This is a genomic window from Pseudomonas sp. B7(2017) (assembly GCF_002112745.1).
GTDB classification, from domain to species: Bacteria; Pseudomonadota; Gammaproteobacteria; order Pseudomonadales; family Pseudomonadaceae; genus Aquipseudomonas; species Aquipseudomonas ekonensis.
This window is the reverse complement of sequence record NZ_NEIP01000007.1, coordinates 56,882-113,936: the sequence shown is the minus strand read 5'-3', so window position 1 is coordinate 113,936 and position 57,055 is coordinate 56,882. Positions and strand designations below refer to the sequence as shown.

Sequence of the window (57,055 nt, the reverse complement as noted above, 5' to 3'; positions counted from 1 at the left end):
TGCCCTCCGGCCACGTCGAGCACATAACGGACGGTCGCCCCCAGCGTCACGACGCTGAAGACCGAATCCGCCACCGCCAGCCCCGGCTGCTCGGCGCTGCCGCGTTGCCGGCGGCCGGCAAGGCTGGCGCCGACCTGCGGGTAGTAGACGCCCTGCCCGGCCTGCAGCAGGTCGTGGCTCTGGCGCAGGCTGGCCTGCGCCGCCTCCAGGGTCGGGTTGCGCTCGATGGCCTGGCGGACGAGGCCGTCGAGCGGCGGCGAACCGAACAGCGTCCACCAGTTCCACGCCAGGTCGCCGCCTGCGACGAACCGTTGGCCCTGCCCCTGCACCGTCTGCGGGTCGGCGAGGGTGCCCTGCCAGTAAGGCTGCCGCTCGGGGGCCTGGGGCGGCGTGAAGTCGGGCCCCACCGTGCAGGCGGCCAGCAGCGACAGCCCGCAGAGGATCGCGTACCGCAGGCCCAGGGTGCTCATGGCCTCTTCCGGCTGATGAACACGTCCACCAACTGGCCGGGATAGATGGCCGGCAGCCCTTTGCTTTCGAACCGGAACAGCACCGGCAGCACCCTCAGGTCCACCCGTTCCTGCCGCTGGTTGGACAGTTCGATCTTCGGAGTGACATAGGGCTGTATCCGCCAGAACTGCAACGGCACCCTGGTCTGGGTGCCGCGGATCGCCATTTGCGCCTCCATCTGGTCGGCCGGCGGCAACTTGTCGATCAGGATCTCGTCGACGTAACAGCGGACCACCAGGCGCTCCTGGCCGCCGGTCATGACCACCAGCGGCGTGAACCCCTGCGTGTGCAGGCTGTAGACCCCTTGCGGCGACACGTAGCTGCCCACGGCCCCGTTGAGGGTCACCACCGTTCCCTCGGCCGGCGCCTTGATCACGTAACGCGCCAGTTCGGCCGCCGATGCCTTGAGCGCCGCCCGGGCCTGCGCCGCCTGGTTCTTCGCCGTGTCCAGGGCGTCCACGCTGATCGACCGAGCATCCATGCGGTAGGCCGCCAGCCGCTTGGCGTATTGATCGGCGGCGACCGCCAGGTTGGCCTCGGCCAATTCGAGGTTCGCCCGCGGCACCGCGTCATCGAGCGCCACCAACGGCGTCCCGAGGCTCACGGGCTGTCCTTCGCGCACCAGGATCCGCGTCACGGGCGCCGCGACTTGGGGAAAGATCACGATGTCGCTGCCCCCGGCCTGTTCGCTCTCGACGATGCCGTTGGCGTAAATGGCCGCCCGCTCGCTGCTGGTCGGCGGGAAGACCGGGGGCAGCGGCTCGGGCGTGCGGCCGAACAGGTAGGCCGCTTCCAACCCGGCCAGCGCCCCCAGGAGCGCGACCGCCTGCAGCCATGGGCTTTTCATGGCATCGTCCGGTCGCGCTCGATGACCCGGCCGTCTTCCATATGCACGACGCGGTCGGCGAACATTTCGATGCGGGCATCGTGGGTGACGATCAGCACACAGCAGTGCGCCGTGAGGATCTGCTGCCTGACGAACGCGATGACCATTTTGCCGGTGTCGCCGTCGAGGGACGCGGTCGGCTCGTCCAGGATCAGCAGGCTCGGGCTGCCGACGATGGCCCGGGCGATGGCGACCCGCTGCTGCTCGCCGCCCGACAACTTGGCCGGAATGAGGTCGGCGCGGCCTTCCAGCCCGACCACCGCCAGGCATTGCCGGGCCGCCGCCAGCGCATCGTTCCAGGGCCGGTGCCGCAGGATCAGCGGAATCGCGACGTTCTCGGCGCAGGTCAGCCGCGTGAAGAGGTGGTAGTCCTGGAACACGAACCCGAAATGCGCCAGGCGCACCTGCGCCAAACGCTCGCCGTCGAGGCTCCAGATGTCCTGGCCGTTGATGGCGACGGTGCCGGCGTCGGGCCGCAGGATGCCGGACAGCATGCTCAACAGCGTGGTCTTGCCGCTGCCCGAGGGGCCCACCAGATAGACCATCTCGCCGAACCGCGCGGTGAAGTCGACACCGTCCACGGCCTTGACCCGCGCGGCGCCCTCCCCGAACCCTTTGCTCAGTCCGCGTGCGGCGATGGCGGGCATGGCGTTGCGATCGACCGACAGGTTGCTCATGGGCCCTCCCGCGCAAGACCTGTGACGCAGCCATCAAGGTAGGCCGGCGGGACCCGCCAGGTTTGACCTGGATCAGGTCCGCCCAAGGCAGGCCGGATAAGGTCAGGGCGAATACCGTCACGCCCCGGCAGGTGACCCATGAGCCTCTCCGTTCCCTCAAGGCTTCGTCTGTACGATGAAGAAGACCTCGACCGCATCCTGCGTGAAATGGCCTGCCAGGCCCTGGCCCGGATGCCCGCGTCGCGGATGGCGCTGATCGGCATACAGCGGCGCGGCGAACCCCTGGCCCGGCGTCTGCAGGCTCACTTGCAGTCAATGGCCGGCGGGCCGCCGTTGCCGCTCTACCCGGTCAAGGTCAAACGTTACGCGGATGACCTCAGCGTGCTGCATGCCCAGGCGCAGCTCACGGAGAACCCCGAACTGGCCCGGCTGAACCTGGCCGAGACGTCCTTGCTGGTGGTCGACGACGTGCTCTACGAGGGACACTCGCTGCTGCGCACCTGCGCCTACCTCGCCGGGCTGGGCGCACGGCATGTGCTCAGCGCCGTGCTCGTGGACCGCCATGTGTGCCGCCAGCCCGTGCACGCGGACATCGTCGGCATCCACCTGCAGGTCGCCGCGAAAGACATCGTCGAGTGCCACGTCCCGCCCTACGAGGCAGACTTCTGCGTGGAGGTGGTGCGCCACGGCCGACCTTGACAAATATCAAGGCCCGCCGGGCCCGTCGCGTCACGCTGGGGCCTGCCGCTGCGCCTGCACCGAGGCGGCCATCGCGGCGGAGGCCATCATGAATGAATTTTCGCGACTGTTACTGATCTGCCATCCGGACCTGCACCCCTCGCCCGCCCTGACGCGGGCTCAACTGCTGGCCAAGGCCACGGGCGCCACGCTGCACCTGGTGGCCCTGAGCCAACTGCCCTCACACCTGGCGACCCTGGACCGGGTCCTGCGCAGCCACGCCCGCCAGCAGGACGCTGAGCACCGCGGCGCCTGGCTCGATGAACAGGTCCGGGCGCTGGCCGGGCAAGGCATCGACGCCTATGCCGAAACAGTGGATGACGAAGACCCGCTCAACGACCTGATCCGCCTGGCCCGGGAGCAACGGGTGCACATGGTGATCAAGGACATCCGCCACGAGACCGCCCTGAGCCGCGCCCTGCTCACACCGCTGGACTGGCACCTGCTGCGCGCCTGCCCGCTCCCGCTGCACTTGGTGGCCCAGGCCGCCCCGCGGCTGCCGGAGCGCGTGCTGGCTGCGGTGGACCTGGCCGAAGACGATCCGGCCGTCGAGACACTCAACGAACGCGTCCTGCAAGCGGCACAGGCACTGGCGCAGCGCTGCAAGGCGCCGCTGCACCTGCTGCAGGCCTATGAGCCCAGCAGCAGCTTCGTCGCCTATGCCGCCGCGCCGGTGGCCTGGACCCAAGAGCTGGTCGAGGATATCTCCGGGCGCGCCCGCGAACGCATGGCCCGGTTCGGCAGCCGCTGGGGCGTTGCACCCGAGCGCCAGCACCTGTTGCAGGGCCCTGCGCGCAGCGTCATCGGCGAATTCGCCGACCAACACAGCTTCGATGTGGTGGTGATGGGCACCCTCTACCACGAAGGGGTGGCCAAGATCATCGGCAGCACCACCGAACAGACCCTGTACAGGATCCGCTCCAGCCTTCTCGCGATCCCCGGCTGACCGCGCCGCAGCCCGCCGGCCACGGCCTTCGGGCCATGGCCGGCGGGCATCTTTCAGTCACGGTGCCAGTCGACGCTCAGGTACACCTCGCTGTCGCTGTAGCGGTAGCTGCAGGTGCCGTCATAGGCGGCCTTGAGCTCATGGCCGATGAGATTGGCCAGGTGGGTGCCGGTGGTGGTCGCCACCAGGGCGTCCGGCCGGCAGTCGATGTCGATCAGCCGTTCCAGCACGTGCGTCTGCCGCTCCTGCTGCTCGGCGTTGTGCATGAGCTGGCGGATCTCGGCCTCATGCCCGGCCAGGAAATGCCCCGTCACCCGGACCTGGCCGGCAGCGGCCCGGTCCTCGATGCGCCGGCATGCCGGACAGACCGTCGATTCCACCGCCCCGGCCTCGGCCGGTGCGTGCCAATGCCATTCGCCCTCATGGTAAACGGCGCCGCATTGCGGGCAACGCGCCTTGCCGCCGGGGCGAAGCGGCGTGGCGTAGGGGTCGAACCGCTGCGGCTTGAACAGTTTGTCCTTGCGGCTTTTCTGGAATTTATCCATGGGCGTGCTCGCTGTGCAGGTGATGAGGGGCGCAGGCCCAGGCCTGCGTCGTCCTGCCCAGTGTCCGTCCCGCAGGCAGGGCCGACTTGATAATCGTCAAACCGGGGCGCCGCACCGCGCCTATGTCGGGCGTGAACTTCTTGCGGAGCCGACGCTGATGAAAGAACCGCTTGCGTTACTGTTCGCCCTGCACGGCAGCCAGGCCTACGGCGATGCCGTGGCGCGGCGCCGCGCACGGCTGAGCCGTTGCTGGCGCCTCACACCGCCAGGATGTTGCAGGGCACCTGGTACAGCACGTGTTCGGTGGTGCTGCCGAACAGGCGCTCAAGCCCCCGCGCCGCCGGCCGGCCCATGACGATTACGTCCACCGGGTGGGCCTCGATGTAGTCGTTCAGCACCGGCACCGGACGCCCGATGACGAAATGGCGGCGCTTGCCCGGCGCACCGTGGCGGTCGGCCAGTGCGTTGAAGTCGTCCTCAAGCTCTTCGCGCAAAGGCTCGGTGATGTCGTCGACGGCCCACGCGCCGTAGGCCATGTCGCCCATGTAGGCCACCGACAAGTCACAGGCATGCAGCAGGTCCAACTGCGCACCGGTCTGCAGGGCCAGCGCGTTGGCCTGCTGCACGATCGCCTCGTTGCGTGCCTCGCCTTCGGCGGTATTGTCGGCCACGTCCACCGCCGCCAGGACCTGGTGCGGCAAGGCAGGCCCGGCGGCGCCCAGCAAGTAGACCGGAATCGGACAATGGCGCAGAAGTTTCCAGTCCAGCGGCGTGAAGAAGGCGCGCTTGAGCGCCGGTTCACGCTCGACTTGCTTGAGCAACAGATCCGGCTTCATTTCCAGGGCATGCGCCAGGATGTCCTCCTCCAGGTCATCGCTCCAGGCCACCTCGACGGTCACCTCCACGCCCTTGGCGCGCAACGCGCCCGCTTTTTTTTCGAGCTGCGCCTGCCTGACTTGCAGAAGCGCCTGGCGCTTGGCCTGGTGTTCTTCGGTGTCCAGCAATCTGGGCCGGTCGTGCGCCGCCAGCAGGCCGACGATGTGCAGATGGGCCGAACTGGATCGGGCCAGGGCACCGGCCTGTTCCAGGGCGTTGGATTGATGCAGTGCCGGATTCAGGATCAGCAGCAGGGTTTGATAGTGGCTCATGATGGACTCCCGTGATCGGGCGCGCCTGACCGTTCAGGCTGCGCGGTTGCATCCGCTTTGCGCCGGACAGGACACCGCCCGGCAGGCGGGTCAGGGGCAAAGGGCCGGTGCTGGCAGCGTCCCCCAGCGCGCGCCCTGACGCTTGATTTTTATCAACCGCGCGCAGGCGCTACTTGCGCAAGGCCTGGCGCAGTTGCCGCACCTGCGCCTGGGCGTCGTCCGCCCTGCGCAAGGCCTCGTCGGCGGTCCGCTCGACCCGGTCGAGGCGGTAGCACACCTGATCGGCGCGCAGCCGGGCGGTGGCCGCGTTGTCCTCCGCCGACTCCAGGCGCGCGTCGTATTCCTGCGCACGCCAAGGCGTGCATCCCGAGGCCGCCGCCAGCAGCAGCCCCGACAGTCCCACCCACAGCAAGCGTTGCATGGCCGTGTCTCCGTGCATGCCCAAGATGACCCGAGTATCGGCGCCGGCACCGGGCGGGGCCTGACATTTATCAATCGGCCCGGTGCCCGCGGAGTTTGACCTTTGTCAATCGCGCTGCCGCGCCCGGGCGTAAAAACAAAGTCCCCGGGCGATCCGGCCCGCCTTTGAACCCGATAGCGGAGACCCTCATGAACGACCTCGACTTGCGCGACCTGGTGCTCGAAGAGCTGCAGTTTCAACCCGACATCCACGCCGCGAGCATCGGCGTGACGGTACAGGATGGCGTCGTCACCCTGTCCGGCCATGTCGACAGCTACGCCCAGAAAGTCAGCGCCGAACGCACGGTCAAGGCCATGAAAGGCGTGCGCGGCCTGGCCGAGGAAATCGAAGTGCGGCTGAACAGGCTCGAAGGCACCGCGGACGACACGATTGCCGCCCGCGCCCTGAAAATCATCGCCTGGAGCTCGGACGCCAATGTGGAAGGCATCCAGGTCACCGTGCACAAGGGCACAGTGACCCTGGAAGGCGAACTGGACTGGCAATATCAGAAAGAAGTGATCGAGCAGGCGGTGTGGCACCTGTCCGGCGTGGTGCGCGTGCACAACCGCATCACCCTGAAGGCCCGCGCCGATGCGGTCGACATCAAGCGCCACATCGAGGATGCGCTCAAACGCAGCGCCGAAATCGAGGCCGACGGCATTCGCGTCACCGTCAACGGCAGCGTGGTCCGGCTCGAAGGCAAGGTGCACCTGATGCGCGAGCGCGAAATGGTCGAGCGCGCGGCCTGGGCGGTGCCCGGCGTGAGCAAGGTCGAAGACTTCCTGCTGATCGCCTGATCCGGCAGGTCACCGGGAGGCCCGGCCATGAACAAGGATCAACCCTGGAAGCTTTATCTGGCGGTGATCGGGGTGTCGCTGCTCGTGGCCGTCCAGCTCGGCCTGTTCAACCGCCAGGCCGAGCAGGTCATTGCCTACAGCCAGTTCCTGCAGTTGCTGGATCTGCAGAAGGTCAGCGACTTGCGGATCGAGCGCGACCGCATCGTCGGGCGGTTGCAGGAACCCGTAGACGGGCGCACGCAGTTCTCCACGGTCCGGGTGGATCCGGCGTTGAGCGGGCAGCTCGCGCACTCGGGCGTGGCCTTCAGCGGAGTGGCCGAGGACAGCGTCCTGTCCGCCCTGATCGGGCTGTTGCCGCTGCTGGTGATGTTGGTGCTGTGGTATTTCCTGCTGCGCGGGCCGGGCGAAAGGCGCGGCCTGGGCGGACTGATGAATGTCGGCAAATCCCGAGCGCGGGTGTACGTGGAGCGCGACATCAAGGTCACCTTCGCCGACGTGGCCGGCCTGGACGACGTCAAGGACGAGCTGACCGAGATCGTGTCGTTCCTCAAGGACCAGGCCTGGTATGGCCGCCTCGGCGCCCATGTGCCCAAAGGCACCTTGCTGGTCGGGCCGCCGGGCACCGGCAAGACCCTGGTCGCCAAGGCCATCGCCGGCGAAGCCGGGGTGCCCTTCTTCTCGATCTCCGGCTCGGAATTCGTGGAAATGTTCGTCGGCGTGGGCGCCGCGCGGGTCCGCGATCTCTTCGAACAAGCCAGGCTGGCGGCGCCCTGCATCATCTTCATCGACGAGCTGGACGCGCTGGGCAAGATGCGCGGGCTCGGCAACCTCGGCGGCAACGACGAGAAAGAGCAGACGCTGAACCAGTTGCTGGCCGAGCTCGACGGCTTCGATCCCCGCGAAGGCGTGGTGCTCCTGGCCGCGACCAACCGGCCCGAGGTGCTGGATCCGGCGCTGCTGCGCGCCGGTCGGTTCGACCGGCAGATCCTGATCGACCGGCCCGACCGCAAGGGTCGCCTGGCGATCCTGAAGGTCCACCTGAAAAAGATCCTCAGCCAGAACGGCCTCGACTGCGAACGCATCGCCGCGATCACCCCCGGCCTGACCGGCGCCGACCTGGCCAACCTGGTCAACGAGGCCGCCATCATCGCCACCCGCCGCAACAGCCAGCAGGTCGAACTGCCGGACTTCACTGCGGCGCTCGAACGCCTGGTCGCGGGCGTGGAGCGCAAGGGCAATGTCCTGCGCGAGGACGAGCGCCGGGTGGTCGCCTACCACGAAATGGGGCATGCCCTGGCGGCCAGCAGCCTGCCGGCGATGGATCCGGTGCACAAGGTGTCGATCATTCCCCGGGCCGCCGGCTCGCTGGGCTACACCCTGCAACGGCCCACGGACGACCGCTTCCTGATCAGCGCGCAGATGCTGCGCGACCGCATCGCCGTGCTGATGGCCGGGCGCGCCGCCGAAAGCCTGGCGTTCGGCCAGGTCTCGACCGGGGCCGCCGACGACCTGGGACGCGCCACCGACATCGCCCGGCAGTTGATCACCCGCTTCGGCATGAGCGCGGAACTGGGTCAGGCGGTGCTGGAGCGGCAATCGACCCGCTACCTCGGCGACGCGGTCATGCAGCAGGAGCACAAGGACTATTCCGAACAGACCGCCCGTGAAGTCGACCTGGGCATCCGCCACTTGCTCGATGAGGCCTACGGCCGCGCCCGTGCGCTGCTGGAGCAGCGGCGGCAGGATCTCGACGCCGGGGCCCGCCTGCTGCTCGCCCGGGAAACCATCACCCCCGAAGAGTTTCCGGCGCTGCTGCCCCAGGCCGGCGAACCGGCCGCCTGCACGCTGGTGAACGAAGCCAGATGACCGACCGATCCTGCCCGGGGCACCGACCATGCTGACCGTCACGCTGATCAACACGCTCGTGGTGATCCTGGTGGTGGTGATCCACTACGAATGCCTGCTGCGCCTGAACGACTGGCTGCCGCGCCTCAAGCTCTGGGCCCGGTTCCGGATCGTGGTGGGGGTGTTCGGCGCGTTGCTGGCCCATGCCATCGAAGTCTGGTGCTTCGCCCTGGTGTACTACCTGATGGCGCACGCCGAAGGCTGGGGCACGCTGAGCGGCAATTTCGACGGCAGCCTGCTCGACTGCGTGTACTTTTCCTTCACCACCTACACCACCATCGACTTCGGCGACATCGCCCCCACCGGCCACCTCAAGTACCTGACCGGCCTGCAGGCACTGACGGGCCTGGTGCTGATCACCTGGACCGCCTCGTTCCTGTTCCTGGAAATGCAGAAGTACTGGAAGGCCAAGTAACGCCGGTTCACCGGCCTGGGCGTGCGCTCCAGCGCCACTGCGCGACCTCCGGCAGGTCCTCGCCGTGCCCGATCAGGTGCAGCTTGTGCCGCTCCATCATCGACCAGTAGCGGCTGCGCGCCTGTTCGGCCTGCGGCTGCAGGCGCGGCACGCGCTCGAACACGTCCAGCAGCAGTTGGTAGCGGTCCAGGTTGTTGATGACCGCCATGTCGAAAGGCGTGGTGGTGGCGCCTTCCTCACGGAAGCCGCGCACATGGAACCGTTCCGGATTGGCGCGCCTGTAGATCATCCGGTGGATCAACGCCGGGTAGCCGTGGAAGGCGAAGATCACCGGGCGGTCCGCGGTGAACAGCGCCTCGAACTCGCTGTCCGGCAAGCCGTGGGGATGCTGTTGCGCCGACTGCAAGGCCATCAGGTCGACCACGTTCACCACCCGGATCCGCAAGTCGGCGGCGCACTCGCGCAGCAGCGTCACCGCCGCCAGCGTCTCCAGCGTCGGCACGTCGCCGGCGCAGGCGAGGATCACCTCGGGATGGTCATCTTCATGGCCGGCCCAGGCCCAGCGGCCGATGCCGGCCTGGCAGTGCAAGGCCGCCGCCTCGCCGTCGAGCCATTGCCATTCGCGCTGCTTGCCGGCGACGACCACGTTGATGTAGCCGCGGCTGCGCAGGCAATGGTCCGCCACCGACAGCAGGCAGTTGGCGTCCGGCGGCAGGTAGATCCGCGCCACGTCGGCCTTCTTGTTGGCCAACAGGTCGAGAAAGCCCGGATCCTGGTGAGAGAAGCCGTTATGGTCCTGGCGCCACACGTGGGACGTCAACAGGATGTTCAGCGACGCGACCGGCTTGCGCCACGGCACCTCGGCGGCGGTCTTCAGCCACTTGGCGTGCTGGTTGACCATCGAATCGACGATATGGATGAACGCTTCGTAGCACGAGAACAGGCCATGGCGGCCGGTCAGCAGGTAGCCTTCGAGCCATCCCTCGCACAGGTGCTCGCTGAGAATCTCCATCACCCGGCCCTGCGCGCCGAGATGAGCGTCGTCGCTACCGTGCGGGTCGAGCCAGACCTTGTCGGTGGCCTCGAACACCGCGTCCAGGCGGTTCGACGCCGTTTCGTCCGGCCCGAACAGGCGGAAGTTGCGCGACACAGCGCTGTTTTTCATGACATCGCGCAGGTAGCCGCCCAGCACCCGGGTCGCTTCGGCCCGCACCTGGCCGGGGCCGTCCATCTGCACGCAATAATCGGTGTGGCACGGCAGATCCAGCGCGCGCAGCGTCAGGCCGCCATTGGCATGGGGGTTGGCGCTCATGCGCCGCCGCCCGGACGGAGCCAGCGCGGCCAGTTCCGGCCGCAGCGCGCCTTGGGCATCGAACAGTTCTTGCGGTCTGTAGCTTTCCAGCCATTGCTGCAGTTGCAGCAAGTGCAGCGGTTTGGCCAAGTCCGCCAGCGGCAGTTGATGGGCGCGGCAGGTGCCTTCGATCCGTTGCCCGTCGACGAACGTCGGCCCGGTCCATCCCTTCGGGGTGCGCAATATCAGCGCCGGCCACAGCGGCCGTTCGACACCCTCCCCGGCCTCGGCCTGACGGGCCAGGCGCTGGATGCGGCAGATCTTGTCGTAGATCACCTCCAGGGTGCGGGACAACGCCCGGTGCACCTCCATGGGTTCGTCGCCTTCGACGAAATAAGGGTCGTAGCCATAGCCGCACATCAGGCTGGTGAGTTCGTCCTCGCTGATCCTGGAGAGCACGGTGGGGTTGGCGATCTTGTAGCCGTTGAGGTGCAGGATCGGCAGCACCGCCCCGTCGCCTGCCGGATTGAGGAACTTGTTACAGTGCCAGCTCGCCGCCAGCGCACCGGTCTCCGCCTCGCCGTCGCCGATCACACAGGCGACCAGCAACTGGGGGTTGTCCAGCGCGGCCCCGTAGGCGTGAACCAGGGAGTAGCCCAGTTCGCCGCCCTCATGGATCGAGCCGGGAACATGGGGGCCGACGTGGCTGCCGATACCGTAGGGCCAGGAGAACTGGCGGAAAAGCCGGGCCATCCCCTGGGCGTCCCGCGACACCGCCGGATTGAGCTCGGTGTAGGTGCCGTCGAGGTAGGCCTGGGCCACCATGGCCGGCCCGCCATGGCCGGGCCCCGCGACGAACAGCACGTTGAGGTCGTGCTGGCGGATGAGCCGGTTCAGGTGCGTGTAGATCAGGTTGAGGCCCGGCGAAGTCCCCCAATGCCCCAACAGCCGGGGCTTGATGTCGGCCAGTTGCAGCGGGCTGGCCAGCAGCGGGTTGGCCTGCAGGTAGATCTGCCCCACCGTGAGGTAGTTGGCCGCCCGCCAGTAGGCATCCAGCCCCTCCAGTTCCTCGGTGCCCGGATAATCGCTCATGATCGCCCCCTCGGGTGATGGCCTCGGCGCGGCCGCGTTCAGATGTCTTCGGCGCGGATGTCTTCCTCTCGCAGGCTCTGTTGGCGGATCAGCAAGGTCAGTTCGTGCAGGCGGTCGGACAGCAAGGCCACCAGATCGTCCGCCGTGGCGATCCCCACCAGCAGGCCGAAGTCGTCCACCACGGGGATCCGCCGGATGTTGGCGCGGCGCATGTTCAGGATGACGTCGAACAGATCCTCGTTCTGGTTGGCCGTGATCAGCGACCGGGGCAGCACGTCGACCGCCCTCAGTTCGTCCTGGTCCGGCGGGTTGCGCGCCACGATCCGCAAGGCCAGGTCCCGGTCTGTGATCAGGCCGACCGGCCGGAAGACATCGTGCTCGCGGTCGACGGGCTCGACGAGCACCAGATCGCCGACGTGGTACTGGCTCATCATGCGCGCGGCGGCGTAGATGGAAATGCCGGGCGGGGCCACGACCACATCCCGGTTGCAGTATTTGCCAATGGACATGAAGTTCACCTCGGGTTGAAGGGGCGGAGCCTCCCTGCTCCTGGAACGGTATGACGCGCCGGTCATTTGCCGCCTTTGATCGGGATCACTTTTTCCGGATGGATGGCCTCGGCGCGTTTGGGCAGGTGCACCAGCAACACCCCCTTGGCGAACTGGGCATTGATCTTCTCGGCGTCGACTTCGCGGGGCAGTTGGAAGACCCGTTCGAAGCTGCCGTAATGCCGCTCGGACAGGTGGTACTCCTTGCGCTTTTCGTCGACTTCTTCTTGCTTCTCGCCACGGATCACCAGGTTGCCGTTGGCGAGCTTGATTTCGATGTCCTTGTCGTCCACGCCAGGCAATTCGGCGCTGATGCGGTATTCCTCGGCCAGTTCGCTGATGTCCATCGCCGGCATGCCGTGGGAGAACAGGTCTCGCCGCCAGAAGGGTTCGAGATCGAACGGCGTATGGCTGAACGGCATGCGCATCGGACGCCGCCCGAAATCATCGAACAGACTGTCGATCTGGCGCCGCAACTGCTGGAACGGCCGCCACAGGTCCGGGGCTTCGACGCCGGGCGGCGACGCTTTGGCTGGCTGGGCGGCAACGGGGGTGACAGGGACTTTTTTGGCTGCTTCGGACATGACGACCTCCTCGTTTGAGTGATGCCTCCCTGGGAGACGCTTCGATCTTGCGCGGCGCTCACCCGCCCCGTTTGATCTTTATCAACCTGCGCAACGCTGCGCCCGCCCCGTAACTTGATCGCGATCAAAGTCAGGCCCAGGCATGCGCCTAGGCTGGACGAACCGTGGTCAACCCCCGGCGAGCGGCGAGGTGTCTATGGATCGGGAAGACAGCGGATCCGTCCGCGTGCTGCAGACGTCATCGGGGCCGGGCATCCAGCAATGCCTACGCTTGGCGCTTGGCGGCCTGCCCACCGCCGAACCGATGGCGGGGCAATATTGCTTGCTGGGCGACGGCCGGCAGCGCTGGCCTTGCAGTTATGTGAGCCTGCCGGGCGCGACCGGACGGTTCATCGTGACCGTCCACGCGGCCCGACCGCTGGCGCGGCCGGGTGAGCGGCTGGCCTATTCCGGCCCGCTGGGCAGCGCCTGGCCGCTCCCCTTGCAGAGCACGCGGCTGTTGGCCATCGCCCGGGGCGAAGGGGTGCTGACGCTGCTCGGCGCGCTGGATGAGGTGCGCTGCTGGCTGCCTGCGCTGCAACTGCGGCTGCTGCACGATGGCTTCGCTCCCGGGAAACTGCCCGACGAATGCAAGACGTGGTTCTCGGCGCTGCCTCGCGTGCCGCGCACCAGCAGCAGCGGATGGCTGCAACTGATCCACCTGCTGGACACTTACAGGCCGGACACGGTGTTCTGCTGCGCGCCGTCGCAGGTGGCCCGCCAGGCCGCGCGCCTGTGTTGGCGAAAGGGGGTGTCGCCGCAGCGTATCTGGCTGCGGCCGGATCAGGTGCAGCGCCCCACGTGGGCCGGGCCGGTGCAGCGTTATGACCGGGTGCTGGCGATGCTCAAGTGGGTTCCTCCAGATGGCTGAGGTCGATCAGGCCCTGCTCGTCGACCAACGTCACTTCACGGCCGGCGCAGCGGATGAGCCCGGCCTGGACGAACCGGGTGAAGGCCCGGCTGACGGTTTCCAGGGTCAGGTCGAGGTAGTTGGCGATGTCGCCGCGCGACATGGGCAGAGTGAAGATGTCCGCCCGCAGCCCCCGGGCGTGGTAGCGCGTCGACATGCCCAACAGGAAGATCGACAGCCGTTGGTCGGCCCGTCCGTGGCAGCAGCGCAGGTGGTCGTCCTTGCCCTGGATCCCCAGGCTGAGCATGTGCAGCAGTTGGTAGCGCAGGCCGGGGATGTGGCCGGACAGGTCGACCAATTGATCCAGCCTGATCGAGCAGACCAGCGAGATGTCCAGCGCCACGGCGTAGCTGCGGTAATGACTGGCGCCGATGGCGTCCAGCCCGAGCATTTCCCCCGGCAGGACGAAACCGGTGATGCGCTCGTTGCCTTCGGCATCGAGCAGGTGACTCTTGACGGTCCCTGAGCGCAGGGCGAACACATGCTCCATGGGTTCATCGGCCTTGAACAGGTATTGCCCGCGCTTCAGGGGCCGGTTGCGGCGGACGATCCGCTCCAGCCTGTCCACTTCCTCGGCGCTGAGGCTGGCGGGCAGGCAGAGCCGGCTCAAGGAGCAGGCAAGGCACTTCACATGGGGCCTTGCACCCGTGTCGGAAATGCCTGACATGGCAATGCCTCCGCTTTGATGTGCGGGCGTTCTTTCACATTAGCCCCTCGGGCCCATGTTTCCGGGCATTCCGACCAAGGGTCAGGCCCGGCGCGCGAGGGTTTGACGAAGGTCAAGTCGGTGGGGGAACAGGCACCGAAACTGGCCCTGTTCATTCCGACACACGAGGACATTGCCATGGCTCCCGCCGATACCGGTCTTCAACCTTCCATCCCTGCGTTCCCGACGCCTGCGGGCGAGCACTGGATCGAGTCCCTCGACAACGGCACCCACGTGCTGATCAGGCCCCTGCGGGCCGCGGACCGGCAACGGGAAAAGGCTTTCATCGAACGCCTGTCGCCGGAATCCCGGCACTTCCGCTTCCTGTGCCAGTTCAGGGAACCTGGCGAAGCGATGCTCGATCAACTGATGAAGGTCGACCAGGACCGCCAGGCGGCGTTCGTCGCCCTGGCCCATGTGAATGGTGAGCTGCAGGAAGTGGGGATCTCCCGCTACGCCGCCGGTGCCGGCAAGGATGAGTGCGAATGCGCGGTCACGGTGCTCGACAGCTGGCAGCACCACGGCCTCGGCCGCCTGCTGCTCAAGCACCTGACCGACCACGCCAGGGCCAAAGGCTTCCGGCAGATGTATTCGATCGATGCCGCCGCCAATCACCCGATGCGCGATCTGGCCAAGGCCGCCGGGTTCAGCACGGCCACCGACCCGGACAACCCCAGCCAGGTCATCCACCGCCTCGCGCTGGCCTGATCCCTGGCCTCGCCCTGGCGCGCTCCGGAGCGCTTGCCCTCCAGGACCGCGCCAGGGCGCATTCGCGCCCCCCCTGAAGGAGGATGCCCCCATGAACGGTCCTTCGCAGAAACTGATGGAAAGGCTCTACGGCAAACCGCATCAGGTCGACGCCGCCGAGATCGCGCCCCTGTTGCGCCAATATGCCGAGCCACTGCCCGATCCCGACTCGCCGGCCTTCGCCGACCTGTTCGACCGCTACGCCGACGCCCGCGTCGTGCTGCTGGGCGAAGCGAGCCACGGCAGCAGCGAGTTCTACCGCGCCCGGGCGGCCATCACCCGGCGGCTGATCGAGCGGCATGGCTTCCACATCATCGCCGTCGAAGCCGACTGGCCCGACGCCGGCCATGTCGACCAGTATGTCCGGGGCCTGGCCCATACGGCCTGGAAGCGCCACATCTTCAGCCGCTTCCCCACCTGGATGTGGCGCAACAGCGAGGTCAAGGCCTTCGCCCATTGGCTGCACGGACACAACCATGCACTGGCCAACGACCGGCGCGTGGAGTTCCGCGGGCTGGACGTCTACAGCCTGCGCAACTCCATCCACGAGGTGCTGGCCTACCTGGACCGGGCCGACCCGCACCTGGCCCGTGAGGCCCGACGGCGCTACGGCTGCCTCACCCCCTGGCAGGACGACCCGGCCCTGTACGGCCATTTCGTCGAACGCGGCGGCGTGATGCCTTGCGAACAGCCCGTGATCGAGCAATTGAACGTGATGCTGGCCGAACAGCTCGGCGGCCTCATCCGCAACGACGAGGCGTTTTTCAACGCGACCCGGAACGCCCGGGTGATCATCGCCGCCGAACAGTACTACCGCGCCATCTACCGCGGCTCGACCGCCTCGTGGAACCTGCGCGACCGGCACATGTTCGAGACCCTGCGCTCGCTGCTGGAGCACCGCGGCCCCGACGCCAAGGCCGTGGTCTGGGCGCACAATTCGCACATCGGCAATGCCGGCGCCACGGAGATGGGCTGGAAGGGCCAGTTCAACATCGGCCAACTGTGCCGCAACGCCTTCGGCCGCGACGCCGTGCTGATCGGCATGGCCACCGACCGCGGCCAGGTGGCCGCCGCCGATGACTGGGACGGCGACATGCGGATCAAGGACATCCGGCCCGCCCGGCCCGACAGCTGGGAGCACCAGTTCCGCCTGGCCGGCGTGCCCGTCTCGCTCACCGACTGGCGCGACCCGCAGCGCCAGGAGCTGCGCCGGGCCTTGTCCACGACGCTGCTGGAGCGGGCGATCGGGGTGATCTACCGGCCGGACAGCGAACGCCTCAGCCACTATTTCGAAGCCGCGCTGGCCGAGCAGTTCGACGCCTTGGTCTGGTTCGAGCAGACCCGGCCTGTCGCCGCCCTGCCCCTGCCGCAACGGGAACAGATGGAACCCGAGGACGACACCTATCCGTTCGGCGTCTGACGCGACCGCCGGCCGGCCTCAAGGCCGCGAGGGCTTCAGGCCCCGGCCTGCTGCATCAACGCGACGACCTCCTCATCGGAGGTCTGGGGAAAGTCTTCATACCAGTAGCCGACCGAGACCATCCGTTCGGGCACCAACGGGCAGACCACCTCGTCCACCTCGTTGCGCAACGCTTCCAGGGTGTCCGGCGGCGCCACCGGCACCGCGACCACCAGGCGCGCAGGCCCTTGCCGGCGAACGGCCTCGACGGCCGCCAGCATCGAGGCGCCGGTCGCCAGGCCGTCATCGATGAGGATCACCACCTGGTCCTTGAGGTTCAGCGGCGGGCGGCCTGCGCGGTAGGCCTGCTCCCGGCGGGCCAGTTCGCGGGTCTCCCGGTCCAGCACGGCGGCGAACGCGTCCCGGTCGACCTTGAAGGTGCGCAGTGCATCGTCGTTGAGGATCTGCACGCCGCCCCCGGCGATGGCGCCCATGGCGTACTCGGGATGGCCCGGTGCGCCGAGCTTGCGCACCACCAGCACGTCCAGGCGCACCTGGAGGGCGGACGCGACTTCGCAGGCGACGGGCACGCCGCCGCGGGGCAACCCCAGCACGATCACGTCGGGCCTTGCGCCATAGCGGCTCAGCGGCTCGACCAGGCGCCGCCCGGCCTCGCTGCGGTCGAGAAACCGGTTTTTCAACACGGGGATCTGTGACATGGGAACGCCTCCTGCGCACCGACGGGAGCGCATCGTTCAACGGACGGTCAGGCGTGCCGAGCCCTTCACGGTTCGTCCGCGCCGGACTCTTCCAGCAGCAGGTCGTACTGCGTCAGGCAACGCCGCTCATCCGCCGGCATCAGGGCCTTGAAGCCGCTGACCTCACGCAGCGGCGTGCCGAACAGCGCCAGGCGCAGCACCCCGTTGCGGTCGAGGAACGTCTGCGCAAGGCAGGTGCACACCGGTTTGCCGACCAGCGCGGTGAGCTGTCCGTCGACGGGGGTCTGCACCTGGGCCTGCAGATTGGCCTCGCAGTTGTCCACGATACGCGCCACCGAGCGGCCTGCCAGCCACAGGGTGCCCCCGCCGACCACCGCCAGCAGCACCAGCACACCCAACGCGATGTTCGACTCCCGGGTGACCGACCGAATGAAGCCAAGCCTGGCCTGCCAGCCGCTGCCCTGCCCGTCGAAGATCGTCCGTGCCACGGTGCGCTTCACCCCACGCTGCACCGCCCAGCCCAGGGCGACGCTCAAGGCCAGCAAGGACAGCAGCACCGCCGGATCCTGCATGGGCAAGCGCCAGGTCGGGCTGAGCGTCCGATAGGCGGCGGCCGCGACCAGCAACGCGACGATGGCCACGATCCATCCCAGGCTGCCCTTGGGTCGGTGCCTCCAGGCCCGCAGTCTGGCCCTTGCCTGCGTTTCCATGTGAACCTCCCGCGCCGTCTAGCGCACTGGGTCTAATGAGACGGTTTCCTGATGCTCGGGCACGCGGACCTGCCAACCCAGTTCCAGGCTGATGCGCCGGCGCAGGGTGTCGGCGGCATGCGGCTCGCCATGGATCACATAGGTCTGGCGCGGCGGCCGGGTGAACCCGCGCAGCCACGCCATGATCTCGTCGGCGTCGGCATGGGCCGACAGCGTGTCCATCGCATGCACCTGCGCCCTGATCGGCACGTCTTCGCCCTGCAGCCGCACGCTGCGGGCGCCGGCGACGATATCGGCGCCGCGGGTGCCGCCGGCCTGGAAGCCGGAGAACAGGATGCTGTTGCGCGGATTGGGCGCCAGCGCCTTGAGGTGGTGCAGCACTCGCCCTCCCGTGGCCATGCCGCTGGCGGCGATGATCACCGCCGGTTCGCGCAACTGGTCCAGGTGCCGGGACTCGTCGACCGTGCGCACGATACGCGTGCCCTTGCACATCGCCACGCATTCGTCCGGGGTCAGCCGGTGTTCGTTCCGAAATTGCAGGTACAGGCTGGTGGCATCGGTGGCCATCGGGCTGTTGAGGTACACCGGAACATCAGGTATCAGCCCGTCGCGCTTGAGTTTGTACAGGTAATACATGAGCAACTGGGCACGGCCGACGGCGAACGACGGCACCAGGGTGATGCCGTGGCGCAGGAGCGTCTGGGTGATGACCTGGGCCAGGTACTGCTCGGTCGACTCCGTCGGGTGCCGACGGTCGCCGTAGGTGGACTCGACCAGCAGCACGTCCGCCGCCGACACCGGTTCCGGCGCGCGCATGATCGGATCCTGCGGGCGACCCAGGTCGCCGGAGAACAGCAAAGTCTGGCCGTCGACGCCGAGCTGCACCGTCGCCGCCCCCAGGATGTGCCCGGCCGTGCGCAACAGCAGTTCAATGCCGGGCGCGATCGGGGTGGCCTGATGCAGTTCGACCGGACGGAACAGCGTCAGCGCCCGCTTCGCGTCCTCTTCGGTGTAGAGCGGCCGTGCGGGCGAGTGCTTGGAGTAGCCGTGCCGGTTGGCATGCTCGGCCTGCTCCTCCTGCAGCCGGGCGCTGTCGAGCAAGAGGATCTGCGCCAGGGCGCAGGTCGCCGGGGTGGCGTAGATCGGCCCGCTGTAGCCTTCCCGCGCCAGCACCGGCAAATAGCCGCTGTGGTCGAGGTGGGCATGGGTCAGCACCACCGCATCGAGTTGACGCAGCGCCGGCGGCAACGGTTCCCAGTTGCGCAGGCGCAGTTGCTTGTAGCCCTGGAACAGTCCGCAGTCCACGAGAACCCGGGTGCTGTCGCGGGTCAGCAGGAATTTGCTGCCGGTCACGGTGCCGGTGCCGCCGAGAAAAGTCAGTTGCATGGCCAGGGCTCCCAAATGTCGGTCGCGTGAGGATGAACCGCCAGCACGCTGCAAGGCGGATGGCTGATGATGCGTTCGGTGGTGTCGCCCAGCAGCTTGTCCAGGCCCTTGGGCTGCACGACGCCCATGACCGCCACATCGATGTGCAGCGCCGCGACCTGGTCGCGGATCACCTGCGCAGGGTCGCCTTCGATGAAGTGCCGGCACGCCGGCGCGACGCCTTCCGCGTCCGCCAGGCGGTCGAAGGGTTCTTGCAGGACAACGCGCATTTCATCGATCCACGCCTGGGTGACGTTCATGTCGGAGGCGAAGACCCCGATCAAGTCGTAGGCCGAGAGCAGGTGCAATTGAGCGTCGCATTGCAGCGCCAGGGCCTGGGCGGCCCGCACCAGTGCGCGGTTGAAGCGCGCCTGGGCATCCGGCGCATCGACCGCCGACGTGTCCACGGCCACCAGGATGCGCTGCGGCAGCGACACCGCGCCCGCCGGCACAAGGTGCGTGAGCCCCTTGAGGCCGCGCATCAGCGCGCAGTCCAGCGGCGTGCTGAACAGCCGCGCCAGGGCCGACGCCCCTTCGCTGTCCTTGATGACCATGTCGGGCTGCAGTTCGCCGATGTAATCGATGGCCTGGCCGCGCAGATCCTCCGCCCGCAGGCTGTCGACCGTCAGTGCGCAACCGCTGCCGCGGTGCCGTTCGACCAGGCTGGCCAGCCGTGCACGGTAATCCTCGAACTGGCGCTGGATCTCGGTCTCGTTCAGGCGCTCCTCGCTGAGCAGGTGCGCCTCGGACGGTTCGAACAGCCCGAGCACGTGCACCCCGGCACCGCTGGCATGCGCCAGGGCCAGAGCCCTGCGCAACGCGGCCGAATGCGGATCCACCTCGGTGAGCAGCACCAGCAGTTGTCGATATTGACCCATGGCGGACCTCCGGGCCTGCGCGGCAGGCGTGTCGATGCCTGCGATTGTCGGAACCCGGTCGTGCGTCGGCTTGACGAAGATCAGAAAATGGCCACCTGCGCCGCAACTTGACGATTGTCAGAAACGGGCCGCTGCGCCACGGTACAACGGCTTCACCCCTATCGGGCCGAGGGCCGGGAGGCGACATGGCGAGGCAGCGGATTGAACAGCCAGAGGCTGGCGAACACTGGGTGGAACAACTGGCGGACGGCGCGACCGTGCTCATCCGCCCGCTGCGGGAGGAAGACCGCGAGCGGGACAAGCGCTTTCGCAGCACCCTCGCCTACGAATCCCGGCGCTTCCGTTTCATGACCGGGCTCAGCGGCGGCCTGGCGGGGCTGGAGATGCAGCGCACGGCGCACGACCTTCCGCCCGGCCTGGCCTACGTAGCGCTGGCCCATGCCGATGGCCAGCTCCGGCAGGTCGGCGTCTGCCGTTGCGCCGCCATCCCCGGTGGCCGCCATTGCGAATGCGCGGTCGCGGTCAGCGAAGACTGGCAACGCAAGGGGCTGGGCCGTCTCCTGCTGCAACGCCTGGTCGCGGCGGCGCAACGCAACGGCTTCGAATGCATGGTCTCGATGGATCTGGCGAACAACTACGCCATGCACCATCTGGCCAAGGCGCTGGGGTTCACGTCCCGCTACGTACGGGGCGACGTCAGCGAAATTTTCCACGAACTCGATCTGCGCCCCTGAAACACCGGGCTGACGAGCGGCACGTCACGGCAGCGCGCAAATTTGACGCGGATCAAAGATCGGGGGCATCGACGGCGCACAGTAGCCCCACATCACGCCCGATCACCGTCCCCGGAGGCGAGCCATGGCACAGAAGATGAAAGCGGCAGTCTTCGTCGAGAGGCACCGCATCGTACTGGAGGAAAAGTCCGTCCCTGACATCGGCCCGCTGGATGCCTTGGTGCGCATCACCACCACGACCCTTTGCGGCACCGATGTGCACATCCTGCGGGGCGAATACCCGGTGGCCAAGGGCCTGACCGTGGGGCACGAGCCGGTGGGCGTCATCGAAAAGCTGGGTTCGCAGGTGCAAGGCTTCCATGAAGGGCAACGGGTAATCGCCGGCGCCATCACGCCCAGCGGCCACAGCAACGCCTGCCTGTGCGGGTGCGCGTCCCAGGACGGTGCCGGCACGCCGCACGGTTTCAAGGCCATCGGCGGCTGGAAGTTCGGCAACATCATCGACGGCTGTCAGGCCGAGTACGTCCGCGTTCCGGACGCCATGGCCAACCTCTGCGCGATCCCCGACCACCTGAGCGACGAGCAGGTGCTGATGTGCCCCGACATCATGTCCACCGGATTCTCCGGCGCCGAACGGGGCGGCGTGACCGTCGGCGACACGGTGGCCGTGTTCGCCCTGGGGCCCATCGGCCTGTGCGCCGTCGCCGGTGCCCGGCTGCTCGGCGCCACCACTGTCATCGGCGTCGATACGGTGGCCGCGCGTATGAGTGTGGCCCGCCGGCTCGGCGCCGATCATGTGATCGACTTCCGGCAAGGCGACGTGGTCGATCAGGTCATGGCCCTGACCCACGGCCGCGGCGTGGATGTGGCCATCGAGGCCCTGGGCACCCAAGGCACCTTCGAATCGGCCCTGCGCGTGCTGCGACCCGGCGGCACCCTGTCCAGCCTCGGCGTGTACAGCGCCGACCTGCGCATCCCCCTGGGCGCCTTCGCCGCGGGCCTGGGCGACTACCGCATCGTCACCACCCTGTGCCCCGGCGGCAAGGAACGCATGCGCAGGCTGATGGAGGTGGTCGCCAGCGGCCGGGTCGACGTGTCGCCCCTGGTCACCCACCGTTTCCGGCTCGATGACATCGAAGCCGCCTACGAACTGTTCGCCAACCAGCGCGACGGCGTGATGAAGGTGGCGATCACACCCTGACCTGTCCCGCCGGCGGCAGGGATGCCCTCGCTTTGCACCGCTTTGCAGTTGTCATGCTCATGCACGCTCAGGAGGCTCCCATGAAGGTCTACGTCGAAAAGAACACCGAACAGAACGGCTGGTGGGTCCGCCTGGACGACTGGCGGGTACGCTTCAACACCGCCGCCGAGGCCGAATCGTTCGTCGAACGCCTGACTGCCCGGCTCGATGCGCCGCATAGCCGGGACATGCTGGCCGGCGGATCACCGCTGGCCGACGCGGCGAACACCTCGCTGCCGGCAGCCCTGCGATGCGTGCAGGAGGCCTGACCATGACCCGCCAAACGACCGCCGCCCGGCTTGTCCACCCCGTACCGGATCACGGCGCTGCACCGATCCGTCTGCAACCCTTGCCCCCTGCCTGCGCAGCCTGCCGGGTCAGCGGCCTGTGCCTGCCGACCGGACTGCCGGTGGACGACAGCCAATGCCTCGGCGCGCTGATCGGCCCGCGCATCCGTATCCACAAGGGCGCCCCGCTGTTCAACGCCAATGACCCGCTGACCACCCTGTACGCCGTGCGCTGCGGCAGTTTCAAGACGAACCTGAACAACGCCGAAGGCCAGGGCGTGGTGATCAATTTCTGGATGCCCGGCGACGTGCTGGGGCTCGATGCCATCGCCACCGAACACCATGTGTGCGACGCCATCGCTCTGGAAGACAGCGAGGTCTGTCCGATCCCCTATCGCCGGTTGCAGGCCCTGGCCCGCGACTTCCCGGTCCTGCAGCAAAGCCTGAACCGCCTGATGAGCCGGGAAATCGTGCGCGAGCACGAGCGGGTGCTGATGCTCTGCAACCTCACCGCCGAAGAGCGTCTGGCCAATTTCCTGATCGACCTGTCGCGCTGCTTCGTGGATCGCGGCTACTCGGCCCAGAGCTTCATCCTGCGCATGTCCCGCGAGGACATGGCGTCGTACCTGGGGCTGCGCCTGGAAACTGTGTGCCGTTCTGTCGCCCGCCTGCGTGCCCAGGGCATCGTCAACCTGCAGGGCCGGCTCGTGGAAATCCTCGACATGACCGCGCTGCGGGCGCTCGAACAGGGCGTGGGCGACATTGACCGCAAAAGCGGCCCCAAACACCCCGACCACCTGCCCCCCGGATAGGCTCTCGCACGGCAGGGGCACCGGACGGTTGCCCCCCCCGTTGCGCGCCACGCAAGACTGTATTGCCGCCGGAACGATTGATAGCCACCTAACGAAAGGCGCATGCTAGAGGGCTTGCGCGCTGCTTATATCATTCCGAATGATAGTTACCTTCGCGCCATTCGATTCGTTTGCCATTACCCTGCCGATCATCATCCGCCCATCTTCAATACTTTGGCGGATGTATCCATGGAACAATCACTCAAACATTTGCGCTTCCCCTTGGCCCTTCTGGCCGTGCTCGTGATGAGCGCCTGCGGCAAGGCGCCGCAGACCGCCGCCAACATGCCGGCCGCCAAGGTCAGCGTGGCCAAGGTGCTGGAGCAGCCGGTCAACGAGTGGGACGAGTTCACGGGGCGCCTGGAGGCGCCGGAAACCGTCGAAATCCGTCCGCGGGTCTCCGGCCAGATCGACGAGGTCGCCTTCACCGAAGGCGCGCTGGTCAAGAAAGGCGACTTGCTGTTCCAGATCGACCCTCGCCCGTTCCAGGCCGAAGTGCGCCGCCTCGAAGCCCTGGTCGCCCAGGCCCGCGCCAACGCCACCCGCAGCGAAAACGAAGCCGTGCGCGGCGAACGCCTGCGTACCAGCAACGCCATTTCCGCTGAACTGGCCGACTCGCGCACCAGCGCCGCCCAGGAAGCCCGCGCCGCCGTCGGTGCCCTGCAGGCACAACTGGACCTGGCCAAGCTGAACCTGAGCTTCACCCGCGTCACCGCACCGATCAGCGGCCGCGTCAGCCGTGCCGAAATCACCGCCGGCAACCTGGTGACCGCCGACACCACGGCGCTGACCAGCGTGGTCTCCACCGACAAGGTCTACGCCTACTTCGACGCCGACGAGCGCGTGTTCCTCAAGTACACCCAGCTCGCCCGCCAGGGCCAGCGCGGCGCCACCACGCCGGTGTACATGGGCCTGTCCAACGAAGACGGCAACCCGCACCTGGGCCAGATGAACTTCGTCGACAACCAGGTCAACCCCAAGACCGGCACCATCCGCGGCCGTGCGGTGTTCGACAACACCGACGGCACCTACACCCCCGGCCTGTACGCCCGCCTGAAGCTGGTCGGCAGCGGCACCTACAACGCCATGCTGATCAACGACGAAGCGGTCGGCACCGACCTTGGCAAGAAGTTCGTGCTGGTGATGGATGCGGACAACAAGACCGCCTACCGCCCCGTCGAACTGGGGCCGAAGATCGAAGGCCTGCGCATCGTGCGCAACGGCCTGAACAAGGACGACACGATCATCGTCAAGGGGCTGCAACGGGTGCGTCCGGGTTCGCCGGTCTCCCCTGAAGTGGTTCCGATGGCCAGCGAGCAGACCCTCGCGGCCCTCGCTCAACAACGACAAGCGCTGGAAGCCAGCAACCTGCCCAAAGTCGCACCCGCCAAGGGCGCGCAGGGTTCGGTTGTGAAACTGGCTGCTGCGACCCCACGCGGTTAAGGGACAACAACTCCGATGAATTTCTCCAGATTCTTCATTTCACGGCCGATCTTCGCAGCGGTGCTGTCGCTGCTGATCCTGATCGCCGGTGCGATCTCGCTGTTCCAGCTGCCGATCAGCGAATACCCGGAAGTCGTGCCGCCGACCGTCGTCGTGCGGGCCAACTTCCCGGGCGCCAACCCCAAAGTCATCGGCGAGACCGTGGCCGCTCCGCTGGAGCAGGCCATCACCGGCGTCGAGAACATGCTGTACATGTCCTCGCAGTCCACCGCCGACGGCAAGATCACCCTGACCATCACCTTCGCCCTGGGCACCGACCTGGACAACGCGCAGGTGCAGGTGCAGAACCGGGTGACCCGCACCGAGCCCAAGCTTCCCGAGGAAGTGACGCGCATCGGCATCACCGTCGACAAGGCCTCGCCCGACCTGACCATGGTTGTGCACTTGACCTCGCCGGACAAGCGCTACGACATGCTCTATCTGTCCAACTACGCGATCCTGAACATCAAGGACGAACTCGCCCGCCTGGGCGGCGTCGGCGACGTGCAGCTGTTCGGCATGGGCGACTACTCCCTGCGGGTGTGGCTGGATCCGAACAAGACCGCTTCGCGCAACCTGACCGCCACCGACGTGGTGACGGCCATCCGTGAGCAGAACCGCCAGGTGGCCGCCGGCCAACTGGGCGCGCCGCCCGCGCCGAACGCGCAAAGCTTCCAGCTGTCGATCAACACCCAGGGCCGTCTGGTCTCTGAGGAAGAGTTCGAGAACATCATCATCCGCGCCGGCGAAAACGGCGAGATCACCCGCCTCAAGGACATCGCCCGCGTCGAGCTGGGCTCCAGCCAGTACGCCCTGCGCTCGCTGCTGAACAACCAGCCGGCGGTGGCGATCCCGATCTTCCAGCGTCCGGGCTCCAACGCCATCGAGATCTCCAACGAGGTGCGGGCGAAGATGGAAGAGCTGAAGAAAGGCTTCCCGCAAGGCATGGACTACAGCATCGTCTATGACCCGACGATCTTCGTGCGCGGCTCCATCGAAGCGGTGGTTCACACCCTGTTCGAAGCGCTGATCCTCGTGGTGCTGGTGGTGATCCTGTTCCTGCAGACCTGGCGCGCCTCGATCATCCCGTTGGTGGCGGTGCCGGTGTCGCTGATCGGTACGTTCGCCGTGATGCACCTGTTCGGCTTCTCGCTCAACGCCCTGTCGCTGTTCGGCCTGGTGCTGGCCATCGGCATCGTGGTGGACGACGCCATCGTGGTGGTGGAGAACGTCGAGCGAAACATCGAGCTGGGGCTCAACCCGTTCGAGGCGACCCAACGCGCCATGGGCGAAGTGACCGGCCCGATCATCGCCACCGCGCTGGTGCTGTGCGCCGTGTTCGTCCCGGCGGCGTTCATCTCCGGCCTCACCGGTCAGTTCTACAAGCAGTTCGCCCTGACCATCGCGATCTCCACCGTGATCTCGGCGTTCAACTCGCTGACCCTGTCGCCGGCACTGGCTGCCGTGCTGCTCAAGGGCCACGACGCGCCGAAGGACCGCTTCTCGCGCATCCTCGACAAGCTGCTGGGCGGCTGGCTGTTCCGTCCGTTCAACCGCTTCTTCGTGCGGGCCAGCCATGGCTACGTCGGCACCGTGCGCCGGGTCATCCGCAGCAGCGGCATCGCCCTGCTGCTCTACGCCGGCCTGATGGTGCTGACCTTCTTCGGTTTCTCCAGCACGCCGACCGGTTTCGTGCCCGGCCAGGACAAGCAGTACCTGGTGGCCTTCGCCCAACTGCCGGACGCCGCCAGCCTGGACCGTACCGAAGACGTGATCAAGCGCATGTCCGACCTGGCCCTGAAACAGCCGGGCGTGGAAAGCGCCGTGGCCTTCCCGGGCCTGTCGATCAACGGTTTCACCAACAGCCCGAACGCCGGCATCGTGTTCGTGACCCTCAAACCGTTCGACGAGCGTAAGGATCCGAGCATGTCCGCCGGCGCCATCGCCGGGGCCCTGAACGGCCAGTACGCGGGGATCCAGGAAGCCTACATGGCGATCTTCCCGCCGCCACCGGTACAGGGGCTGGGCACCATCGGCGGTTTCCGCCTGCAGATCGAAGACCGGGGCAACCTGGGCTACGAAGAGCTGTACAAGGAAACCATGAACATCATCGCCAAGAGCCACAACGTGCCGGAGCTGGCCAACCTGTTCACCAGCTACACCGTGAACGTGCCGCAGGTCGATGCCGCCATCGACCGCGAGAAGGCCAAGACCCACGGCGTAGCCGTCAGCGACATCTTCGACACCCTGCAGATCTACCTGGGTTCGCTGTATGCCAACGACTTCAACCGCTTCGGGCGCACCTATCAGGTCAACGTTCAGGCCGAGCAGCAGTTCCGCCTCGAATCCGACCAGATCGGCCAGCTCAAGGTACGCAACAACAAGGGCGAAATGATCCCGCTGGCGACCTTCATCAAGGTCAGCGACACCTCGGGGCCGGACCGCGTGATGCACTACAACGGCTTCATCACCGCTGAAATCAACGGCGCGGCAGCCCCGGGCTACAGTTCCGGCCAGGCCCAGGCCGCCATCGAGAAGCTGCTCAAGGACGAACTGCCCAACGGCATGACCTACGAGTGGACCGACCTGACCTACCAGCAGATCCTGGCCGGCAACACCGCGCTGTTCGTGTTCCCGCTCTGCGTATTGCTGGCGTTCCTGGTGCTCGCGGCGCAGTACGAAAGCTGGAGCCTGCCGCTGGCGGTGATCCTGATCGTACCGATGACCCTGCTGTCGGCCATCACCGGTGTCATCGCCTCCGGCGGCGACAACAACATCTTCACCCAGATCGGCCTGATCGTACTGGTGGGCCTGGCGTGCAAGAACGCGATCCTGATCGTCGAGTTCGCCAAGGACAAGCAGCAGGAAGGCCTCGATCCGCTGGCTGCGGTGCTGGAAGCGTGCCGTCTGCGTCTGCGGCCGATCCTGATGACCTCCTTCGCGTTCATCATGGGTGTGGTGCCGCTGGTGATCTCCACCGGCGCCGGCGCCGAGATGCGTCACGCCATGGGTGTGGCGGTGTTCTCCGGGATGCTAGGGGTGACCTTCTTCGGTCTGCTGCTGACGCCGGTCTTCTATGTACTGATCCGCAACTTCGTGGAGCGCGGTGAAGCCCGCAAAGCGGCCAAAGCCCTGCAATTGGAGGCGCAACAATGAGTCTGAAAGTCTTCCTGCCGAGTCTGCTGGTGCTGGCCTTGAGTGCCTGCGCCGTCGGCCCCGACTACAAGACCCCAGCCACGGAGGCGGCCAACATCACGGCCGCCACCGATGGCGCCGCCGGCCAGAAGAACTTCGACCGTTCGAAGTTCGAAGGCATCTGGTGGCAGCAGTTCGACGACCCGACCCTCAACCAGTTGGTGACCCAGTCGCTGCAAGGCAACCGCCAGCTGCGCGTAGCGTTCGCCCGCTGGAAGGCTGCCCGGGCGATCCGCGACGACGTCAGCAACGACGCCATGCCGACCATCACCAGCCGCGCCAGCAGCGACCTGGCCAAGGGACAGATTCCCGGCCAGACCACCCGCCGGGTCAACAGCGAGCGCTATGACCTGGGACTGGATATGGCCTGGGAAGTGGACTTGTTCGGCCGCATCCAGCGCAACCTGGAAGCCAGCGAGGCCGACCAGCAGGCGGCCGAAGCCGACCTGTACCAGTTGCAGGTGACCATGATCGCCGAACTGGTGGATGCCTACGGCCAACTGCGCGGCGCGCAACTGCGCGAGAAGATCGCGCTGGCCAACCTGGAGAACCAGCAGGAGTCGCGCAAGATCACCATCAGCCTGCGCGATGCCGGCGTGGGCGATCAGCTCGACGTGGAACGCGCCGATGCCCGCCTCGCCTCCGTGGAAGCCAGCGTGCCGCAACTGCAGGCCGAGCAGGTTCGCCAGAAGAACCGCATCGCCACGCTGTTGGGCGAGCGTCCGGACAAGCTGACCGTCGACCTGAGCCCCAAAGACCTGCCGGCGATCGCCAAGGCGCTGCCGATCGGCGATCCGGGCGAACTGCTGCAACGCCGTCCGGACATCCTCAGCGCCGAACGCAAACTGGCGTCCGCCACGGCGCGCATCGGTGTGGCCAAGGCGGACCTGTTCCCTCGGGTCAGCCTCAGCGGCTTCCTCGGCTGGACGGCCGGGCGCGGCTCGCAGATCGGCTCATCGGCGGCCAACGCCTGGGCGCTCGGCCCGAGCATCACCTGGGCAGCGTTTGACCTGGGCAGCGTGCGGGCCCGCCTGCGCGGCGCCGATGCCGACGCCGAAGGCGCCCTGGCGACCTACGAGCAGCAAGTGCTGCTGGCCCTCGAGGAATCGGAGAACGCCTTCAGCGACTACGGCAAGCGCCAACAGCGCCTGATCTCGCTGATCCGTCAAAGCGAGTCGAGCCGCAAGGCCGCCGACCTCGCCGAGATCCGCTACCGCGAAGGCACCGCCGATTTCCTGGTGCTGCTCGACGCCCAGCGTGAGCGCCTGGCCGCCGAAGACAGCCAGGCCCAGGCCGAAGTCGACCTGTACCGCGGCATCGTCGCGATCTACAAGGCCCTGGGTGGCGGCTGGCAGCCGGAGACCGTCGCCAGCAAGTAATTCCGTTTTTTAAAGAGCTCCTTTGGTTGGCCGCAACCAACCAATTCTTTGCCCCGCGTATCATTCGGTCGCGGGGCTTTTTTGTTTCTGAGGGTTCGGTTTTGGGTGATGCCCTTTGCGGCGCCAGGTCAGCCTGCGGTGTCGTTTGGACGGACCTCATCGCTGGCAAGCCAGCTCCCACAGGGGGCCGTGGGTACATGCAGAAACTGCGGCTACCGCAATAACTGTGGGAGCCGGCTTGCCGGCGATGGCGGTGGATCAGGCAATACAGATATCAGCAGTGCCGGCCTCATCGCTTGCAGGCAAGCTCCTACAGTTTTTGTGGTGTGCCTGGATATTGCGGCCACCGATGATCCCCTGTGGGAGCCAGCCTGCTGGCGATGGCGGTGGATCAGACAGCGGCAATGCCGTCTCACCAAGTTCACTTGTGCTCCAGCACCGTCACCGTCGCAGTCGTCCCCGCCCGCAGCCGGTCTTTGCCGGCATAGTCGCCGTCGATCGCAATCCGCACCGGCACCCGCTGCGCCAGCTTCACCCAGGTGTAACTGGGGTTGATGTTGGCCAACAGCCGGCTGCCCGGTGCGTTCTCACGGTCGGCGATGGCAAAGGCGATGCTCTGCACGGTGCCCTCGAACCGCTCACCGCTCATCAACTCGACCCGTACCCGGCCGCCCTCGCTGATCCTGGGCAGTTTGGTTTCCTCGAAATAGCCGCTGACATAGAACGATTCGCTGTCCACCAACGCGACCAGTGCGCCGCCCGTCACGGCATAGTCGCCTTCGCGGGTCAGCAGGTTGGTGACGTAACCGCTGACCGGCGCCTCCACCCGGGTGCGCTGCAGATCCAGCTCCGCCTGGGTCAGCGCCGCCACCGCCAGTTGCACATTGGCCTCGGCCAGGCCGAGATTGGCCTGGTTGCGCAACAGGTCGGCCTGGGCGACGGCCACTTCGGTGCTGGACTTCTCCCATTCCTCCCCCGAGATGGCGAAGCCTTGCTTGAGGGTGCGCCGTCGCCGCTCTTCGCTTTCGCGCTGCTTGAGCAGCGCCCCGCTGGCGACGATGGCCGCCTGGGACTGCCCCAGCGCTGCCTTGGCCACCTCCACCGAGCGCCGGGCATGCTCCACCGCCAGGCTGTAGCGTGCCGGGTCGATCTCCAGCAGCAGTTGACCCTTCTGCACATGCTGGTTGTCCTGCACGGCCAATTTGACGATGCGCCCCGACACGTCCGCCGACAGCGTCACCACATCCGCCCTCACCCTCGCGTCACGGGTCCACGGGGCGCGGGTGTAATGCTCCCAGGCGAACCAGCCGAGCACGATGGCCAGCGCCACCACCGCCAATGTCGTCAATCGGGCAAGCAATGTCTTCAAGGCCTCAGGCTCCCATCAGCAGAATCAACGTCGCGCAGACGCAGGCGTACAGCGCACCCTCGAACAGCGCCTCGTGCCAGACCCGACGCAGCACGCCCAGCCGGCGCAGCACCCGGTCCAACAGGAGAAAGACAGGGATGGCCAGCAACAGCGCCTGGGCAATCGGCGGCAGGTAGACCCCGCCTATCTCGAAATCAATGGGCAAGGGCCGGCTCTCCTTCAGGGACAGGGTGTTGCAGGCGCTCACCGTGCCGTTCCAGGAACGAGACGACGATCAACAGCGCCACGCGCATGCGAAACACCGACCACACGTGTTCATGGCTGGCGACATGCAGGTCGTCGAGACCGTCGCCCAACGCGTGCAGTTCGACCAGCAACGGCTTGAGCTGCACATCCGGGCGGCCCACGACAAATCGCCCGGCTTGCCGCACCGCCGCCGTCAAACGACGGCTGAAGGTTTCCGACAGCAACGTATTGCCCTGCGCCTGCTGCCTGAGCTGATGCATCGCCACCCCCGCCGCCACGCAGGCCAGGCTGGTTTCGTACAACGCCTGCATGGCCCGGTCATTGGCCGCCGGCAGCAGCCCCAGCATCGTGGTCAACCGATCCACCATGCGGCTTTCGAACTCAAATTGTTGTTCGTCGGTGGCCGCCCCCTTCGTCAGGGCATAGACCTGCTCCCGCGCCTCGTTGTAGAAGCGACGAATCCGCAGCACCGGCCGGAACGGAAAGATCCAGGCATAGACCATGAGTGCGAGCATGGCCGCACTGACGTAGGCGCCCGCGAATTCGAACCATTGGATGGCCGAGTTCTGCCCGGTCCCGACGTTCTGCGGGCCGAGCATCAGGAAGCTCGACAGCCCCAGCCCCATGCCGATGCCGGCCGTCGCCGGGCTGGCGAGGCCGACCGCGATCACATAGAGCAACGGCGCCAGCAGCAACGCCAGCGGTTCGAAATCGCTGACCGCCGGCACCAGCATGAATTGGTAGAACGCCGACACCACGAGGGCCAGGCCCAACCCGCGGGCATAGCTCTGCGCGGCGATCAGAGGGCGCGGAAAGGTCGCCATCAGCGAACACAGGATCCCCACCAGAATCATTCCGCCGCGGGCACCGTCCCAGGCCGTCTCGATCCAGATCAGCCCCGCGATCATCAAGGCGCTGAAGGCCCGGATGGCGTTCATCGTGGCCAGCGTGAAATCCAGGTGCAGGGGGTTGGCCTGACCGCGGAACACGCAACTGGCCTCCCTTCCCTCCTGGATCGCGTCGCTCAGTTCCAGGATCTGTTCCAGTTGCTGCAACAGGCGCGCCTGTTCCCAGCGCAACGCCCAGGCCAGCGAACGCAGGGTCGCGCTCATGTCTTCGGTCAGTTGCTCGGCCTTATAGGCCAGTTCGTCGAACTGCTGTTGCAGGGTCACGAAGTGGTGACGCGCCTGGGCCGGCAGCGCACGCCCCTGCTGCGCCAGTTGGTCGAGAAAGGCCAGTTCCTCGGCGCGCAGACGCTGGATATCCGGCGGCAGTTCACCCTCCCAGCGCGCCGTGAGCAATTCGCGCTGGTGACGCAACGCGGTCAGGCGTGAGGTCAGCAGCATCAGTTGGTTACCGAGCAGCAGCACCAGACCGTCCGCGCTGCGCAGTCTCGGGGCATCGAAATAGAGGTGGCGGCGCAACCCTTCCAGGGCACTGATCTCCCCCAGCAGGCGCATCTGCCGCTGCTGGAAGGCGGCCTCGTCCTCTTCGGTGCGCAGCACCGCCGCCGAATGCAGGGCCGCAAGCTTGATGACCTGATCGACCTTGTCGAAATAGCCCCGGGTGACCGCCTCGGGACGGGCCGTCAACAGGCTGACCACGCAGACGCAGGCCACCGCCAGCAAGGTTTCGGTGACGCGGGTGACCGCCAGCAGAAAGGTGCCGTCCTGATCCGGAATCGCCAGCAAGGCCACCACCACGGCGGTGTATCCGCTGAGCACGAAGGCCTGTGAACTGGTGTAGCGCAGCAGCGTACCGCCGGCGGTGCACAGGGCCAGCCACAGCGCCAGGGTGGCGATGAACGGCAAGGGCGCCTGGGGGAAGATCGCCATGATCAGCACCGCCACCACCGCGCCGAGCGTCGTGCCGATGACCTGGCCGAAGCTGCGGGCCAGGGCCATGCCGGCCAACGGCTGGCTGATGATGACCACCGCCATGATCGACCACTTGGGCTGGTCCAGATCGAACAGGAACGCCAGGTACAGCGTCAGCAGCCCGGCGGCGACGGTACGCAGGCCGAACAGCAGCACCGCCCGACCGGGATGGAGCACCGAATTGAAGTAATTGACCAAGGCTTGCATGGACACGCTCATCCAGACGACTCCTGCAAGCGTAGACACTGCATCGAAGGCTCGACAGGTAACGTGGTCGACGCAGTCTGTAGGCCGATTCGTGCGAAGTGAAATGCCGGTCCGTCGGCATAAACGGCCACAGGGTTTGACTCATGGCGCGCACTGACCGAAGCTTGCCCCTCGCCCGTCTCCGGATCCCTGCATGCCACCGTCTCGCCGCTACCTGCTCATCAGCCTCGGTCTCGTGCTGGCGCTCGGCGTTGCCTGGCTGTCCCTGCGCAGCACCGCACCGGTCATCCCCGAAGCGATCAAGCACGGCTACAGCGAAGCCTTGTCCGCCGCCCGCGCCGGCAAGCCCGGCGCCGCCCGGGTGCTTTACCAGCAGTTGGCGCGTCCGGACCTGACGGTCAAGCGGCGCGTCTGGCTGCACGCCGAGCTGCCCAACTATCCGAGCCCCCAGGCGCTGAAGCTGGCGGATGCGGACCTTCAGAACGAGTCGCCGGACGTGCGGCTGGCGGCGATCAAGAGCATCGTCGGCCTGGTGCCCGGCGGCCAACGCAGCCTGTTGCTCGGCCCGTTGCTGGACGACGAAGACCAGACGGTGCGCTTTGCGACGATCAACGCCCTGCTCGGCCTGACCCCGGACGAACTGGGCCTGTATTTCGCCCCGCTGCAGCAAGGCATCGACAGTTGGGAACAGGCCCTCAAGCTTGAGCCCGAAAGCGCCGACCGCTACGCGCAGCTGGCCCGCCTGCACCTGCACAATGCGGAACTGAAGCAGGCGCAGGAGGCGCTGGAGCAGACATTGCGCCTGGATCCGGCCAACCTGCCCGCGCTGGTGATGCAGATCGAAGTGCTGGACCGCCAGGGCCAGAGTGACGCGGCCCGGCAATTGCTGGCCAAACAGTTGAAGGCCCAGCCCGACTCCGCCTACCTGCAACATGCCCTGGGCCTGTGGCTGCTGCATCACGACCAACGCGAATACGCGCTGCTGGGCCTGTCCAGGGCGGTGGAGCTTGAGCCCGACAACAAGGATTACCGCTACGACCTGGCCACCACCCTGCACGGGGCCGAGGAACTGGAGGCGGCGCAGAAGCAGTTGCAGGAAGTCGTCCAGCGCCATCCCGCCGACCGCAAGGCCCGGGTGCTGCTGATCAGTTACTGGAAGGAAAGCGGCCAACTGCAGAACGTCCAGATCCTGCTGGCCCAGCTGGAGCAGATGAATCCGGACGACCCGTCGTTGCAGCAAGGGCTCTGAGCCCGCCGTCAGCCCTTACGCCAGCAGCTCGCGGATCTTTTCCTGCAGCACGTCCAGGTCGAACGGTTTTTCCAGGATCGGCGCCTTGCGCGTGATCGGGCTGTCGGTCTCGCGGATCTCCTGCGGGTAGCCGCTGATGAAGATCACCTTCAGGTCCGGCCTCAGCTTGACGGCCGGCTCTGCGATCTGCACGCCGTTGATGCCGCCGGGCAGACGGAAATCGCTGATCAGCAGGTCCAGATGCGGCTTGCTCGCCAGGATCTCGAAGGCCTGCTCGCCGTTTTCCGCCTCCAGGACGTGATAACCCTCGCCCCTCAGGTAGTCGGTGAGGATCATCAAGATAACGGGTTCGTCCTCGACGACGAGTACTACATCTTGTGCATCTGTGCTCATGGAAAGCCTTTGTTCGGTCAATAGCTGCTGAGTACGACCGTGCGGTCACTCAGAGGTTGCGTCCGGTTCGCCGTTTTCGCCCAGCGGCAGGCAGACGCGAAACAGCGCGCCTTCGTTGATCCGGCTCTGGACGGTGATCGAACCGCCATGGGCCGCGACGATCTGTTCGGAGATGAACAGCCCCAGGCCCAATCCGGCCACCACGGTCTTGGCCGACACCCTTTCGAACTGCTGGAAGATCCGCTTCTGGTTCTCCTCGCTGATGCCGATGCCGTGGTCGGCGACCTCGACCCGCGCCTCGTCGCCTTCGCGGTACACCCGCACCTGGATCGGGCTCTTGCCGCCGTAGCGCAAGGCGTTGGTCAACAGGTTGGAGACCACCTGCTCGATGCGGAACTCGTCCCAGTGCCCTTCCACCGGCTCCGGTGCGCTGAAGCTGACCTCGGTTTCCGCCGCTTCGATCTGCTGCGCGAAGTTCTGCAGCAGGTTGCCCACCAATTGCGCCAGGTCGAAACGGCTCGGCCGGATCGACAGCTTGCCGGTGCGGATGCGCGACACGTCGAGCATGTCTTCGATCAGGCGGATCAGGCTCTGGATCTGCCGCTCGTCGCGCTCGACCATGGCGTTCATCTTGTCCAGGGTGAACGCGGCGGCATTGTCCCGGGCCAGGTGCATCTTGCGCAACTGCGTTTCGAGGATAAGGCCATTGAGCGGTGTGCGCACTTCATGGGCGACGATCGACATGAAGTCGTCGCGCATGCGCACCGCTTGCTGCAGTTCCGCCTGGGTGCTCTGCAACTGCTCCAGCAGCACCTGCTGTTCGCGCCGGCTCTGCTCCAGCGCTTCGAGCTGCTGCTTGAGGGCCTTGCTCTGGCGGTACAGGTCGACGAACACGTTGACCTTGCTCTTGACCGCCTGCACGTCCAGCGGCTTGTGCAGGAAATCCACCGCGCCGCTTTCGTAGCCCTTGAACGCGTAGTTCAGTTCACGGCCGGCGGCGCTGACGAAGATGATCGGGATGTTCTTGGTCTTTTCGGTGCTGCGCATCATCTCGGCCAGTTCAAAGCCGTTCATGCCGGGCATCTGCACGTCCAGGATGGCCATGGCGAATTCGTGCTGCAGCAGCAGCGACAACGCCTCGTCCGCCGACAACGCCTTGTGGACGATGCGGTCTTCACGCTTGATCAGCGCTTCCAGGGCCAGCAGGTTTTCCGGCAGATCGTCGACGATCAGCAGTTTTGCCTGGATATTACTCAGCATGCGATTCGTTCCAGCTCGACAAGCAAACGGCTGATGCCGTGCAGGGGGAGAATGTGGTCGGGTTGATGAAGGCTCAGCGCGGCCAGGGGCATGGTGGCCACGTGAGCCTCCTGCGGATCCTGGACGACGGTCAGCCCGCCGTGGCGCTTGACCTGGGCCAGGCCCTGGGCGCCGTCGTGGTTGGCGCCAGTCAGCAGGACGGCGGCCAGCGCCGCGCCGTAGACGTCGGCGGCGGACTCGAACAGGTAATCGATGGAGGGCCGGGAATGGTGCACCCGATCCTCCAGGCTCAGCGAAAGGCTGCGGTCCTGCTCCACCGACAGGTGATAGCCGGGCGTGGCGAAGTACACGGTGCCGGGGGCGATCTGCTGCTTGTCGATGGCTTCGACCGCCGGCAGCGACATCCGCCTGGCGAAGACTTCGGCCAGTTGGCTGCGCCGCTCTTCCGGCAGGTGCAGCACGACAATGATCGGCAGCCTGAACCCCTGGCGCAGCGGCGCCAGCAACGTCAGCAAGGCTTCGACGCCTCCGGCGGAAGCGCCCACCGCGATGGCCTCGATCCGGGGCAAGCCCGTGGCGCCGTTCATGATTTGCGGTAGATCCGTTCTTGTTTCACCAACGGGTCGAACCGGTTGGCGTAACTGGAGAAATCCAGCGTCTCTTTGCTGCCCAGCACCAGAAAGCCCCGGTGGCACAGCGACTCGTGGAACAGGCTGAAGGCCCGGTCCTGCAGCTTCTTGTTGAAATAGATCAGCACGTTGCGGCAGGAGATCAATTGGGTCTCGGAGAACACGCTGTCGGTCGCCAGGCTGTGGTCGGCGAACGTCACGTTCTCGCACAGGCTCTTGTCGAAGATCGCGTAGCCGTAGGCCGCCGTGTAGTAGTCGGCGAACGACCGCTGGCCGCCCGCCTGCTGATAGTTGGCGGTGTAGGCACGCACGTTTTCCATGGAGAAGATGCCCTGCTTGGCCTTGTCCAGCGAATGCGGATTGATGTCGGTCGCATAGATGATCGTGCGCTCCAGCAACCCTTCCTCACGCAGCAGGATCGCCATCGAATACACCTCTTCGCCGGTGCTGCACCCGGCGATCCAGATCTTGATCGACGGATAGGTCTTGAGCAGCGGCACCACTTCGCGCCGGATCGCGAGAAAGTGCGACGGGTCGCGGAACATCTCGCTGACCGGGATCGTCAGCAACTGCAGCAGCTGCATGAACGCGGTCGGGTCGTGCAGCACCTTTTCCTGCAGGGCGGAAATGGTGCTGCACTCGAACTGGCTCAGCGCGTGCAGCACCCGGCGCTTGATCGAAGCGCCGGAGTAATCGCGAAAATCATAGCTGTACTTGAGGTAGATAGCCTCGATCAACAGCCGAAGCTCAATCTCACTGTTGCGCTCGACTGAATAATGTCGTTCCACTAAATGCGTTCCATCTTCGGCAACCACACCCGAATCAACGAGAACAGGCGATCCAGGTCGATGGGCTTGGCCAGGTAGTCGTTGGCGCCCGCCTGCAGGCAGCGCTCCTGATCGTCCTTCATGGCCTTGGCCGTCACCGCGATGATCGGCAGCTTGCGCCAGCGCGGATCCTTGCGGATTTCCATGGTGGCTTCGAAGCCGTCCATTTCCGGCATCATCACGTCCATCAGCACCAGATCGATGTCCTCGATTTCATTGAGCCGTTCAATCGCTTCACGGCCGTTACGGCCGATCACCACCACGGCGCCCTTGTGCTCCAGCGCGCTGGTCAGGGCGAAGATGTTGCGCACATCGTCGTCCACCAGCAGCACCTTGCGGCCCTCGAAGACCTTGTCGCGGCTGCGGGCGGTCTTGAGCATCTTCTGCCGCTCATGGGACAACTGCGATTCGACTTTGTGCAAAAAGAGTGTGACCTCATCCAGCAGGCGTTCCGGGGAGCGAGCGCCCTTGATGATGATCGAGCGCGAATACTTGCGCAGGTCGGCCTCTTCGTCGCGGGTCAGATTGCGCCCGGTGTAGACGATCACCGGCGGGAACGAGCGGATGTCTTCGGTGGACATCCGCTTGAGCAGATCGTTGCCGAGCATGTCCGGCAGCTTCAGGTCGATGACCATGCAATCGAACACGGTGGTGCGCAGCAGCTCCAGCGCATCCTGGGCCAGCCCCACGGCGGTGATCTCGATGTCGTCGTCGCCGATCAGGCGGGCGATGCTTTCGCGCTGCAGGTCGTCGTCCTCGACCAGCAGCACGTGCTTGACCTTCTGCGTCAGCTTGGCTTCCAGGCGCGCGAACACGTCCTTGAGTTCGTCGCGGGTGGTCGGCTTGACCGCATAACCGATGGCGCCCATGTGCATCGCCGCTTCGACCCGGTCCTCGACCGAGATCACGTGCACCGGGATGTGCCGGGTTTCGGGGTGTTCCTTCAAGCGCTGCAGCACGGTCAGCCCCGAGTGATCCGGCAGGCGCATGTCCAGCAGGATCGCGTCCGGCAGGAACTCGCGGGCCAGGTCGTAGCCTTCGTCGGCGCCGTGGGCGACCAGGCAGCGGTAACCCAGTTCGTGGGCCAGGTCGTACAGGATGTTGGCGAAGTTCGGCTCATCCTCCACCACCAGGATGCTGCGGCTGTCGAACGGGGCCTTGTCGCGGTCGTCGTTGAACCGCGGCAGGTCCATCGACGGCGGTGACGCCGGCTCGGGCGCCGCCTCGGCCGGTTCGATGGAGACGGGATTGAAGTTCACCGGCACGGCCGGCGTCTCGCTGTTCTGGCGGTAGTGCTGCGGCACCACCAGGGTGAACACGCTGCCGCGACCCGGCGCGCTGCTGACGCTGATGAAGCCGCCGAGCAGGGCCGCCAGGTCGCGGGAGATCGACAGGCCGAGCCCGGTGCCGCCGTATTTGCGGTTGGTGGTGCCGTCGGCTTGGTGGAACGCCTCGAAGATGCTTTCCTGCTGGTTGGCCGCGATGCCGATCCCGGTGTCGCGGACGATGAACGCCACGCCGTCGTTCGGCTGGCCGGCGATGGTCAGGCTGACCGAGCCCTGCTCGGTGAACTTCACGGCGTTGGACAGCAGGTTCTTGACCACCTGCTCCAACCGCTGCCGGTCGGTGAACAGGGTCTGCGGCGCATCGGGCTGCACCACGACGTCGAACGCCAGGCGCTTGTCCGCCGCCAGCGGCTCGAACACCCCGCGCAGGCCCTCGGCCAGGCGCTCCACGCTGGTGCTGTCGGCCACCACTTCAAGCTTGCCGGCCTCGACCTTGGCGATGTCGAGGATGTCGTTGATCAGGTTGAGCAAGTCGTTGCCGGCCGAATAGATCGACTCGGCGAACTTGACCTGCTCGGCCGACAGGTTCTCCTGGGGGTTCTCCGCCAGCAGCTTGGCCAGGATCAGCGAGCTGTTCAGCGGCGTGCGCAGTTCGTGGGACATGTTGGCCAGGAACTCGGACTTGTACTTGCTGGAGCGCTGCAACTCTTCGGCGCGTTCTTCCAACTGCGCCTGGGCCTGGTTGAGTTCGGTGTTCTTCAGGTCCATGGCGTCGCGCTGCTCGGCCAGGATCTGGGTCTGCTCGGCGAGCTGTTCGTTGGTCTGCTCCAGCTCGACCTGCTGGGTCTCCAGATGCGCCTGGGACTCCTTGAGGATCCGTGACTGTTCCTCCAGCTCCTCGTTGGCGGTCTTGAGCTCTTCCTGCTGCACCTGCAGCTCTTCGTTGAGCTGCTGGGTCTCGGCGAGCACCTCCTGCAGGCGCTGACGGTAACGGGCCGCTTCGATGGAGATGCCGATGTTGCCGGCGATCAGCTCCAGCAGCTCGACGTCGCGCTCGTTGAGCGGGCGCAGGAAGCCCAGTTCGACCACACCGTTGACCCGGTCATCGTCGCTGGTCGGCACCACCAGCACGCTGCTCGGCACGCCCTCTCCCAGGCCCGAACTGACCTTGAAGTAGTCGGAGGGCACCGGTTCCAGACGGATCAGGCGCCCCTGCTGCGCGGCCTGGCCGACAATGCCTTCGTCGCTGTAGATCGACTGTTCCTGCGCTTCCTGGTCGCGGGAGAAACCGTAGGTGGCCACACGCTTGAGGCCGCCGTGCTCTTCGCGCACATACAGCGCCGCCACCGCGACGCCCAGGTACTGGGCGCAGAACTGCAGGATGTTGCGGCCCAACAGGTTGAGGGTCAGTTGTCCCAACACCTGCTCGGCCAGCTCCGACTGCCCGCTGCGCAGCCAGGCCTGCCGCTCCAGGCGCTGGGCGCTGGCCTGCTGGGCGTCGAGGTTGGCGCCGTAGTTCTGCGACAGGTTGAGCAGATCCCGGCGGCCGACATAGGCCAGCAAGCCGCTGATGGCCGCGACAAACAAAATGTAGAGGCTGATGCTCCAGATCGTGGTGCGGCGCACGTCTTCGTTGCGCGCGGTGCGCAATTGCTGCTCGGTGTCGATCACGTCCTCGAACTGCTTGCGGATCTCGTCGGTCAGGCGCTTGCCGCGCCCGGCCTTGACGGCGGCGCGGTAGTCGCCGCTGCTGCGCTGCAGGTCGATCATCGATTGCGCGTAGGTCGCCCACTCGGCCTGCAACGCTTGCAGGCGGCGTATGCGGTCGGTCTGCACCGGGTTGTCGGCGGTGAGTTCGAGCAAGGTGCCGAGCGCCACGGCGATCCGCGGCTTGGCCGTCTCGTAGGGATCCAGGAAGTGCTCGTCGCCGCTGAGCAGGAAGCCGCGCATCCCGGTCTCCAGGTCGACCGTGAGCTTCACCGCTTCATTGGCATTGTTGATCACCCGGTCGGTGTGCTCCACCCACTTGATCACCGAGAGCAGATACGTGATCAGCACCACGAAGAACACCGCGCTGAGCGCGCCGACCGCCAGCGGCAGGCTGACGTTGCGGGTCAGGAGTTTACGGAACCGTAGTTCATCGACCGAAGACGTAGAGGTCATTGGACAGCCTTGTCGAACTGTTGAAATTCAGGGAGTTTGCCCGAAAACGGCAACATGGATCCATTTTTCTCTCAGCTTTAGCAGCAATTGTCCCGGTTTGCCTGCGCGATTTCGCAAATCAGCCGTTATCCTTGACGGCCGACCCGCATTCGCACCTTTTTGAGCGATGCCGGGGAACTTGTGGCATTGCGCCATTTACTCATGCTAAAGCGCGGTTGTTTCGCGAGACCGCGCTCCCCTGTCCAGTCCTTGAGAGCTTAGATTATGCCCACCATCCTAGTAGTAGAAGACGACGCCATCGTGCGCATGCTGATCGTCGATGTGTTGGCGGAACTGGACTTCCGCGTGGAGGAAGCGGACGGCGGCGAACAGGCGCTGGACATCCTCCAGGATTCCGGCCGCCGGGTGGACCTGATGATGACCGACGTCGGCCTGCCGGACATGGACGGCCGGATCCTCGCGGAGCAGGCCCGTCTGCTGCGCCCTGACTTGCCGATGCTGTTCGCCAGCGGCTACGCCGAGACCCTCGAAGTGCCGCCCGACATGCACGTCATCGGCAAGCCGTTTTCCATCGATCAACTGCGGGACAAGATCAAGTCGATTCTCCCGGACACCTGCCGGGAACGACTCCCGGACAGCCTCAATCCCGGTTGATCGGCGCTTCTTTCTCATGTTCGGGAAGCAATGCCTCGGCCCCCTCTCCAACCTGCTTGCCGATCTCGCGGCCCAACCCTTTTCCCGGCTCGCCGCTGGCCTCGATCGCCAATCGCAGGGCTGAGGGGTTGGGTATGAACCTGCCGGCGCTGTCGTAGGCGCCGAGAATCAGGCGCGGCGAAATGTCGACGGCGTAGTTGATTTCCAGAGGCGGCAGCTGCCTCAGGCCCGATTCGGGACGGAACATCAGTTCAGTGTTGGCGTACAGATGAAAGCCTTCCAACTGCCTGGCGTCGATGAAGTAGGTGAAGCCGCCCTTGGCGCCACCGTAGACATAGGCGCCCGCACCGTCCTTTTTGTAGAACGCGGACGTGGAGATGCCGGCGCCGTCCGGCGCCAGGGCATCGTGCGCCCCGCCGTAGCCGCCCTTGAACCCGTTGACCTGATTCAGATCGGTGATGACCGTGCGCTGCCGGAAGCCTTCCTTGAACACCACGGACGTGTCACGTGTGTCGCCCCTGAAGGTGAACCCTTGATAGACAAAACCTTTTTCCGGCCCCGCGTACCGCACCAGTTGCGTGTCCGAGGCGATTGTCTGGGCGACGCCGGGTCCGCCCGCCAGCTCATGGAGTCGACCTGCCACCAAGGCGCCTTTCGCCGACTCCGGTATTTCCTTGCCTACGGTACTGGCCAATTGATGAGAGATGCTGCCCGATGGCCGACGCAACGATGAAGGGTGATTGATCAGGTTCATTGCCTGGACGACGCGCTGCCCCAATCGTTTCTTGGTTGCCACCGACAATGCCTTGCCGAGCAGCCGTTCCCCGATCGGGCCGGCGAGTTCCGCCAGCGCGCCGATTGCGGCGGCGATGCGCAGCCGGTCTGTTTCGGCGGGGTCATCGGAGAGTTCCGCGCGGATCAGATCCGTCGCCGAGGCGCCCAGCCCCAGCAACATGGAAGCCAGGATCTTCAAGGAGGCCGACGCGAGCACCCCGCTCCCGCCCCACGGCAATGATGCGGCGAACGCCAGACATTGCAGCAGATAACCGGTTGCTTCCAGGGCCGTGTCGGTGAGCCGCTCCTCAGCGGTCGAGACCAGCGTGTCGATGTCAGCCAGCGCTCGGTCGATCTGCAAGGTCAAGAGGGTATCGGCGATGTCATTGCTGGCGAAGAAGGCGATTTGCCGACGCACCGGGCGCGTAGCGAACAGAGGGAACTCCAGACCGCGATACTTGAAGTCACGGACATGGGGCTTTTGCTGCTCACTGAGCGGCACCCGCTTGAGCAGCCTTTTCTGCAGGTCCGGGTTGTTTTCCACGAACCTCCCTCTTTCGTCGGGCCCCTCCGGATACTCGATCGCTGCCTTGTCCTCTCCCAAAAAGAAGAGAATGCCCCGGCTCAGGTTGTTGGCGCCGATGAAAACGGCGTTATCGACCTTGAGCTCCGGGCGGCTGTGCAGAATCATCGTGCGTGCAGGCACCAGCCCCCTGAGGTAGTCGAAGGCCAGTTGCCGGTCCTCCATGTCCCGGGACTCGTCCTTGATGAACCGGATGACCAGATCGTGCAGCTCCGCCCTTTTCAGAAGCTTGCCGAACAGCTTGGCCGACTTGGGCTTCAGGCCATCGGTGAGATGATCCTTGAAGCCACGCTGATAATCCGCATCGGTGAACGCCTGAACCAGATCCCGGGGATACGACGAGGGCCAGAGTATCTGTTTGTATCCCACGTCCTTGAGCACCCGCAGGTGGTGATCCGTGCAGATCTCCGCCAGGGTGAACGGCTTGGTGACCCACTGCTTCGCCGGCGCCTCACCGTTGCGCCAGTCACTGGGCCTGACCGATTCATTGGCCACGTACTTGATGCCGATGGTGGCGTCATGGGTGATCTGCGCCAGAAGCTTCTGCGACGTCACATGCCGGCGCGCCGTCTTTTCGATCTGCGCCCGAATGAAGAGGATCGGATCGAACGTCCCGGGATCCATCATGGCGGCGCAACCTGCGGCAATTTCACTGCTCAACGCCTTGAGGTCGATGCCGTCGACGATTTCGTCGGATGTATCCTTTGCGGTGGTCAAGGCCCCCGTCCGCGGCAACCGGTTGTCGGAACTGGTGCCCAGAGGATCCAGCAATACAGACAAAGAGGGGTTCTCAACACTGGCATCCGCCAGATCAAATACAGGTAACTTCATGCAATAGCTCTTATTCATTGAAAATGTCGAATACATGCACTCGCAGATAAATCGCGTCGCGCCAAACAAACACTACTCGACATTCAAGAACGCCCACACTCATCAACTGTTGAATATGTTTTCCTCGTCACCAGCAGAGACAAACAATACACAAACTTACAACTCACCCACGAACAGCAATAACGCATCGACCGAAAGTTGACGTGAGTTTCCAACGTTTGAAGCAGTCCCGCCGTTCCATGAGTTCCGGGATCCATCCAGAGTCGGCTGTGGTTTAATGACGCGCTTATTCGCACCCACCTGCCTCAAGGAATGCCCGTCCATGCATCAATCCCGCACCACTCAGGTTCTGGTCATAGGCTATGTCTGGCCCGAACCCCGTTCCTCGGCGGCCAGCGGGCATGTCATGCAGATCCTCGAGGCATTCCTGCAAGAAGGCTGGGACATCACCTTCGCCAGCCCCGCCGGCCCCGGCGAACACAAGGCGGACCTCACGGCCATGGGCATCCGCGAGGTGCCGATCGAACTCAACAGCGAAAGCTTCGATACGTTCGTCCGTGAACTGGCGCCGGACATTGTCCTGTTCGACCAGTTCATGATGGAGGAGCAGTTCGGCTGGCGCGTCGAGAAGCAGTGCCCGGACGCTCTGCGGATGCTGGAGACCTCCGACCTGCAAAGCCTGCGTCACGCCCGCCATCAGCGCCTCAAGGAGCGTTTGAAGGCCAGCGACGACACCAACGATTTCACCGGACTGTTCGCGCCGGCCCTGCGCGAGGAGTTCGAACGGATGGCCGATACCGATCTGGCCCGCCGTGAGATCGCCGCGCTGTACCGCTGCGATCTGAACCTGATGGTGTCCGAGGTGGAGATCGAGTTGCTGGTGGAACAGTTCCACCTGCCGCGGGAGGCGCTGCACTGGTGCCCGTTGATGGTGGACGCACCCGCCGAACCGGCAAGACCGTTCGGCGAGCGGGCGCACTTCCTGAGCATCGGCAACTTTCGCCACGCACCGAACTGGGATGCGGTGCTCTGGATGAAAAACACGCTCTGGCCGCTCATCCGCGCCCGGTTGCCGAGCGCTCAACTGCATGTCTACGGGGCCTACACCCCGCCGAAAGCGACCGCGCTGCACAATGCGGCGCAGGGCTTTCATGTCATGAACTGGGCCGAGGATGCCTTGCAGGTCATGTCCGCCGCCCGGGTCTGCCTGGCGCCGCTGCGCTTCGGCGCCGGCATCAAGGGCAAACTGGTGGACGCCATGCTTTGCGGCACGCCGAGCGTGACGACCCCGATCGGCGCCGAGGCCATGCATCGCGAACGTCCCTGGCCCGGCGCCATTGCCTGCACCGCTGAGGATCTTGCCGAGCAGGCGGTGCAACTCTATTCGGATGAGTCACGCTGGCAGAACGCTCAGGCACACGGCAACACGCTACTGGCGGAACATTACCGGCGCTCGACGCATGCGGCCGCACTGATCGAGAAGATCGCTCAATGCCGGCAAAACCTGGCAAAACTAAGAAGTCACAATTTCATTGGCGGCATGTTGCGTCATCACACATTGAAGAGCACCCAGTACATGGCGCAATGGATCGAAGAAAAGAACCGCAACAAGTTACATGCCGAACAATAAGCCAACAACTTGAATCAACAACTCAATTGGCATGCCTCCCCAACCAACTTATAAATCCCTGCAAGCGCCGAAAGACAAATCGGCGCATTCATCAAACCATGAATTGCAGGAGTCGCTTCATGAGCCCCCCCTACACAAACAACGCCTGGATGGCGGCCACCCCCCGCCTCGACATTCTGTCGCTCAATGAACTTTCGCTGCCCGGCACCCACAATGCCGGCAGTGACTGGAGGGCTTCCTACCCATTCTTCGGCCCGCCCGCCCACTGGCTGGCGTGCCAGCACGACAGGTTCTACCGGCAACTGCACAACGGCGCGCGGGTGCTGGACATTCGCCTGATGGCCGACAGCAAGGAGTCGGGCCTTGAGCGGTTCCGAATCCACCACAATGGCTTCCCCAACTCTCGCCGGCTCGGCGACCTGATCACTGACGTCAAAAACTTTCTGAACGAAAACCCGGATGAGTTCGTCATCCTGGACTTTCACAAGACCGATGGCGACAGCTTCGACTATGCGTACTTCAACAAGATGATGATCCAGTTGCTGGGTCATCGGTTGATTCCGGCCACTAACGCCAACCTCAGCCTGGGCACCCTGAAACGCCTCAGCGACAAACAACGCGTGCTGGCCGCGGTCCGCCGGCATCCGGACATCGACCATTCTGTGTTCATTGATGAAATCCGCCACGAATGGAGCGGAAGCGGCACCACCAACACCCAGGAACTGTATCAGCACATCACCAACGTGCTGCGCAATCCGCCCGGCAACTGGCGCCCCTGGTCCTTGTCCGCCACCAGCTACAGCGCGCTGGGCGGGCCGGTGGACATCCATGACAAGCTCAACGAATGGTTCGACCCGGACACCAGCGACTGGGCCCGGCAGTGCAACATCATCAATGTCGACTTCATCGAGGAAACGAGGATCGTCGACTATTGCCGGACGATGAACCTGATCAAGGCCGACCAGCGCCAGCGGCAGTTTGCGCGCGAGCGCGCTGGCGCAACCGCTGTCTGACGGGGCATGATCCGCGGGCAATGACCACAAAGGCGTCCAGCCATGACCCGAACCGCTCGCGTGACCGACCCTTCCTATGAGCTGATGGATGACCACAACGGGTTGTCCATCATCTACCGCCAGCACGGGTTCCCGTGTCCGCTGGTGCGCTGGCACTTTCACAAGGAATACGAGCTGCACCTGATCGTCGCCAGTTCGGGCAAGGTGTTCATCGGCGACTACATCGGCAACTTCCACCCCCAGACCCTGTTCCTCACCGGACCCAACCTGCCGCACAACTGGATCAGCCAGGTCGCCGAGGACGAGGTGGTTGAGAAGCGCGACATGCTGGTCAACTTCACCGACGAGCTGTTCGAAAGCGGCTTTCAGGTGTTCGCCGAACTCAAGAGCCTCACCCCGTTGCTGGAACGGGCGCAGTACGGCATCGAGTTCCGCTGCCCGCACACGATCCGCCAGGCCATGCCGCTGATGCAGAAGATCGCCGACAGCCGCGGCACCACCCGCCTCGGCCATTTCTTCATCTTGATGGAGCTGCTGGCGACCTGCGACGACTATCAGCTGCTGTCCGGCGCCACCACCCCGCAACTGGCGGACGAGCACAACATCGACCGCACCAACCGCGCCGTGGACTACATCTTCGCCCACTACGCCCGGGAACTGACGCTGGAGGAAGTCGCCGACCATCTGGGCCTCAAGCCGACCTACTTCAGCCGGGTGTTCAAGCAGGCCACGGGGCGCAACTTCATCGAGTTCGTCAACCGGCTGCGGATCAGCAAGTCCTGCGAACTGCTGGCCGACGGAGACAAACCGGTGACCGAGGTGTGCTTCGAGTCGGGCTTCAACAACATCTCCAACTTCAACCGGCGCTTCCAGCAGCTCAAGGGCATGACGCCTTCGCACTACCGCCGGCTGGTGGTGCAGCGCCTGACCGAGCAGAACCTGGGCTGATTCCCGCAGGTTCAATCTTTGGCGCATCCCGGCCTCAACCGCCAGTGCAAAAAAGTATCGGTCAGAGTGCTAGGGATGATTTGTCTGCCCTGCGTTTGAAGGTTGTAATCAGTGCACATTCTTCCTGCCTTCGGAAGACACAAAAACAATAACCGTCCTTCTGCCGTCCGCCGGACGCAGAAAAGGAGTGCACGATGCAACCCACCGCAAAAGCCCTGCTGGCCCTCACCTGCCTGACCCTGAGCGGCGTCAGCCTCGGCGCCCAGACCCTCACCATCGCCACCGTCAACAACAGCGACATGATCCGCATGCAGCGGCTGTCGAAAACCTTCGAGGCCGAGCACCCGGACATCAAGCTCAATTGGGTGGTGCTGGAGGAAAACGTCCTGCGCCAACGCCTGACCACCGACATCGCCACTCAGGGTGGCCAGTTCGACGTGTTGACCATCGGCATGTACGAAGCCGCACTCTGGGGGGCCAAGGGCTGGCTGGAGCCGATGAAGGACCTGCCGGCCAGCTACGCCCTCGACGATGTGTTCCCGTCGGTGCGCGAGGGGCTGTCGGTCAAGGGTTCGCTGTACGCCTTGCCGTTCTACGCCGAAAGCTCGATGACCTACTACCGCACCGACCTGTTCAAGGACGCCGGCCTGACCATGCCCGAACGCCCGACCTGGGAGCAGATCGCCGAGTTCGCCGGCAAGCTCAACCACCCGGACAAGGAGCAGTACGGCCTGTGCCTGCGGGGCAAGGCCGGCTGGGGCGAGAACATCGCGTTGATCACCACCGTCGCCAACGCCTACGGCGCGCGCTGGTTCGATGAGCAGTGGAAGCCCGAATTCAGCGGCCCGGAATGGAAGAACGCGCTGAACTTCTACGTCGACACCATGAAGAAATCCGGCCCGCCGGGGGCCTCCAGCAACGGCTTCAACGAGAACCTGGCACTCTTCAACAGCGGCAAATGCGCGATCTGGGTCGACGCCAGCGTCGCCGGCTCGTTCGTCACCGACAAGTCCCAGAGCAAGGTCGCCGACCACGTCGGCTTCACGTTTGCGCCGCACCAGGTCACCGACAAGGGTTCGGCGTGGCTGTATTCCTGGGCGCTGGCGATCCCGACCAGTTCCAAGGCCAAGGACGCGGCCAAGGCCTTCAGCGCCTGGGCCACCTCCAAGGAGTACGGCGCGCTGGTCGCCGAGAAGGACGGGATCGCCAACGTGCCGCCGGGCACCCGCGCCTCCACCTACAGCGACGCCTACATGAGCGCCGCGCCGTTCGCCAAGGTCACGCTGGAGTCGCTCAAGGCCGCCGATCCCGGCAAGCCGACCCTCAAGCCGGTGCCGTACATCGGCATCCAGTTGGTGACCATCCCTGAGTTCCAGGCCGTGGGCACCCAGGTCGGCAAGCTGTTCTCGGCGGCGCTGATCGGCCAGAGCACGGTCGACCAGGCGCTGGCCGCCGCCCAGCAAACCACCGAACGCGAAATGAAGCGCGCCGGGTATCCCAAATAGCCCGCGCCACCCGTTTCTGCCTCCTGTGGGAGCAACTGTCTTGCCCGGCGGACTGACGCCATCGCCGGCAGGCCGGCTCCCACAAGATTCTCCATAGGTCTGTATGACTCGGTTCCCGATGCCATGAATACTTCAACCGCCAAAGCCCATCTCGAGCTGTCCCGCCCCACGCGCAAACCGCGGGTGGCCAACCCCGGCTGGTTCCTCGTCAGCCCGTCGGTGGCCCTGTTGCTGCTGTGGATGATCGTGCCGCTGGGCATGACCCTGTACTTTTCGATGATCCGCTACAACCTGCTCTACCCCGGTGAAAACGAATTCACGGGGCTGGAGAACTTCACCTACTTCCTGACCGATTCGGGCTTCATGCCGGGCGCCGCCAACACGCTGTTGCTGGTGGGCAGCGTGCTGCTGATCAGCGTGGTGTTCGGCGTGCTGATCAGCGCCCTGCTGGAGGCCAGCGAGTTCTTCGGCCGGGGCCTGGTGCGAGTGCTGCTGATCTCGCCGTTCTTCATCATGCCCACGGTCGGCGCACTGATCTGGAAGAACCTGATCTTCCACCCGGTGTCCGGGATCCTCGCTTACATCTGGAAGCTGTTCGGCGCGCAGCCGGTGGATTGGCTGGCCCACTACCCGCTGCTGTCGATCATCATCATTGTCTCGTGGCAATGGCTGCCCTTCGCGATCCTGATCCTGATGACCGCCATGCAGTCCCTGGACCAGGAACAGAAGGAAGCCGCCCGCCTGGACGGCGCCGGCCCCGTCGCGATCTTCTGGCACCTGACCCTGCCGCACCTGGCGCGGCCGATCGCGGTGGTGGTGATGATCGAGACCATTTTCCTGCTGTCGGTGTTCGCCGAGATCTTCACCACCACCAACGGCGGCCCCGGCTACGCCTCGACCAACCTCGCCTACCTGATCTACAACCAGGCGCTGGTGCAGTTCGACGTCGGCATGGCCTCGGCGGGCGGCCTGATCGCCGTGGTCATCGCCAACATCGCCGCGATCGTCCTGGTGCGGATGATCGGCAAAAACCTGACCGACAACGCCTGAGGCCCGCCATGACCCTACAACAGTCCCGTCGCCTGCAAAGCCTGCTGCTCGGCACCCTGGCCTGGGCCATCGCCATCGTGATTTTCTTCCCGATCCTCTGGATGGCGCTGACCAGCTTCAAGACCGAAATCGACGCGTTCGCCACGCCGCCGCAGTTCCTCTTCAGCCCGACCCTGGAGAACTACCTGCACATCAACGAGCGCAGCGACTACTTCAGCTTCGCCTGGAACTCGGTGGTGATCTCGTTCAGCGCCACCGCCCTGTGCCTGCTGATCGCGGTGCCGGCGGCCTACTCCATGGCGTTCTACGAGACCCAGCGCACCAAGGGCACGCTGCTGTGGATGCTCTCCACCAAGATGCTGCCGCCGGTGGGCGTGCTGATGCCGGTCTACCTGCTGGCCAAGAGCTTCGGCCTGCTCGACACGCGGATCGCGCTGATCGCCATCTACACCCTGATCAACCTGCCGATCGTGATCTGGATGGTTTACACCTACTTCAAGGACATCCCCCGGGACATCCTCGAAGCCGCGCGCCTGGACGGCGCCACCCTGCCCCAGGAAATGCTCCGCGTGCTGCTGCCCATCGCCAAGGGCGGCCTGGCCTCCACCGTGCTGCTGTCGCTGATCCTGTGCTGGAACGAAGCGTTCTGGTCGCTGAACCTGACCTCCTCGAAAGCCGCGCCGCTGACCGCGCTGATCGCCTCCTATTCCAGCCCCGAAGGGCTGTTCTGGGCCAAGTTGTCGGCGGTCTCGACCCTGGCCTGCGCGCCGATCCTGATCTTCGGCTGGATCAGCCAGAAGCAGTTGGTGCGCGGCCTGTCGTTCGGCGCCGTGAAATGAATCCGGCCCCTACCCACTTCCACACAAAAGCCAAGACATAGCGGAGGCCCATCCTCATGGCCAACCTGAAAATCAAGAATCTGCAAAAAGGCTTCGAAGGCTTTTCCATCATCAAGGGCATCGACCTTGAAGTGAACGACCGCGAGTTCGTGGTGTTCGTCGGCCCGTCGGGCTGCGGCAAGTCCACCCTGCTGCGGCTGATCGCCGGCCTTGAAGAAGTCAGCGGCGGCACCCTCGAACTGGACGGGCGCGACATCACCGAAGTCAGCCCGGCCAAGCGTGACCTGGCGATGGTGTTCCAAACCTACGCCCTGTACCCGCACATGAGCGTGCGCAAGAACATGTCGTTCGCCCTGGACCTGGCCGGCGTGCCGAAGGCCGAAGTCGAGAAGAAAGTCGCCGAGGCGGCGCGCATCCTCGAACTGGGGCCGATGCTGGAGCGCAAGCCCAAGCAACTCTCCGGCGGCCAGCGCCAGCGTGTGGCCATCGGCCGGGCCATCGTGCGCAACCCGAAGATCTTCCTGTTCGACGAGCCGCTGTCCAACCTCGACGCCGCCCTGCGCGTGCAGATGCGCCTGGAGCTGCTGCGCCTGCACAAGGACCTGAAGGCCACGATGATCTACGTGACCCACGATCAGGTCGAAGCCATGACCATGGCCGACAAGGTCGTGGTGCTCAACGGCGGCAGGATCGAACAGGTCGGCTCGCCGCTGGACCTGTACCACCATCCGGTCAACCTGTTCGTCGCCGGTTTCCTCGGCACACCGAAGATGGGTTTCCTCAAGGGCACGGTGGCGCGCATCGATGCGCAGGGCTGCGAAGTCTCGCTGGACGCCGGCACCCGCATCAGCCTGCCGCTCGATGCCGCCAACCTGAGCGTGGGCGGCGCCGTGACCCTGGGCATCCGCCCCGAGCACCTGGAGCTGGCCCAGCCCGGCGACTGCACCCTGACCGTCACCGCCGACGTCAGCGAACGCCTGGGCAGCGACACCTATTGCCATGTCCGCACGGCCTCCGGCGAACCCCTCACCCTGCGGGTGCGCGGCGACCTGGCCAGCCGTTACGGCGAGACCCTGAACCTGCACCTGAACGCCAGCCACTGCCACCTGTTCGACGCCGACGGCGTGGCGCTCACCCGCGCCCTGCGCGCGGCCGCCTGACTGCGAGACCGATCCGATGAAACTCAACCGCCAGAACCTCAACCGCCTCGCCGCCGACGTGAACGTGCCGGCCTACGGCCTCGGCGACCTGCGCCAGGGCATCGCCCACATCGGCGTCGGCGGCTTCCACCGCGCCCATCAGGCGTATTACACCGATGCGCTGATGAACGCCGGGCAAGCACTGGACTGGGCCATCTGCGGCATCGGCCTGCGCGCCGAAGACCGCCGCGCCCGCGATGACCTCAAGGAGCAGGACTACCTGTTCACCCTGTTCGAACTCGGCGACGGCGACGACACGCAGGTGCGCGTCATCGGCGCGATCCGCGACATGCTCCTGGCCGAAGATGGCGCGCAAGCCCTGATCGCCCGACTGGCCGATCCGCAGATCCGCATCGTCTCGCTGACCATCACCGAAGGCGGCTATTGCATCGACGACAGCACCGGCGAGTTCATGGCGCACCTGCCTTCGATCCAGCACGACCTGGCGCATCCGCAACAGCCGACGACCGTGTTCGGCTTCCTCTGCGCGGCGCTGGCCCGGCGGCGCGCGGCGGGTACGGCGGCGTTCACCGTGATGTCCTGCGATAACCTGCCGCACAACGGCGCGGTCACCCGCAAGGCGTTGCTGGCCTATGCGGCGCTGCATGACGCAGGGCTGCACGACTGGATCGCCGCTCACGTCAGCTTCCCCAACGCCATGGTCGATCGCATCACGCCCATGACCAGCACCGCGCACCGTCTGCAACTGGCGGACAAGCACGCGGTGGACGACGCCTGGCCGGTGGTCTGCGAGCCCTTCGTGCAATGGGTGCTGGAGGACAAGTTCGTCAACGGCCGCCCGGCCTGGGAACAGGTCGGCGTGCAGTTCACCGACGACGTCACGCCCTACGAAGAGATGAAGATCAAGCTGCTCAACGGCAGCCACTTGGCCCTGACCTACCTGGGGTTCCTCAAGGGCTACCGCTTCGTGCACGAGACCATGGCCGATCCGTTGTTCGTGCGCTACATGCGCGCCTACATGGACCTGGACGTCACCCCGCAACTGGCGCCGGTGCCGGGCATCGACCTGGGCGAATACAAGGACACGCTGGTGGCGCGGTTCTCCAACCGGGCGATTGCCGACCAACTGGAGCGGGTGTGTTCGGACGGCTCGTCGAAGCTGCCCAAGTTCACCGTGCCGACCCTCAACCGCTTGATCGCCGACGGCCGGGAGACCCAACGGGCGGCGCTGGTGGTGGCGGCGTGGGCGATGTACCTCAAAGGGGTGGACGAGCAAGGCCGGACCTACTCGATACCCGATCCCCGGGCGGCGTTCTGCCAGGCGCTGGTGGCCGATGACCGGTTGATCGCCGAACGGCTGTTGGGCGTGGAGGAGATCTTCGGCCCGGCGGTCGCCCAATCGCCTGAGTTCGTGGCCGCGTTCCAGTGGTGCTGCGACAGCTTGCGGGAGGTGGGGGTTTCGCGGACGCTGGAGCGGGTGTTGGGTTGAGTCTTGCGGTGCGGCGACTGACGTCATCGCGGGCAAGCCCGCTCCCACAGTGTTCTGCGGCGACCATAGCATCTCCATTCACCTAAGATCCCTGTGGGAGCCAGCCTGCTGGCGAAAGCTTCGGCCCAAGTAGCGCGCAGTTGCTCCCGCACCATTCTGAAGTGAACGCTGACTCTGCATTCGCAGCAAATCCCTGTGGGAGCTGCGGTGCGACGATTCGACTTGCCAGCGATGGCGTCAGCCCAGGCACCGCAGGGCATGATCAACACAACGGCTCCCACACCCTGAGGATCTTTCCGTGACCCACCCGCAACTTTTCCTCGGCATCGACTGCGGCACCCAGGGCACCAAGGCCCTCATCCTCGACGCCGCCAGCGGCGCCGTGCTGGGCCAGGGCGCCACCGGACACACAATGATCAGCGGCGCCAACGGCCGCCGCGAGCAAGACACCGGCCAATGGCTGGACGCCTTCGCCCAAGCCACCCGCCAGGCGTTGCGGGCGGCCGGCGTGGACGGCCAGGCGATCCTCGGCATCGGCGTCTCCGGCCAACAGCACGGCCTGGTGTTGCTGGACGACACCGGCCAGCCGCTGCGCCCGGCCAAGCTGTGGTGCGACACCGAAACCACGGCGGAAAACGACCGCCTGCTCGCCCACCTGGGCGGCGAACAGGGTTCGCTGGAACGCCTGGGCCTCGTCATCGCGCCGGGCTACACCGTGTCGAAACTGTTGTGGACCTGCGAGCAGCACCCGGCCGTGTTCTCACGCATCGCCCGGATCCTGCTGCCCCACGACTACCTCAACTTCTGGCTCACCGGCCGCGCCTGCAGCGAGTACGGCGACGCGTCCGGCACCGGTTACTTCAACGTGCGCACCCGGCAATGGGATCTGCAACTGCTGCGCGACATCGACCCCAGCGGTCGCCTGCAAGCGGCGCTGCCGGAACTGATCGACGCCCATCAACCGGTCGGCACGATCCTGCCGGCAATCGCCGAGCATCTGGGCATCAACCCCAACGCCCTCGTGTCCAGCGGCGGCGGCGACAACATGATGGGCGCCATCGGCACCGGCAACATCCGGCCAGGGACGATCACCATGAGCCTCGGCTCCTCCGGCACGGTCTGCGCCTACGCCGACCAGCCGCAGGTCAGCCCGGACGCTTCGGTCGCCACGTTCTGCTCCTCCAGCGGCGGTTGGCTGCCGCTGATCTGCACCATGAACCTGACCAACGCCACCGGCGCCATCCGTGAACTGCTCGGCCTCGACCTCGAACGGTTCAACGCCCTCGTGGCCCAGGCCCCCATCGGCGCGGACGGCGTGAGCCTGCTGCCGTTCTTCAACGGCGAACGCGTGCCTCCCCTGCCCCACGCCACCGGCAGCCTGCACGGCCTGACCCTGGACAACCTGACGCCGGCCAACCTGTGCCGGGCCGTCGTCGAAGGCACCACCTTCGGTTTGCGCTACGGACTGGATCTGCTGCGCCGCAATGGTTTACAAAGCCGCAGCATTTGCCTGATCGGCGGCGGATCGAACAGCGCCGTGTGGCGGCAGGTCGTCGCCGACATCATGGACACCTCGGTGATCTGCCCCGAACACAGCGAAGCCGCCGCCCTGGGCGCAGCGATCCAGGCGGCGTGGTGCGCCTCGTGGAGCAACGGCCGCGAGCAGTCGCTGGCGGACTTGTGCGAGCGCTGCGTGACCTTCGACCCAAACAGTGAAACCCTACCGGTCGCCGCCAACGTCGCGGCGTTCCAACAGGCCTATGAACGCTATCGACAGCATGTCGCAACCTTATAGAGAGCAAACAACTATGTACCTGGTGTGTGGCGAAGCGCTGTTCGATTTCTTCAGCGAAGACGATGCCGGCGGGCAGGCATCGAAAGTCAATTTCAAGGCGATTGCCGGTGGCTCGCCGTTCAACGTGGCGGTGGGCTTGCGCCGCCTCGGCGTGGACTCGGCGCTGTTCGCCGGGCTGTCCACCGACTACCTCGGCAGGCGTCTGCGGCAGGTGCTGCAGGACGAAGGCGTACGCCCGGACTATCTGGTGGATTTCGCCGCGCCGACCACGCTGGCCATGGTCGCGGTGGGCGCCAATGGCTCGCCGCACTACAGCTTCCGTGGCGAAGGCTGCGCGGACCGGCAACTGAGCCTGGCCCACCTGCCGACGCTCGGCCCCGAAGTGCGCGGGCTGCACATCGGCTCGTTCTCGCTGGTGGTGCAGCCGGTGGCCGACACCCTGCTCGCCCTGGTGCAGCGCGAAAGCGGCCAACGCCTGATCACCCTCGACCCCAACGTGCGCCTCAATCCCGAGCCGAACATCGACCTGTGGCGCGAGCGGATCGCGACGCTGGTGCAGTACGCCGACCTGATCAAGGTCAGCGACGAGGATCTGCGCCTGCTCTATCCGGAGCAGGATCCGCAGCAGGTGATCGAAGGCTGGCTCACGCACCGTTGCCAGGGGGTGTTCCTCACCCGGGGCGGTGAAGGCGCGACGGTGTTCAGCCGTGCCCACGGTTCATGGTCGGTGCCGGCGAGTCCGGTGCAGATCGCCGATACCGTCGGCGCAGGCGATACCTTCCAGGCCGCGTTGATCACCTGGCTGACCGAACATGAATTGGATTCGGTGGACGGCGTACGGCATCTGCAACGCGACCAGATCGACGCCATGCTCAGGTTTGCCGTACAGGCGGCCGCCCTGACGTGCAGCAAGACCGGGCCAGATTTGCCTTATCGCCATCAGTTGACCTGACCGCGTAGACTGGCGCCCTTTTTTTCAAGACGGGATGACGGCTTTTGAATTCGGGGCGCACGGCTGGACTTTTGGTATTGGCGGCACTGCTGACCGGTTGCGGAACATCGCCGCCGCGTTCGCCGGACAACCTCTGCGAGATTTTCCGCGAGAAAAGCGATTGGTACGACGCCGCCCAAGTCACGCAGAAGCGTTGGGGCGTGCCGATCCAGGTGCCGTTCGCGATCATGTATCAGGAGTCCGGCTACCGCTACGACGCCAAGACCCCGCGCAAATACCTGTTGTGGGTGATCCCGTGGGGCCGCGTCACGACGGCATCGGGTTATGCGCAGGCCAAGGATGAAGTCTGGTCCGATTACCAGAAAAGCACCGGCCGCCATGGCGCCGACCGTGAAGACTTCGACGATGCCATCGACTTCGTCGGCTGGTACATGGACAAGACCACGTCGGTCAACGGCGTGTACAAGTACGACGCCTACAACCAGTACCTCAATTACCACGAAGGCTGGGGCGGTTTTCGCCAGAAGACTTATGCCGGCAAGGCGTGGCTGCCGCCGGTGGCGCGCAAGGTGCAGAACCGCTCGGACATGTACGGCCAGCAATACGCGGCGTGCAAGGACGATTTGAATCGCGGGTTCTGGAGCCGGTTCTGGCATTGGCTCTGATCGCAGGCAATAAAAAACCATCGCGAGCGAACTCGCGATGGTCATTGGCCTGAACGGTTTTACAACACCGAAAAGTTGTAGCTCACGATCAACCGGGTCTCGTCCACGTCCCGGGCGAACTTCTCGTAGTTGGTGCGGTACGTCGCGTTGCGCAGACGCAGGCTGACGTCCTTGAACATGCCGGTCTGGATCACGTACTTGAGCTCGCTGTCGCGTTCCCACTCTTTGCCTTCCTGATCGCTGCCCGGCACCTTGATGTGGTCGCCGTTGACGTAACGGGTCAGGAAGCTCAGGCCGTTGATGCCGATGGCCTTGAAGTCGTAGTCGTAGCGCAGCTGCCAGGAACGCTCCTGGGCGGCGGCGAAGTCGTTGACCTGCACGTAGTTGACCAGGTACGGGTTGCTGCCATCGAGGTACG

Annotated in this window: 51 protein-coding genes and 2 pseudogenes (2 of these 53 cut by a window edge); 28 read left to right on the top strand and 25 right to left on the bottom strand. The window is 65.6% G+C overall.

Going from position 1 to position 57,055, the window contains the following annotated elements:
• The 3 genes in view from CAG29_RS15465 to CAG29_RS15455 are tightly spaced (each overlapping or abutting the next) and all read right to left on the bottom strand, a layout consistent with a single transcriptional unit that may run on beyond the window.
• Positions 1–470: the 5' end (the start) of an efflux transporter outer membrane subunit gene (locus tag CAG29_RS15465; RefSeq protein WP_085694729.1), read on the bottom strand. 994 nt of this gene lie to the left of the window's left edge; 470 of the gene's 1,464 nt are visible here — the first part of the coding sequence; it begins with the start codon at positions 468–470; its stop codon lies beyond the left edge, outside the window.
• Positions 467–1,357 carry a biotin/lipoyl-binding protein gene (locus CAG29_RS15460; RefSeq protein ID WP_085694728.1) on the bottom strand — a complete coding sequence of 297 codons (891 nt, stop codon included), beginning with the start codon at positions 1,355–1,357 and terminating at the stop codon, positions 467–469. The genes CAG29_RS15465 and CAG29_RS15460 overlap by 4 nt, the downstream gene beginning before the upstream one ends.
• A complete protein-coding gene (locus tag CAG29_RS15455) occupies positions 1,354–2,073 on the bottom strand; it encodes an ABC transporter ATP-binding protein (protein WP_085694727.1) in 720 nt (239 codons plus the stop codon). The genes CAG29_RS15460 and CAG29_RS15455 overlap by 4 nt, the downstream gene beginning before the upstream one ends.
• 138 nt (positions 2,074–2,211) lie before the next feature.
• Here CAG29_RS15455 and CAG29_RS15450 point away from each other — a divergent pair, with 138 nt between their 5' ends.
• Positions 2,212–2,772, top strand: a complete 561-nt coding sequence (locus tag CAG29_RS15450) for a phosphoribosyltransferase family protein (RefSeq protein WP_085583195.1) — start codon at positions 2,212–2,214, stop codon at positions 2,770–2,772.
• Between the two features lie 88 nt (positions 2,773–2,860).
• The gene (locus CAG29_RS15445) at positions 2,861–3,757 is read left to right on the top strand and encodes a universal stress protein (RefSeq protein ID WP_085694726.1); all 897 of its coding nucleotides are present in this window, start codon (positions 2,861–2,863) and stop codon (positions 3,755–3,757) included.
• Between the two features lie 53 nt (positions 3,758–3,810).
• Here the strand turns inward: CAG29_RS15445 and CAG29_RS15440 are convergent, their stop codons facing one another.
• The 3 genes from CAG29_RS15440 to CAG29_RS15430 form a co-directional block, all read right to left on the bottom strand.
• On the bottom strand, positions 3,811–4,302 hold the full coding sequence (locus CAG29_RS15440) for a BCAM0308 family protein (RefSeq protein ID WP_085583199.1): 492 nt from the start codon (positions 4,300–4,302) through the stop codon (positions 3,811–3,813).
• Positions 4,303–4,559: 257 nt separating this feature from the next.
• Positions 4,560–5,450 carry a universal stress protein gene (locus CAG29_RS15435; RefSeq protein ID WP_085583201.1) on the bottom strand — a complete coding sequence of 297 codons (891 nt, stop codon included), beginning with the start codon at positions 5,448–5,450 and terminating at the stop codon, positions 4,560–4,562.
• Between the two features lie 169 nt (positions 5,451–5,619).
• Positions 5,620–5,871 (bottom strand): hypothetical protein, encoded by a 252-nt coding sequence (locus CAG29_RS15430; RefSeq protein WP_085583203.1) that lies wholly within the window; start codon positions 5,869–5,871, stop codon positions 5,620–5,622.
• 188 nt (positions 5,872–6,059) lie between these two features.
• Between CAG29_RS15430 and CAG29_RS15425 the strand changes: the two genes are divergently transcribed.
• From CAG29_RS15425 to CAG29_RS15415, 3 genes are read left to right on the top strand one after another with little or no spacing between them, the layout of a single operon-like run.
• Positions 6,060–6,707, top strand: a complete 648-nt coding sequence (locus CAG29_RS15425; protein WP_085694725.1) for a BON domain-containing protein — start codon at positions 6,060–6,062, stop codon at positions 6,705–6,707.
• A gap of 27 nt (positions 6,708–6,734) precedes the next feature.
• A complete protein-coding gene (gene ftsH / locus CAG29_RS15420; RefSeq protein ID WP_085583207.1) occupies positions 6,735–8,573 on the top strand; it encodes an ATP-dependent zinc metalloprotease FtsH in 1,839 nt (612 codons plus the stop codon).
• A gap of 28 nt (positions 8,574–8,601) precedes the next feature.
• On the top strand, positions 8,602–9,027 hold the full coding sequence (locus tag CAG29_RS15415; RefSeq protein ID WP_085694724.1) for a potassium channel family protein: 426 nt from the start codon (positions 8,602–8,604) through the stop codon (positions 9,025–9,027).
• 7 nt (positions 9,028–9,034) lie between these two features.
• On the opposite strand, the gene CAG29_RS15410 is transcribed toward CAG29_RS15415, so the two are convergent.
• The 3 genes from CAG29_RS15410 to CAG29_RS15400 all read right to left on the bottom strand — a co-directional run bounded on the left by CAG29_RS15410 (position 9,035) and on the right by CAG29_RS15400 (position 12,542).
• A complete protein-coding gene (locus CAG29_RS15410; RefSeq protein ID WP_085694723.1) occupies positions 9,035–11,410 on the bottom strand; it encodes a phosphoketolase in 2,376 nt (791 codons plus the stop codon).
• 38 nt (positions 11,411–11,448) lie between these two features.
• A complete protein-coding gene (locus CAG29_RS15405; protein WP_085583295.1) occupies positions 11,449–11,919 on the bottom strand; it encodes a CBS domain-containing protein in 471 nt (156 codons plus the stop codon).
• Positions 11,920–11,981: 62 nt separating this feature from the next.
• Positions 11,982–12,542, bottom strand: coding sequence for an Hsp20/alpha crystallin family protein (locus tag CAG29_RS15400; RefSeq protein WP_085583213.1), 561 nt, complete (start codon positions 12,540–12,542; stop codon positions 11,982–11,984).
• 226 nt (positions 12,543–12,768) lie between these two features.
• On the opposite strand from CAG29_RS15400, the gene CAG29_RS15395 reads away from it, so the two are divergent.
• Complete coding sequence (locus CAG29_RS15395) at positions 12,769–13,452, top strand: hypothetical protein (protein ID WP_256576791.1); 684 nt, start codon at positions 12,769–12,771, stop codon at positions 13,450–13,452.
• On the opposite strand, the gene CAG29_RS15390 is transcribed toward CAG29_RS15395, so the two are convergent.
• On the bottom strand, positions 13,427–14,158 hold the full coding sequence (locus CAG29_RS15390) for a helix-turn-helix domain-containing protein (RefSeq protein WP_085694721.1): 732 nt from the start codon (positions 14,156–14,158) through the stop codon (positions 13,427–13,429). The genes CAG29_RS15395 and CAG29_RS15390 overlap by 26 nt on opposite strands.
• A 177-nt stretch (positions 14,159–14,335) precedes the next feature.
• On the opposite strand from CAG29_RS15390, the gene CAG29_RS15385 reads away from it, so the two are divergent.
• On the top strand, positions 14,336–14,905 hold the full coding sequence (locus tag CAG29_RS15385; protein WP_085632573.1) for a GNAT family N-acetyltransferase: 570 nt from the start codon (positions 14,336–14,338) through the stop codon (positions 14,903–14,905).
• Between the two features lie 91 nt (positions 14,906–14,996).
• Entirely contained in the window at positions 14,997–16,364 is a 1,368-nt protein-coding gene (locus CAG29_RS15380; RefSeq protein ID WP_085694720.1) for an erythromycin esterase family protein, read from the top strand.
• Between the two features lie 35 nt (positions 16,365–16,399).
• Here CAG29_RS15380 and CAG29_RS15375 read toward each other — a convergent pair whose 3' ends face one another.
• The 4 genes from CAG29_RS15375 to CAG29_RS15360 form a co-directional block, all read right to left on the bottom strand.
• A complete protein-coding gene (locus CAG29_RS15375) occupies positions 16,400–17,062 on the bottom strand; it encodes a phosphoribosyltransferase (protein WP_085694719.1) in 663 nt (220 codons plus the stop codon).
• Between the two features lie 65 nt (positions 17,063–17,127).
• Complete coding sequence (locus tag CAG29_RS15370; protein WP_256576790.1) at positions 17,128–17,772, bottom strand: hypothetical protein; 645 nt, start codon at positions 17,770–17,772, stop codon at positions 17,128–17,130.
• An 18-nt stretch (positions 17,773–17,790) separates the two neighbouring features.
• Complete coding sequence (locus CAG29_RS15365; RefSeq protein WP_085694718.1) at positions 17,791–19,158, bottom strand: MBL fold metallo-hydrolase RNA specificity domain-containing protein; 1,368 nt, start codon at positions 19,156–19,158, stop codon at positions 17,791–17,793.
• Positions 19,149–20,075: a universal stress protein gene (locus CAG29_RS15360; RefSeq protein ID WP_085639724.1), complete on the bottom strand. Its 927-nt coding sequence runs from the start codon at positions 20,073–20,075 to the stop codon at positions 19,149–19,151. The genes CAG29_RS15365 and CAG29_RS15360 overlap by 10 nt, the downstream gene beginning before the upstream one ends.
• Before the next feature lie 185 nt (positions 20,076–20,260).
• Here CAG29_RS15360 and CAG29_RS15355 point away from each other — a divergent pair, with 185 nt between their 5' ends.
• The 7 genes from CAG29_RS15355 to CAG29_RS15325 all read left to right on the top strand — a co-directional run bounded on the left by CAG29_RS15355 (position 20,261) and on the right by CAG29_RS15325 (position 29,243).
• A complete protein-coding gene (locus CAG29_RS15355; protein ID WP_085583227.1) occupies positions 20,261–20,809 on the top strand; it encodes a GNAT family N-acetyltransferase in 549 nt (182 codons plus the stop codon).
• Between the two features lie 124 nt (positions 20,810–20,933).
• Positions 20,934–22,010, top strand: coding sequence for an NAD(P)-dependent alcohol dehydrogenase (locus CAG29_RS15350; protein WP_085639727.1), 1,077 nt, complete (start codon positions 20,934–20,936; stop codon positions 22,008–22,010).
• Positions 22,011–22,090: 80 nt separating this feature from the next.
• Positions 22,091–22,318 carry a hypothetical protein gene (locus CAG29_RS15345; protein WP_085583231.1) on the top strand — a complete coding sequence of 76 codons (228 nt, stop codon included), beginning with the start codon at positions 22,091–22,093 and terminating at the stop codon, positions 22,316–22,318.
• 2 nt (positions 22,319–22,320) lie between these two features.
• Positions 22,321–23,148, top strand: a complete 828-nt coding sequence (locus tag CAG29_RS15340; RefSeq protein ID WP_085583233.1) for a helix-turn-helix domain-containing protein — start codon at positions 22,321–22,323, stop codon at positions 23,146–23,148.
• Positions 23,149–23,376: 228 nt separating this feature from the next.
• Positions 23,377–24,630 carry a multidrug efflux RND transporter periplasmic adaptor subunit MexE gene (mexE, locus tag CAG29_RS15335; RefSeq protein ID WP_085583235.1) on the top strand — a complete coding sequence of 418 codons (1,254 nt, stop codon included), beginning with the start codon at positions 23,377–23,379 and terminating at the stop codon, positions 24,628–24,630.
• A 15-nt stretch (positions 24,631–24,645) separates the two neighbouring features.
• Positions 24,646–27,825 (top strand): efflux RND transporter permease subunit, encoded by a 3,180-nt coding sequence (locus CAG29_RS15330; protein ID WP_085632432.1) that lies wholly within the window; start codon positions 24,646–24,648, stop codon positions 27,823–27,825.
• On the top strand, positions 27,822–29,243 hold the full coding sequence (locus CAG29_RS15325; RefSeq protein WP_085583239.1) for an efflux transporter outer membrane subunit: 1,422 nt from the start codon (positions 27,822–27,824) through the stop codon (positions 29,241–29,243). The genes CAG29_RS15330 and CAG29_RS15325 overlap by 4 nt, the downstream gene beginning before the upstream one ends.
• 421 nt (positions 29,244–29,664) lie before the next feature.
• On the opposite strand, the gene CAG29_RS15320 is transcribed toward CAG29_RS15325, so the two are convergent.
• From CAG29_RS15320 to CAG29_RS15310, 3 genes are read right to left on the bottom strand one after another with little or no spacing between them, the layout of a single operon-like run.
• A complete protein-coding gene (locus tag CAG29_RS15320; protein WP_085694717.1) occupies positions 29,665–30,612 on the bottom strand; it encodes an HlyD family secretion protein in 948 nt (315 codons plus the stop codon).
• 4 nt (positions 30,613–30,616) lie between these two features.
• Positions 30,617–30,817 (bottom strand): DUF1656 domain-containing protein, encoded by a 201-nt coding sequence (locus tag CAG29_RS15315; RefSeq protein WP_085583243.1) that lies wholly within the window; start codon positions 30,815–30,817, stop codon positions 30,617–30,619.
• The gene (locus CAG29_RS15310; protein WP_256575727.1) at positions 30,807–32,954 is read right to left on the bottom strand and encodes an FUSC family protein; all 2,148 of its coding nucleotides are present in this window, start codon (positions 32,952–32,954) and stop codon (positions 30,807–30,809) included. Before CAG29_RS15310 ends, CAG29_RS15315 begins: the two co-directional genes overlap by 11 nt.
• Positions 32,955–33,135: 181 nt before the next feature.
• On the opposite strand from CAG29_RS15310, the gene CAG29_RS15305 reads away from it, so the two are divergent.
• Entirely contained in the window at positions 33,136–34,191 is a 1,056-nt protein-coding gene (locus tag CAG29_RS15305; protein ID WP_085583246.1) for a tetratricopeptide repeat protein, read from the top strand.
• Positions 34,192–34,206: 15 nt separating this feature from the next.
• On the opposite strand, the gene CAG29_RS15300 is transcribed toward CAG29_RS15305, so the two are convergent.
• The 6 genes and pseudogenes from CAG29_RS15300 to CAG29_RS29040 all read right to left on the bottom strand — a co-directional run.
• On the bottom strand, positions 34,207–34,584 hold the full coding sequence (locus CAG29_RS15300; protein WP_085583248.1) for a response regulator: 378 nt from the start codon (positions 34,582–34,584) through the stop codon (positions 34,207–34,209).
• 45 nt (positions 34,585–34,629) lie between these two features.
• Complete coding sequence (locus tag CAG29_RS15295) at positions 34,630–35,844, bottom strand: hybrid sensor histidine kinase/response regulator (RefSeq protein ID WP_085583250.1); 1,215 nt, start codon at positions 35,842–35,844, stop codon at positions 34,630–34,632.
• Positions 35,838–36,431 (bottom strand): chemotaxis protein CheB, encoded by a 594-nt coding sequence (locus CAG29_RS15290; RefSeq protein WP_085583252.1) that lies wholly within the window; start codon positions 36,429–36,431, stop codon positions 35,838–35,840. The genes CAG29_RS15295 and CAG29_RS15290 overlap by 7 nt, the downstream gene beginning before the upstream one ends.
• Complete coding sequence (locus CAG29_RS15285; protein WP_085583254.1) at positions 36,428–37,261, bottom strand: protein-glutamate O-methyltransferase CheR; 834 nt, start codon at positions 37,259–37,261, stop codon at positions 36,428–36,430. Before CAG29_RS15285 ends, CAG29_RS15290 begins: the two co-directional genes overlap by 4 nt.
• Positions 37,261–38,490: pseudogene (locus CAG29_RS29045) on the bottom strand (response regulator); the annotation flags it as partial. The gene CAG29_RS15285 and the pseudogene CAG29_RS29045, both read right to left, overlap by 1 nt.
• Before the next feature lie 98 nt (positions 38,491–38,588).
• Positions 38,589–40,749 (bottom strand): annotated as a pseudogene (locus CAG29_RS29040) (CHASE3 domain-containing protein); the annotation flags it as partial.
• Positions 40,750–41,013: 264 nt separating this feature from the next.
• Here CAG29_RS29040 and CAG29_RS15275 point away from each other — a divergent pair.
• Positions 41,014–41,403 (top strand): response regulator, encoded by a 390-nt coding sequence (locus CAG29_RS15275; RefSeq protein WP_085632422.1) that lies wholly within the window; start codon positions 41,014–41,016, stop codon positions 41,401–41,403.
• On the opposite strand, the gene CAG29_RS15270 is transcribed toward CAG29_RS15275, so the two are convergent.
• Entirely contained in the window at positions 41,390–43,591 is a 2,202-nt protein-coding gene (locus tag CAG29_RS15270; protein WP_139831495.1) for a hypothetical protein, read from the bottom strand. The genes CAG29_RS15275 and CAG29_RS15270 overlap by 14 nt on opposite strands.
• A gap of 322 nt (positions 43,592–43,913) precedes the next feature.
• Here CAG29_RS15270 and CAG29_RS15265 point away from each other — a divergent pair, with 322 nt between their 5' ends.
• The 11 genes from CAG29_RS15265 to CAG29_RS15215 all read left to right on the top strand — a co-directional run bounded on the left by CAG29_RS15265 (position 43,914) and on the right by CAG29_RS15215 (position 56,637).
• On the top strand, positions 43,914–45,221 hold the full coding sequence (locus CAG29_RS15265; RefSeq protein ID WP_085694715.1) for a glycosyltransferase: 1,308 nt from the start codon (positions 43,914–43,916) through the stop codon (positions 45,219–45,221).
• 119 nt (positions 45,222–45,340) lie between these two features.
• Complete coding sequence (locus CAG29_RS15260) at positions 45,341–46,234, top strand: phosphatidylinositol-specific phospholipase C domain-containing protein (protein WP_085583264.1); 894 nt, start codon at positions 45,341–45,343, stop codon at positions 46,232–46,234.
• A 42-nt stretch (positions 46,235–46,276) separates the two neighbouring features.
• Positions 46,277–47,182 carry an AraC family transcriptional regulator gene (locus CAG29_RS15255; RefSeq protein WP_085583266.1) on the top strand — a complete coding sequence of 302 codons (906 nt, stop codon included), beginning with the start codon at positions 46,277–46,279 and terminating at the stop codon, positions 47,180–47,182.
• A 194-nt stretch (positions 47,183–47,376) separates the two neighbouring features.
• Positions 47,377–48,687: a sugar ABC transporter substrate-binding protein gene (locus CAG29_RS15250; RefSeq protein ID WP_085583268.1), complete on the top strand. Its 1,311-nt coding sequence runs from the start codon at positions 47,377–47,379 to the stop codon at positions 48,685–48,687.
• 123 nt (positions 48,688–48,810) lie between these two features.
• A complete protein-coding gene (locus CAG29_RS15245) occupies positions 48,811–49,737 on the top strand; it encodes a carbohydrate ABC transporter permease (RefSeq protein ID WP_085583270.1) in 927 nt (308 codons plus the stop codon).
• Between the two features lie 8 nt (positions 49,738–49,745).
• The gene (locus CAG29_RS15240; RefSeq protein ID WP_085583272.1) at positions 49,746–50,576 is read left to right on the top strand and encodes a carbohydrate ABC transporter permease; all 831 of its coding nucleotides are present in this window, start codon (positions 49,746–49,748) and stop codon (positions 50,574–50,576) included.
• Between the two features lie 56 nt (positions 50,577–50,632).
• Complete coding sequence (locus tag CAG29_RS15235) at positions 50,633–51,736, top strand: ABC transporter ATP-binding protein (RefSeq protein ID WP_085632414.1); 1,104 nt, start codon at positions 50,633–50,635, stop codon at positions 51,734–51,736.
• Between the two features lie 16 nt (positions 51,737–51,752).
• Entirely contained in the window at positions 51,753–53,225 is a 1,473-nt protein-coding gene (locus tag CAG29_RS15230) for a mannitol dehydrogenase family protein (RefSeq protein WP_085694714.1), read from the top strand.
• 298 nt (positions 53,226–53,523) lie between these two features.
• Positions 53,524–55,020: a xylulokinase gene (xylB, locus tag CAG29_RS15225; protein ID WP_085694713.1), complete on the top strand. Its 1,497-nt coding sequence runs from the start codon at positions 53,524–53,526 to the stop codon at positions 55,018–55,020.
• A 13-nt stretch (positions 55,021–55,033) separates the two neighbouring features.
• The gene (locus CAG29_RS15220; RefSeq protein WP_085694712.1) at positions 55,034–55,972 is read left to right on the top strand and encodes a carbohydrate kinase; all 939 of its coding nucleotides are present in this window, start codon (positions 55,034–55,036) and stop codon (positions 55,970–55,972) included.
• 44 nt (positions 55,973–56,016) lie between these two features.
• The gene (locus CAG29_RS15215) at positions 56,017–56,637 is read left to right on the top strand and encodes a hypothetical protein (protein WP_085639762.1); all 621 of its coding nucleotides are present in this window, start codon (positions 56,017–56,019) and stop codon (positions 56,635–56,637) included.
• Between the two features lie 59 nt (positions 56,638–56,696).
• On the opposite strand, the gene CAG29_RS15210 is transcribed toward CAG29_RS15215, so the two are convergent.
• Positions 56,697–57,055: the 3' end of an OprD family porin gene (locus tag CAG29_RS15210; RefSeq protein WP_085694711.1), read on the bottom strand. The gene runs 943 nt beyond the window's last position; 359 of the gene's 1,302 nt are visible here — the last part of the coding sequence; its start codon lies beyond the right edge, outside the window; it ends in the stop codon at positions 56,697–56,699.

Coding starts and splice junctions, on each gene's coding strand:
- CAG29_RS15450 (WP_085583195.1), top strand. CDS start 2,212: ATGAGCCTCTCCGTTCCCTCAAGGCTTCGTCTGTACGATGAAGAAGAC.
- CAG29_RS15305 (WP_085583246.1), top strand. CDS start 33,136: ATGCCACCGTCTCGCCGCTACCTGCTCATCAGCCTCGGTCTCGTGCTG.
- ftsH (WP_085583207.1), top strand. CDS start 6,735: ATGAACAAGGATCAACCCTGGAAGCTTTATCTGGCGGTGATCGGGGTG.
- CAG29_RS15425 (WP_085694725.1), top strand. CDS start 6,060: ATGAACGACCTCGACTTGCGCGACCTGGTGCTCGAAGAGCTGCAGTTT.
- CAG29_RS15385 (WP_085632573.1), top strand. CDS start 14,336: ATGGCTCCCGCCGATACCGGTCTTCAACCTTCCATCCCTGCGTTCCCG.
- CAG29_RS15295 (WP_085583250.1), bottom strand. CDS start 35,844: ATGCTGAGTAATATCCAGGCAAAACTGCTGATCGTCGACGATCTGCCG.
- CAG29_RS15350 (WP_085639727.1), top strand. CDS start 20,934: ATGGCACAGAAGATGAAAGCGGCAGTCTTCGTCGAGAGGCACCGCATC.
- CAG29_RS15275 (WP_085632422.1), top strand. CDS start 41,014: ATGCCCACCATCCTAGTAGTAGAAGACGACGCCATCGTGCGCATGCTG.
- CAG29_RS15235 (WP_085632414.1), top strand. CDS start 50,633: ATGGCCAACCTGAAAATCAAGAATCTGCAAAAAGGCTTCGAAGGCTTT.
- CAG29_RS15340 (WP_085583233.1), top strand. CDS start 22,321: ATGACCCGCCAAACGACCGCCGCCCGGCTTGTCCACCCCGTACCGGAT.
- CAG29_RS15415 (WP_085694724.1), top strand. CDS start 8,602: ATGCTGACCGTCACGCTGATCAACACGCTCGTGGTGATCCTGGTGGTG.
- CAG29_RS15410 (WP_085694723.1), bottom strand. CDS start 11,410: ATGAGCGATTATCCGGGCACCGAGGAACTGGAGGGGCTGGATGCCTAC.
- CAG29_RS15265 (WP_085694715.1), top strand. CDS start 43,914: ATGCATCAATCCCGCACCACTCAGGTTCTGGTCATAGGCTATGTCTGG.
- CAG29_RS15310 (WP_256575727.1), bottom strand. CDS start 32,954: ATGAGCGTGTCCATGCAAGCCTTGGTCAATTACTTCAATTCGGTGCTC.
- CAG29_RS15330 (WP_085632432.1), top strand. CDS start 24,646: ATGAATTTCTCCAGATTCTTCATTTCACGGCCGATCTTCGCAGCGGTG.
- CAG29_RS15370 (WP_256576790.1), bottom strand. CDS start 17,772: ATGGAAACGCAGGCAAGGGCCAGACTGCGGGCCTGGAGGCACCGACCC.
- CAG29_RS15260 (WP_085583264.1), top strand. CDS start 45,341: ATGAGCCCCCCCTACACAAACAACGCCTGGATGGCGGCCACCCCCCGC.
- CAG29_RS15365 (WP_085694718.1), bottom strand. CDS start 19,158: ATGCAACTGACTTTTCTCGGCGGCACCGGCACCGTGACCGGCAGCAAA.
- CAG29_RS15440 (WP_085583199.1), bottom strand. CDS start 4,302: ATGGATAAATTCCAGAAAAGCCGCAAGGACAAACTGTTCAAGCCGCAG.
- CAG29_RS15245 (WP_085583270.1), top strand. CDS start 48,811: ATGAATACTTCAACCGCCAAAGCCCATCTCGAGCTGTCCCGCCCCACG.
- mexE (WP_085583235.1), top strand. CDS start 23,377: ATGGAACAATCACTCAAACATTTGCGCTTCCCCTTGGCCCTTCTGGCC.
- CAG29_RS15290 (WP_085583252.1), bottom strand. CDS start 36,431: ATGAACGGCGCCACGGGCTTGCCCCGGATCGAGGCCATCGCGGTGGGC.
- CAG29_RS15375 (WP_085694719.1), bottom strand. CDS start 17,062: ATGTCACAGATCCCCGTGTTGAAAAACCGGTTTCTCGACCGCAGCGAG.
- CAG29_RS15230 (WP_085694714.1), top strand. CDS start 51,753: ATGAAACTCAACCGCCAGAACCTCAACCGCCTCGCCGCCGACGTGAAC.
- CAG29_RS15400 (WP_085583213.1), bottom strand. CDS start 12,542: ATGTCCGAAGCAGCCAAAAAAGTCCCTGTCACCCCCGTTGCCGCCCAG.
- CAG29_RS15405 (WP_085583295.1), bottom strand. CDS start 11,919: ATGTCCATTGGCAAATACTGCAACCGGGATGTGGTCGTGGCCCCGCCC.
- CAG29_RS15250 (WP_085583268.1), top strand. CDS start 47,377: ATGCAACCCACCGCAAAAGCCCTGCTGGCCCTCACCTGCCTGACCCTG.
- CAG29_RS15325 (WP_085583239.1), top strand. CDS start 27,822: ATGAGTCTGAAAGTCTTCCTGCCGAGTCTGCTGGTGCTGGCCTTGAGT.
- CAG29_RS15255 (WP_085583266.1), top strand. CDS start 46,277: ATGACCCGAACCGCTCGCGTGACCGACCCTTCCTATGAGCTGATGGAT.
- CAG29_RS15345 (WP_085583231.1), top strand. CDS start 22,091: ATGAAGGTCTACGTCGAAAAGAACACCGAACAGAACGGCTGGTGGGTC.
- CAG29_RS15355 (WP_085583227.1), top strand. CDS start 20,261: ATGGCGAGGCAGCGGATTGAACAGCCAGAGGCTGGCGAACACTGGGTG.
- CAG29_RS15240 (WP_085583272.1), top strand. CDS start 49,746: ATGACCCTACAACAGTCCCGTCGCCTGCAAAGCCTGCTGCTCGGCACC.
- CAG29_RS15430 (WP_085583203.1), bottom strand. CDS start 5,871: ATGCAACGCTTGCTGTGGGTGGGACTGTCGGGGCTGCTGCTGGCGGCG.
- CAG29_RS15390 (WP_085694721.1), bottom strand. CDS start 14,158: ATGTCAGGCATTTCCGACACGGGTGCAAGGCCCCATGTGAAGTGCCTT.
- CAG29_RS15360 (WP_085639724.1), bottom strand. CDS start 20,075: ATGGGTCAATATCGACAACTGCTGGTGCTGCTCACCGAGGTGGATCCG.
- CAG29_RS15380 (WP_085694720.1), top strand. CDS start 14,997: ATGAACGGTCCTTCGCAGAAACTGATGGAAAGGCTCTACGGCAAACCG.
- CAG29_RS15300 (WP_085583248.1), bottom strand. CDS start 34,584: ATGAGCACAGATGCACAAGATGTAGTACTCGTCGTCGAGGACGAACCC.
- CAG29_RS15270 (WP_139831495.1), bottom strand. CDS start 43,591: ATGAAGTTACCTGTATTTGATCTGGCGGATGCCAGTGTTGAGAACCCC.
- CAG29_RS15435 (WP_085583201.1), bottom strand. CDS start 5,450: ATGAGCCACTATCAAACCCTGCTGCTGATCCTGAATCCGGCACTGCAT.
- CAG29_RS15445 (WP_085694726.1), top strand. CDS start 2,861: ATGAATGAATTTTCGCGACTGTTACTGATCTGCCATCCGGACCTGCAC.
- CAG29_RS15455 (WP_085694727.1), bottom strand. CDS start 2,073: ATGAGCAACCTGTCGGTCGATCGCAACGCCATGCCCGCCATCGCCGCA.
- CAG29_RS15460 (WP_085694728.1), bottom strand. CDS start 1,357: ATGAAAAGCCCATGGCTGCAGGCGGTCGCGCTCCTGGGGGCGCTGGCC.
- CAG29_RS15220 (WP_085694712.1), top strand. CDS start 55,034: ATGTACCTGGTGTGTGGCGAAGCGCTGTTCGATTTCTTCAGCGAAGAC.